54 protein-coding genes (1 of these 54 running past the window's edge) are annotated in these 56732 nt (G+C 59.4%); 24 read left to right on the top strand and 30 right to left on the bottom strand.

Going from position 1 to position 56732, the window contains the following annotated elements; translation table 11 throughout:
- Positions 1–272 carry the start of a Gfo/Idh/MocA family protein gene (locus ACILSL_RS04760; RefSeq protein ID WP_395730855.1) on the bottom strand. The gene continues 1180 nt to the left of window position 1, outside the view, so only the first 272 of its 1452 coding nucleotides appear in the window; it begins with the start codon at positions 270–272; its stop codon lies beyond the left edge, outside the window.
- Positions 273–343: 71 nt separating this feature from the next.
- On the opposite strand from ACILSL_RS04760, the gene ACILSL_RS04755 reads away from it, so the two are divergent.
- Positions 344–1294 carry a threonine dehydratase gene (locus tag ACILSL_RS04755; RefSeq protein ID WP_395730943.1) on the top strand — a complete coding sequence of 317 codons (951 nt, stop codon included), beginning with the start codon at positions 344–346 and terminating at the stop codon, positions 1292–1294.
- Here the strand turns inward: ACILSL_RS04755 and ACILSL_RS04750 are convergent.
- From ACILSL_RS04750 to ACILSL_RS04735, 4 genes are all read right to left on the bottom strand, one after another.
- On the bottom strand, positions 1291–3135 hold the full coding sequence (locus ACILSL_RS04750; RefSeq protein WP_395730854.1) for a CocE/NonD family hydrolase: 1845 nt from the start codon (positions 3133–3135) through the stop codon (positions 1291–1293). The two genes, ACILSL_RS04755 and ACILSL_RS04750, sit on opposite strands and share 4 nt — an antisense overlap.
- Positions 3136–3139: 4 nt before the next feature.
- A complete protein-coding gene (locus ACILSL_RS04745) occupies positions 3140–4099 on the bottom strand; it encodes a TlpA family protein disulfide reductase (protein WP_395730853.1) in 960 nt (319 codons plus the stop codon).
- A 175-nt stretch (positions 4100–4274) separates the two neighbouring features.
- Complete coding sequence (locus ACILSL_RS04740) at positions 4275–5222, bottom strand: TlpA family protein disulfide reductase (protein ID WP_395730852.1); 948 nt, start codon at positions 5220–5222, stop codon at positions 4275–4277.
- Between the two features lie 47 nt (positions 5223–5269).
- Complete coding sequence (locus ACILSL_RS04735) at positions 5270–6724, bottom strand: DUF1501 domain-containing protein (RefSeq protein WP_395730851.1); 1455 nt, start codon at positions 6722–6724, stop codon at positions 5270–5272.
- A gap of 195 nt (positions 6725–6919) precedes the next feature.
- On the opposite strand from ACILSL_RS04735, the gene ACILSL_RS04730 reads away from it, so the two are divergent.
- The 4 genes from ACILSL_RS04730 to ACILSL_RS04715 are packed head-to-tail and all read left to right on the top strand — an operon-like array spanning position 6920 to position 10089.
- Positions 6920–7609 (top strand): hypothetical protein, encoded by a 690-nt coding sequence (locus ACILSL_RS04730; RefSeq protein WP_395730850.1) that lies wholly within the window; start codon positions 6920–6922, stop codon positions 7607–7609.
- The gene (locus ACILSL_RS04725) at positions 7606–8634 is read left to right on the top strand and encodes an alginate O-acetyltransferase AlgX-related protein (protein ID WP_395730849.1); all 1029 of its coding nucleotides are present in this window, start codon (positions 7606–7608) and stop codon (positions 8632–8634) included. The genes ACILSL_RS04730 and ACILSL_RS04725 overlap by 4 nt, the downstream gene beginning before the upstream one ends.
- Positions 8635–8647: 13 nt before the next feature.
- Complete coding sequence (locus tag ACILSL_RS04720; RefSeq protein WP_395730848.1) at positions 8648–9058, top strand: MauE/DoxX family redox-associated membrane protein; 411 nt, start codon at positions 8648–8650, stop codon at positions 9056–9058.
- A complete protein-coding gene (locus ACILSL_RS04715) occupies positions 9055–10089 on the top strand; it encodes a threonine aldolase family protein (protein WP_395730847.1) in 1035 nt (344 codons plus the stop codon). The genes ACILSL_RS04720 and ACILSL_RS04715 overlap by 4 nt, the downstream gene beginning before the upstream one ends.
- 6 nt (positions 10090–10095) lie before the next feature.
- On the opposite strand, the gene ACILSL_RS04710 is transcribed toward ACILSL_RS04715, so the two are convergent.
- From ACILSL_RS04710 to ACILSL_RS04675, 8 genes are all read right to left on the bottom strand, one after another.
- The gene (locus ACILSL_RS04710; protein WP_395730846.1) at positions 10096–11493 is read right to left on the bottom strand and encodes a hemolysin family protein; all 1398 of its coding nucleotides are present in this window, start codon (positions 11491–11493) and stop codon (positions 10096–10098) included.
- 20 nt (positions 11494–11513) lie between these two features.
- Positions 11514–11765 (bottom strand): zinc ribbon domain-containing protein, encoded by a 252-nt coding sequence (locus ACILSL_RS04705; protein ID WP_300932566.1) that lies wholly within the window; start codon positions 11763–11765, stop codon positions 11514–11516.
- A gap of 67 nt (positions 11766–11832) precedes the next feature.
- Complete coding sequence (rpsN, locus tag ACILSL_RS04700; RefSeq protein ID WP_395730845.1) at positions 11833–12102, bottom strand: 30S ribosomal protein S14; 270 nt, start codon at positions 12100–12102, stop codon at positions 11833–11835.
- A 196-nt stretch (positions 12103–12298) separates the two neighbouring features.
- Positions 12299–13081 (bottom strand): thiazole synthase, encoded by a 783-nt coding sequence (locus ACILSL_RS04695; RefSeq protein WP_395730844.1) that lies wholly within the window; start codon positions 13079–13081, stop codon positions 12299–12301.
- Positions 13082–13084: 3 nt separating this feature from the next.
- Entirely contained in the window at positions 13085–13402 is a 318-nt protein-coding gene (locus ACILSL_RS04690) for a hypothetical protein (RefSeq protein WP_395730843.1), read from the bottom strand.
- Complete coding sequence (locus tag ACILSL_RS04685) at positions 13399–13647, bottom strand: hypothetical protein (RefSeq protein WP_395730842.1); 249 nt, start codon at positions 13645–13647, stop codon at positions 13399–13401. The genes ACILSL_RS04690 and ACILSL_RS04685 overlap by 4 nt, the downstream gene beginning before the upstream one ends.
- A 30-nt stretch (positions 13648–13677) precedes the next feature.
- Entirely contained in the window at positions 13678–14535 is an 858-nt protein-coding gene (locus tag ACILSL_RS04680) for a chlorite dismutase family protein (protein WP_395730841.1), read from the bottom strand.
- A gap of 98 nt (positions 14536–14633) precedes the next feature.
- Positions 14634–15101 (bottom strand): hypothetical protein, encoded by a 468-nt coding sequence (locus ACILSL_RS04675; protein ID WP_395730840.1) that lies wholly within the window; start codon positions 15099–15101, stop codon positions 14634–14636.
- A gap of 50 nt (positions 15102–15151) precedes the next feature.
- Between ACILSL_RS04675 and ACILSL_RS04670 the strand changes: the two genes are divergently transcribed.
- The 6 genes from ACILSL_RS04670 to ACILSL_RS04645 all read left to right on the top strand — a co-directional run bounded on the left by ACILSL_RS04670 (position 15152) and on the right by ACILSL_RS04645 (position 25953).
- Positions 15152–16633: a PQQ-binding-like beta-propeller repeat protein gene (locus ACILSL_RS04670; protein ID WP_395730839.1), complete on the top strand. Its 1482-nt coding sequence runs from the start codon at positions 15152–15154 to the stop codon at positions 16631–16633.
- 493 nt (positions 16634–17126) lie between these two features.
- Complete coding sequence (locus ACILSL_RS04665) at positions 17127–18200, top strand: efflux RND transporter periplasmic adaptor subunit (protein WP_395730838.1); 1074 nt, start codon at positions 17127–17129, stop codon at positions 18198–18200.
- Between the two features lie 114 nt (positions 18201–18314).
- Entirely contained in the window at positions 18315–21452 is a 3138-nt protein-coding gene (locus tag ACILSL_RS04660) for an efflux RND transporter permease subunit (RefSeq protein ID WP_395730837.1), read from the top strand.
- Positions 21445–22863, top strand: coding sequence for an efflux transporter outer membrane subunit (locus tag ACILSL_RS04655; protein WP_395730836.1), 1419 nt, complete (start codon positions 21445–21447; stop codon positions 22861–22863). Before ACILSL_RS04660 ends, ACILSL_RS04655 begins: the two co-directional genes overlap by 8 nt.
- Positions 22864–22932: 69 nt before the next feature.
- On the top strand, positions 22933–23574 hold the full coding sequence (locus ACILSL_RS04650; RefSeq protein WP_395730835.1) for a tol-pal system YbgF family protein: 642 nt from the start codon (positions 22933–22935) through the stop codon (positions 23572–23574).
- Between the two features lie 30 nt (positions 23575–23604).
- A complete protein-coding gene (locus ACILSL_RS04645) occupies positions 23605–25953 on the top strand; it encodes a ComEC/Rec2 family competence protein (RefSeq protein WP_395730834.1) in 2349 nt (782 codons plus the stop codon).
- A gap of 22 nt (positions 25954–25975) precedes the next feature.
- Here the strand turns inward: ACILSL_RS04645 and ACILSL_RS04640 are convergent, their stop codons facing one another.
- Positions 25976–27184 carry a S1C family serine protease gene (locus tag ACILSL_RS04640; protein WP_395730833.1) on the bottom strand — a complete coding sequence of 403 codons (1209 nt, stop codon included), beginning with the start codon at positions 27182–27184 and terminating at the stop codon, positions 25976–25978.
- Between the two features lie 336 nt (positions 27185–27520).
- Between ACILSL_RS04640 and ispG the strand changes: the two genes are divergently transcribed.
- Positions 27521–29302: a (E)-4-hydroxy-3-methylbut-2-enyl-diphosphate synthase gene (gene ispG / locus ACILSL_RS04635; protein WP_395730832.1), complete on the top strand. Its 1782-nt coding sequence runs from the start codon at positions 27521–27523 to the stop codon at positions 29300–29302.
- On the opposite strand, the gene ACILSL_RS04630 is transcribed toward ispG, so the two are convergent.
- Together ACILSL_RS04630 and ACILSL_RS04625 are read right to left on the bottom strand one after the other, a co-directional pair.
- Complete coding sequence (locus tag ACILSL_RS04630) at positions 29256–29801, bottom strand: NUDIX domain-containing protein (protein ID WP_395730831.1); 546 nt, start codon at positions 29799–29801, stop codon at positions 29256–29258. The two genes, ispG and ACILSL_RS04630, sit on opposite strands and share 47 nt — an antisense overlap.
- Positions 29794–30078 carry a hypothetical protein gene (locus tag ACILSL_RS04625; protein WP_395730830.1) on the bottom strand — a complete coding sequence of 95 codons (285 nt, stop codon included), beginning with the start codon at positions 30076–30078 and terminating at the stop codon, positions 29794–29796. The genes ACILSL_RS04630 and ACILSL_RS04625 overlap by 8 nt, the downstream gene beginning before the upstream one ends.
- Positions 30079–30192: 114 nt before the next feature.
- Between ACILSL_RS04625 and ACILSL_RS04620 the strand changes: the two genes are divergently transcribed.
- A complete protein-coding gene (locus ACILSL_RS04620; RefSeq protein ID WP_395730829.1) occupies positions 30193–31062 on the top strand; it encodes an FHA domain-containing protein in 870 nt (289 codons plus the stop codon).
- A gap of 18 nt (positions 31063–31080) precedes the next feature.
- Here ACILSL_RS04620 and ACILSL_RS04615 read toward each other — a convergent pair whose 3' ends face one another.
- From ACILSL_RS04615 to ACILSL_RS04595, 5 genes are read right to left on the bottom strand one after another with little or no spacing between them, the layout of a single operon-like run.
- Positions 31081–32361, bottom strand: coding sequence for an MFS transporter (locus ACILSL_RS04615; RefSeq protein ID WP_395730828.1), 1281 nt, complete (start codon positions 32359–32361; stop codon positions 31081–31083).
- A 45-nt stretch (positions 32362–32406) separates the two neighbouring features.
- Positions 32407–32952 (bottom strand): hypothetical protein, encoded by a 546-nt coding sequence (locus ACILSL_RS04610; protein ID WP_395730827.1) that lies wholly within the window; start codon positions 32950–32952, stop codon positions 32407–32409.
- A 3-nt stretch (positions 32953–32955) separates the two neighbouring features.
- Entirely contained in the window at positions 32956–33384 is a 429-nt protein-coding gene (locus ACILSL_RS04605) for an ExbD/TolR family protein (RefSeq protein WP_395730826.1), read from the bottom strand.
- 7 nt (positions 33385–33391) lie between these two features.
- Positions 33392–34033, bottom strand: a complete 642-nt coding sequence (locus ACILSL_RS04600; protein ID WP_395730825.1) for a MotA/TolQ/ExbB proton channel family protein — start codon at positions 34031–34033, stop codon at positions 33392–33394.
- A gap of 34 nt (positions 34034–34067) precedes the next feature.
- A complete protein-coding gene (locus tag ACILSL_RS04595; RefSeq protein WP_395730824.1) occupies positions 34068–34901 on the bottom strand; it encodes a TonB family protein in 834 nt (277 codons plus the stop codon).
- Positions 34902–35044: 143 nt separating this feature from the next.
- On the opposite strand from ACILSL_RS04595, the gene ACILSL_RS04590 reads away from it, so the two are divergent.
- The 5 genes from ACILSL_RS04590 (at position 35045) to ACILSL_RS04570 (ending at position 42828) form a co-directional block, all read left to right on the top strand.
- Positions 35045–36142: a tetratricopeptide repeat protein gene (locus ACILSL_RS04590; protein ID WP_395730823.1), complete on the top strand. Its 1098-nt coding sequence runs from the start codon at positions 35045–35047 to the stop codon at positions 36140–36142.
- Between the two features lie 291 nt (positions 36143–36433).
- Positions 36434–38698, top strand: coding sequence for a TonB-dependent receptor (locus tag ACILSL_RS04585; protein ID WP_395730822.1), 2265 nt, complete (start codon positions 36434–36436; stop codon positions 38696–38698).
- A gap of 20 nt (positions 38699–38718) precedes the next feature.
- A complete protein-coding gene (locus tag ACILSL_RS04580) occupies positions 38719–39411 on the top strand; it encodes a Fe2+-dependent dioxygenase (RefSeq protein ID WP_395730821.1) in 693 nt (230 codons plus the stop codon).
- A 2-nt stretch (positions 39412–39413) separates the two neighbouring features.
- Complete coding sequence (locus tag ACILSL_RS04575; protein WP_395730820.1) at positions 39414–40556, top strand: PepSY-associated TM helix domain-containing protein; 1143 nt, start codon at positions 39414–39416, stop codon at positions 40554–40556.
- Between the two features lie 154 nt (positions 40557–40710).
- Positions 40711–42828, top strand: coding sequence for a TonB-dependent receptor family protein (locus ACILSL_RS04570; RefSeq protein WP_395730819.1), 2118 nt, complete (start codon positions 40711–40713; stop codon positions 42826–42828).
- A gap of 101 nt (positions 42829–42929) precedes the next feature.
- Here the strand turns inward: ACILSL_RS04570 and ACILSL_RS04565 are convergent, their stop codons facing one another.
- Complete coding sequence (locus ACILSL_RS04565; protein ID WP_395730818.1) at positions 42930–44408, bottom strand: sialate O-acetylesterase; 1479 nt, start codon at positions 44406–44408, stop codon at positions 42930–42932.
- Between the two features lie 57 nt (positions 44409–44465).
- Here ACILSL_RS04565 and ACILSL_RS04560 point away from each other — a divergent pair, with 57 nt between their 5' ends.
- Entirely contained in the window at positions 44466–44738 is a 273-nt protein-coding gene (locus ACILSL_RS04560) for a hypothetical protein (RefSeq protein ID WP_395730817.1), read from the top strand.
- Positions 44735–45133 (top strand): hypothetical protein, encoded by a 399-nt coding sequence (locus tag ACILSL_RS04555; RefSeq protein WP_395730816.1) that lies wholly within the window; start codon positions 44735–44737, stop codon positions 45131–45133. Before ACILSL_RS04560 ends, ACILSL_RS04555 begins: the two co-directional genes overlap by 4 nt.
- On the opposite strand, the gene ACILSL_RS04550 is transcribed toward ACILSL_RS04555, so the two are convergent.
- Entirely contained in the window at positions 45134–46027 is an 894-nt protein-coding gene (locus ACILSL_RS04550) for a polysaccharide pyruvyl transferase family protein (protein ID WP_395730815.1), read from the bottom strand. It lies immediately after the preceding gene.
- Positions 46028–46169: 142 nt separating this feature from the next.
- Here ACILSL_RS04550 and ACILSL_RS04545 point away from each other — a divergent pair, with 142 nt between their 5' ends.
- Together ACILSL_RS04545 and ACILSL_RS04540 are read left to right on the top strand one after the other, a co-directional pair.
- Positions 46170–46688: a hypothetical protein gene (locus ACILSL_RS04545; RefSeq protein WP_395730814.1), complete on the top strand. Its 519-nt coding sequence runs from the start codon at positions 46170–46172 to the stop codon at positions 46686–46688.
- A 42-nt stretch (positions 46689–46730) separates the two neighbouring features.
- Entirely contained in the window at positions 46731–47093 is a 363-nt protein-coding gene (locus ACILSL_RS04540) for an ArsR/SmtB family transcription factor (RefSeq protein ID WP_395730813.1), read from the top strand.
- Between the two features lie 30 nt (positions 47094–47123).
- Here the strand turns inward: ACILSL_RS04540 and ACILSL_RS04535 are convergent, their stop codons facing one another.
- From ACILSL_RS04535 to rseP, 4 genes are all read right to left on the bottom strand, one after another.
- Positions 47124–48242, bottom strand: coding sequence for a glycosyltransferase family 4 protein (locus tag ACILSL_RS04535; protein WP_395730812.1), 1119 nt, complete (start codon positions 48240–48242; stop codon positions 47124–47126).
- Positions 48243–48591: 349 nt separating this feature from the next.
- Positions 48592–50193 carry a serine/threonine-protein kinase gene (locus tag ACILSL_RS04530; RefSeq protein ID WP_395730811.1) on the bottom strand — a complete coding sequence of 534 codons (1602 nt, stop codon included), beginning with the start codon at positions 50191–50193 and terminating at the stop codon, positions 48592–48594.
- A 76-nt stretch (positions 50194–50269) separates the two neighbouring features.
- A complete protein-coding gene (locus tag ACILSL_RS04525) occupies positions 50270–51439 on the bottom strand; it encodes a glycosyltransferase family 4 protein (RefSeq protein WP_395730810.1) in 1170 nt (389 codons plus the stop codon).
- A gap of 12 nt (positions 51440–51451) precedes the next feature.
- Entirely contained in the window at positions 51452–52966 is a 1515-nt protein-coding gene (gene rseP / locus ACILSL_RS04520) for an RIP metalloprotease RseP (RefSeq protein ID WP_395730809.1), read from the bottom strand.
- Positions 52967–53144: 178 nt separating this feature from the next.
- On the opposite strand from rseP, the gene ACILSL_RS04515 reads away from it, so the two are divergent.
- Both ACILSL_RS04515 and ACILSL_RS04510 read left to right on the top strand, forming a co-directional pair.
- Positions 53145–53918, top strand: coding sequence for a DUF3313 family protein (locus tag ACILSL_RS04515; protein WP_395730808.1), 774 nt, complete (start codon positions 53145–53147; stop codon positions 53916–53918).
- Between the two features lie 142 nt (positions 53919–54060).
- A complete protein-coding gene (locus ACILSL_RS04510; protein WP_395730807.1) occupies positions 54061–54522 on the top strand; it encodes a hypothetical protein in 462 nt (153 codons plus the stop codon).
- 52 nt (positions 54523–54574) lie between these two features.
- Here the strand turns inward: ACILSL_RS04510 and ACILSL_RS04505 are convergent, their stop codons facing one another.
- The 3 genes from ACILSL_RS04505 to ACILSL_RS04495 all read right to left on the bottom strand — a co-directional run bounded on the left by ACILSL_RS04505 (position 54575) and on the right by ACILSL_RS04495 (position 56648).
- A complete protein-coding gene (locus tag ACILSL_RS04505; RefSeq protein ID WP_395730806.1) occupies positions 54575–55036 on the bottom strand; it encodes a RidA family protein in 462 nt (153 codons plus the stop codon).
- A 23-nt stretch (positions 55037–55059) separates the two neighbouring features.
- A complete protein-coding gene (pgsA, locus tag ACILSL_RS04500; RefSeq protein WP_395730805.1) occupies positions 55060–55659 on the bottom strand; it encodes a CDP-diacylglycerol--glycerol-3-phosphate 3-phosphatidyltransferase in 600 nt (199 codons plus the stop codon).
- Positions 55660–55787: 128 nt separating this feature from the next.
- Positions 55788–56648 carry an alpha/beta hydrolase gene (locus ACILSL_RS04495; protein ID WP_395730804.1) on the bottom strand — a complete coding sequence of 287 codons (861 nt, stop codon included), beginning with the start codon at positions 56646–56648 and terminating at the stop codon, positions 55788–55790.
- Between the last annotated feature and the right edge of the window lie 84 nt (positions 56649–56732).

Here is a 56732-nt window from a genome sequence, read left to right as displayed (position 1 = left end):
TCACGGTAGGTCTTGACGGTGATGTTCTGCTTGGCGAGTTCGGCCACCTTCTTGTCCACGACGGCGGAATCGACATCGCACAGCGCCACCAAGCGAACGCCGGGAACTTTGAGCAGTTCCTTGATATGGCCGCCGCCTCGACCGCGAAAGCCGATCACAGCGACGCGCACATCACCGCTCGCCCCCAGCGGCGCCGCCCAGGCAGGCATGGAAAGGGCTCCGGCGAAGGAGGTCTGAAGGAAACGACGACGGGAAGTGGTGGGCGTGTTCATGATGCCGCACATAACGTCGGCTGCGGGCTTGCCTTTTCGGAGTTCATGCCTAGCCATGAAACATGGAGCCACTGCCGACCCTCAGCGAGATCGAAGCCGCCAAGGCGCTCATTCGTCCGCACATCCACGAAACACCGGCCTACCGCTGGCCACTGCTGGAGGCGGGCCAAAACTGCGATCTGTGGTTGAAGCATGAAAACCACACGCCGGTCGGAGCCTTTAAGATTCGCGGGGGCCTCGTGTACATGGACGAGCTGAAACGCCTGCAGCCCGAGGTGAGCGGTGTCATCGCGGCCACGACGGGCAACCACGGGCAGTCCATCGCCTTTGCCGCGAAGCTCAATGGCCTGCGGGCCGTGATCGTGGTGCCGCATGGCAACAACCCGGAAAAGAATGCTGCCATGCGCTCTCTGGGAGCGGAGCTGGTGGAGCATGGCCGTGAGTTTCAGGAAGCGCTGGAATACTCCCGTGAACTGGCCGCAAAAGAAGGCCTGCATGCCGTGCCTTCATTCCACCCTTGGCTGGTACGCGGAGTGGCCACGTACGGGCTGGAACTGTTTCGTGCGGTGAGTGATCTGGATGTGGTGTTTGTCCCCATCGGTCTGGGTTCCGGCTTCTGCGGCGTGACTGCGGCGCGGGAAGCCCTGGGATTGAAGACGAAGATCATCGGTGTGGTGTCCGAGCATGCGCCGGCTTATGCGCTGTCGTTTCAGCAGCGGCAGTTTGTTGAACAAACGAGCAGCACACGCGTCGCGGAAGGCGTGGCCTGCAAGACCCCGAACCGGGATGCGCTGGAGCATGTGCTGCACCATGCGCATGACATCGTGACGGTGAATGACGACGAAGCCATCGCCGCGATGCGCGAAATCATCCAGACCACCCACAACATCGCCGAAGGCGCGGGTTCGCTCGCCTACGCGGCGCTGAAAAAGCAGCAGGCAGCATGGCAGGGCAAGCGCGTGGCCTGCGTGCTTACGGGTGGGAATGCGAGCATGAGCATCCTGCGCGAGGCTCTGCTCTAGCGCCGAGGCACCAGCGGCAGCACAATATGCGACGGATGTTCGCGATCGTAATAGACCGTGTTCGTGGCGGTCACCGTGCGGCGGTGCTGCTGGAGCGGCTCGCCGGTGTTGGGGTTCACGTCAAAGCGCGGGAAGTTGCTGCTGCTGATGTCCACACGGATGCGGTGGCCCTTTTTGAAGACGTTGCTCGTGGGGTAAAGTTTGATCGTGAAGGGATAAACCTTGCCGGGCTGCATGAGCTTTTCCTCCTGCAACGAATCGCGGAAGCGGGCGCGCACGATACCTTCGGCAAGATTGAGGTCAAAGCCATGCGGCCAGTCGGCACTGGAGGGGTACACGTCGATGAGCTTGGCGGTGAAGTCGGTGTCCAATGCGTCTGATGAAGCCCAGAGCTTCACTTCGATCTCCCCGGTGATTTCGGTGTCTTCTGCCAGAGGTGCAGTTTGGAATACCAATACATCACTGCGGGCAGACAACGGAATGGGCTTGGTCCAGTTCCAGAATTTGTCGCTGCCCCGCTGATCCCAGGCGCCCTGCTGCATGATGCCGTCTCCGGAGGAAATATTGCCACCGAGCGTAGGCACCGGGTTCCTGGGGTCAAAGGCGTAGGTCACGGATGCTCGCTCATCCTTGGGCTTGGCATCACTCAGCAGGCCTTCGGCATGCAGATAGAAGGGTGTGGATTTCATTCGCGCCAGCGGCCATTCGTTTTCATCACGCCATTGTCCGCCATGATTGAGCAGCCCGTCCTTGGTCTTGCGGCCATCTCCGGTGCCCATGACGAAGATGCGAACTTTTTTGGCAAAGGGCGCAGCCTTGCCGACGCTGTTGTCGATGCCCTTCATCCAGTGATCAAACCACTCCTTGCGCCAGACAAGCTGGTCCGCAATGGCCGCTTCAGTGCCGAACTCCACCTGCCCATGCGCAGACTTGTTCTGCGCGCCATGAATCCACGGTCCCATGATGAGATAGACGTCGCTTTTCAGCGTCTTCGAGAGCGCCTGAAAATTCGCCGAGGTATTGCCCGCCCATGAGTCATACCAGCCGCCGACGAGATAGACTGGCATGTCCTTGTAGCGTGCGGGATCGGCCAGAATGTTGTTCTGCGCCCAGAAGCCATCATCCTTGCCGTGGCGCATGGCCTGGATGAGCCAGTCCTCGTATTCAGGGGCGAGCTTGAGCGGCGTGGAACCGGGGCGCAGCGGCAGCAGCGGGAGATAGTCCCAGCGATGATCCGCCATCTCTTTGAGTTCGACCTGCGTGCCAGGATCGAGCGCTGCATTGCTGCCCTTGCCGGCATTGAGCATGATCCAGTTCCAGAAGCGCATCTCAAACGCGCCCGCATTGCGCATGCTCTGTCGTCCCATGTTGGACACGGCATCCACCGGGATGACGGTGGTGAGCTGCGGCACTTTTTCCAAAGCCATCGCGTGCTGTGTGCCCCCCACATACGAGGTGCCCACCATGCCGATCTTGCCGTTTGCCCACGGCTGGGCGGCGATCCATGCGGCACAATCAGCGCCGTCCACACCATCATCAGTCATCCAATGCCAGACTCCCTCGCTGGCGTAGCGCCCGCGCGTGTCCTGCGCCACGAATGCATAACCGTGCGCCGCAAAGTACTCGCCGAAACTTTTCGCGCCGTCCTTGTTGTAAGGCAGGCGCGTGAGAATGACGGGCAGCCTGTCGGTGCTGCCTGCTGGCAGATAAATGTCCGTGGCGAGTTTCACACCATCGCGCATCGCCACCATGACGTTCTTTTCGACTTTAACACCCGCTTCCTGGGCATGCAGGAACGTAGCGGCCAGAAGTACCGCCGTGATGGCTGCGCGATGGATCATGGTCTTACTCCGCGAGAAGTTTGGTCACCATTTCTTCCAGCCCACCACGCGCATTGGTGCTCACCACCATGCCCTTCTTGTTGAGCAGCCACATGGCGGGAATGGAGTTGATGCCGTATTTGGAAGAGATCTCATTCTGCCAGCCTTTGCCGTCAAAGTACTGCGGCCATTCCATGCCTTTTGCCTTCACGAAGCCTTCGAGTTCGGCCTTGTCGGAGTCGAGCGAGATGCCCACAATTTCAAAGCCCTTCGAGTGCAGTTCCTTGTAGGCCTTGAGCACGTTCGGCAGTTCGGCCACGCAGGGCCCGCACCATGTGGCCCAGAAGTCGACCAGCACGACCTTGCCCTGAAGTTTCGACACATCCACTTCGCGGCCGTCCACGGCGGTGAATTTCAATTCAAGCGGCTTGGTCTTCAGGTCGGCGGCGGCCTTGATGCTCTTGATCCTGCCCTCCACCAGCTTGTTCATTTTTTCGTCAGGATAATCCTTCAGATGCTTCTCCGCTTTCGCCAGCCATGCATCAGCGCCCCCTTCGGAGCTTTCGGCGGCGTCGACTGCCTCCATGATGCTCATCAAGCTAGCCTGCGATTTGGTTGCAGGTTTGGCGTCTGCGGCTTTGAGAATGTCTTCAAGGCCAACGGCTTTCTTTTCTGGAGCCGGCACTCCTGCGATTTCACGCGCACGTCCGACCATCATCTCAAACAAGGCGGCATCCCAGCGGGAGGGGTTTTCAGGCGCAGCCTTCATGGCCGCCGCATAAGCAGAATCAAACTCTGTCAGTCCCTTTTTCAGCAGCGCGATCGCTTCATCCCGCGATTGCGGTTTGTCCTTCGGATTTTTGATGCTTTCGACAACGTCGTCCACCTTTTGCCATTCAGCATCGCCAGTGGCAGCATGCAGGAATGAAGATACGGCCAGGAACAAAGTCGTGGCCCCGATGCAGAGTAGGCGGTGCGCGTTCATAAGTCAGATTAAACGTGAGACCGCCGCCCCACCAATCTTTTCACGTGAAGATTTCCAACTTCCGCAAGCATCGTCATCATGGCGCTTTTCTCCACCTGAACAGCAGCCTCCCGGGAATGCAGTCAGAAGGCGGCAAGTCAAACAACACCGGTGGGGCCGGAATAAGCTCATGAGCTTATTCCGCAAGCAGCTTGGTGACCTTCTCTTTGATGTCCTCAAAAGCATTCATGCTCACGACCACGCCCTTCTTGTTCAGCAGCCACATGGTGGGAATGGATTCGAGTTTGTATTTGAGGAAGAGCACGTTCTCCGGGCCCTTGCCATCGAAGTACTGCGGCCATTCCATGCCCTTGTCTTTCACGAAGGCTTCCAGCTCGGCTTTGTCGGCATCGAGTGAAACGCCGATGACCTCGAAGCCCTTCGCATGCAGCTCCTTGTAGGTCTGCTGAACGGTCGGCAGTTCTTCGACACAGGGGCCGCACCAGGTGGCCCAGAAGTCGATGAGGACGACTTTGCCCTGCAGTTTGCTCACATCCACCTCACGACCATCAAGAGCGGTGAATTTCAGATCGAGTGGTTTGGTCCGGAGATTTATTTCGAAAATTCTGTCCTCCACCATTTTGTTCAGCTTTTCGGCGGGGAAATCTTTCAGATGCTTCTCAGCCTGGGCGATCCATGCCGCAGCGTCGCCGCCCGGGGCAAATGCCGCGTCAGAAGCCACCATGACAAGGGTCAGACTGGCCTGCGATTTTGTCTCGGGCTTGGCGTCCTCGGCTTTGAGGATGTCAGCGAGGGCGATGGGGGGCTGTTCAGGGCCAGGAACATTCGCCATCTCGCGCACGCGTCCGAGCATGGAGTCAAAAAGCGCGACATCCCAGCGGGTTGGATTGGCAGGCGCTGTCTTCATGGCGGCCTCGTAGTTCGCATCAAACTCTTTGAGGCTCTTCTTCAGCATCACCATCGCTTCATCGTCTGACTGCGGTTTCGTCTTCGGATTTTTGATGCCTTCAATGACGTCGGTGACTTTTTTCCATGCGTCATCTCCGTCAGCAGCACGAAGAAACGAGGAGGCAGTCAGGACGAGAGTCGTGACTCCGATGCAGAAAAAGCGATGGGCGTTCATGGAGGAGGGGACAGCCTAAACGGATGAAAACCGCGCCACCAATCTTTTTAAGCGAAGATTTCCGTCACCGCTTTTCCCTTCCCGTCTTCCGTCACGTAGAAGGGCCGGCCTTCGATCTCAAACTCCGTCTTCGGGCTGATGCCCATGGCCGTCATGATCGTGGCATGCAGGTCCATGACACTCACTGGATTTTTGGTGGCGATGAGCGGGCGTTCATCGGCGGTTTCGCCATACAGGTGGCCTTTCTTCACACCACCGCCAAACATCACCACGCTGGTGCCGCCGGTGAAATGGCGGTGCAGGCCATAGTGCTTCATCTCACTGAGCGTGTCGACTTTGAAGGTCGTCTGGTCATTGGCGGTGGAGCCGGGTTTGCCTTCCATGAGCGCATCCCGGCTGAACTCGCTGGCGATGACGATGAGCGTGCGATCCAACAGCCCCTTGGCCTCCAGGTCACGCACAAGCTGTGAAATCGGCAGATCAATCTCCTTGTGCATCGCATCCACGGTGGTGTGGCCGTCCTTGTGGGTGTCCCACTGGAAAAAAGGCACGTACTCGGTGGTCACCTCGACGAATCGGGTGCCCGCCTCCACCAAGCGTCGCGCCAGCAGGCATCCCCTGCCAAAGCGGCCTGTGTCATACTTCGCGTAGCTCTCCTTCGGCTCCAGCGTGATGTCGAAGGCCTCGCGCTCCTTGGCGCTGAGCAAACGATACGCATTGTCCATGCTGCGCAGCATGGACTCCTGCTGGTAGTCGCTCATGAACTCACGCTGCGGACTTTGATCCACCAGCTTGCGGAAGAGGCGGTCACGATTGGCAAAGCGGTTCGCATCCATGCCCTTCGGCGGCTTCACGGACTGCGCGGCCTCCTCAGGAAACGGCAAATTCATGGGCCCAAACTCGCTGCCAAAAAATCCGGCCGTGGTGAAGGCCTTCAGCTCTTCGCTTTCGCCCACGCCTTCGAGCCGCTGGCCGATGTTAATGAATGCAGGCATCACGGCATTGCGCGGGCCGAGCACTTTCGCCATCCATGAGCCAATGTGCGGGCAGGCCACCGTCTGCGGCGGCACATAGCCGGTGTGCCAGTGATACTGGTGCCGCGAGTGCAAAATGCTGCCGAGGTCCGGCTGCACGGCGCTGCGGATCAGCGTGGCACGGTCCATCACCTGCGCGATGTTTTCCAGGCCCTGGCAGATCTTGATGCCATCCACGCTGGTGTTGATCGCAGGAAAAGTGCTCAGCATCCGCTTCACCTCCAGCCCCTTTTCAAACGGCAGGTAGCCCTTCGGGTCAAAGGTGTCCGGTGCCGCCATCCCGCCGGCCATCCAGAGCAGGATGCAGGCATCCGCCTTCGCGGGCGGGTGCGTCACTTTATCTCCCGTTTTTGCCCAGATCGCGCGCGGCTCGCCCGTCATCCAGGCGGCAGTGCCTGCAGCCGCGAGTTTCTTCAGGAAATCGCGGCGGACGATGGGCTCGGGGAGGGTGGGATCAATGTCGTGCATGACAGTATTAGAACGCTGCGAATATCACTCCCCTGACGCATTTTCTTCTCCACCACCCCTCTGGGTGGTGCGCAGGAAAATCGCATTAAAGTGGCTCTTGGCAGCCGCAAACGAAGCCGCCGCATGCAAACTGTCATCATTGCCCCAAGATTCCATGATTGACGGGCGTCTAGCCATCGCCAACTCCATACACCTGTGCTGATCAGTCTCCATCATCTGCTGTTTGTGCTGCTGCCCGCCGCTTTGGCGGCACGCCTTTACGTCAAACCACGACCGGCCACGACCGACGTGGCGAACGGCATCACGCGCTTCTGCCTCGGAATTGGAAAGTGGGTGCTGCTGGTCGATCCGCTGTGGCATCTCGCGACGATCGTGTTCCGCGGCGGACCGGAAAGCCTGGGCACCAGTGTGGCTTGGATGGGATTTCTGGGGCTGCTGCTCAGCCTGCATTTTGCCTGCACTGCCGCCGGCGATGTGATCGCCGGGCTGGGCGGCATGTTTGGATTCAAGGTGGCTGAGCCGGTGCAGGAGGCGCTGACACTGCAGCGATTCACCCGGGGAAACTGGCTGCGGCTGATCGTGCTGCTGCTGGTCATCACCGTGATCGGAGCACTGGTGCAGACGGGGTCATTTGCCGACACCTGGCTGCATCTGAAGGCTTTAGCTGCACCTCCGACGAGGACGATCCCCACGCTGATTCAGCAGGCGCGGGTACGGACGGATTTCCACGTCCTCACGATTTTTGCAGGCCTGGTCTGTCTCATCGGCCTGCCGCATTCGCGCGATTTTCTGCGCGAGCCAGCTCCCTGGAAGGCGACGCTCTGCATTCTCATTTTCACCTTTGCCGTGGCGATGCTTTGGACGCATGCCGCCCCCATGTCATGAAACCGACGCTTCCCCGAATCGACCCAGCGAAGCGGACCGTGGTGCCGCCCGAGCCGGAACTGAGCCTCAAGGCGGCGCGGAACGTCATCCGCGTGTTTGCCCTGCTGCTGGCCGTGCCGCTGCTGTTTGAAGCAGCGTCGTGGTTCACGCCTTCCAAGACCAATCTGGCGGCGGCAGCGGTGCGCAGCGGTTTGCAATGGCTGCTGATGCATGGCCTGAATGAAGGCAACAAAAACGTCTATCTCGGGCGCGAAGGCTGGCTCTTTGACCAGCGTGAACTTGACCGTCTGGCACATGCCAGACGCCCTGCCAACGACGTGCAGCCCGGCCTGATCAAGCTGGCGGCACAACTGAAGCCTCAGGATACGACGCTGCTGGTGGTCACGATTCCAGACCGTGCCACAATGTACCCGGAACAAATCCGGCCCGGTCGTTATCTCGATGTCGTGCGTTTGAAAGGTGAGGCGGCCAGACTGGCTGAAGTGAAAGCGGCGGGCATCGATGTGCTGGACATGACCGAAGCCCTCTGGGAGTTCCGTGACAGACAGCCTGTCTTCTTTTCGCATGACAGCCACTGGACCCCGGAGGCCATGAAGGCTGTGGCCCTGGCGGTGTACAAGCATGTTTACGAAAAGCTGCCACGTCTTTGCAGCCCGGAGACTCCTGTCATCAATGCCAAAATTCTCGACCGCACCGACGCCGGTGATCTGGCTCGCAGGCTCGATCCGCTGAATACCGCCAGGCTGCTGGGGGAAGAAGAAGCGAACTTGGTTTCAATCCAAGGCATCCCGCCGAGCGAAAAATCACCCATCGTGCTGCACGGCGGTGAACTGATGCGCGTTTATGATGATGCGCATCTTAGCTTTGGCGGAGGCGGTCAGGCGCCGGATGCCGGTTTTGCCACTCAGCTTGCCACTTTGCTTGGCCGCCCCCTGGACGTCCGGGACATGCCCCGGCCCGGAGAGAGTTACGAAGACAAGAAGCTGGTCATCATTCTGTTGCCGATGGCGGAACTGGTGCCGTAAGTTAGGTGAACTCATGCCGCGACTCCTCCTTCACTTCTTTTTCGGCGGCGTCTTCGTGTACGCGGGGATCCTGAAGGTGGCGGATCCGATGTCATTCCTCGATGACATCCGCAGTTTCGATCTGCTGGGGGATCCCTGGGCCGCGTGGCTTGCCATGGGGCTGCCGTGGCTGGAAATCTTCGCAGGACTGGCGGTCATGAGCGGCCTGCTGCGTTCCGGCGGCCTGCTGATCTTGAATGGATCGCTGTTGATTTTTCTGGCCGCCATCAGCATCGCGTGGTGGCGTGGCATCGACATCCGCTGCGGCTGCTTCGGCCACGCAGACGCCACCTCCAATTACCGTGACCTCATCCTGCGTGATGTGCTGCTGCTGCTCGCAGGGATCGTTCTCGCATGGCACGGGAAGCCGAAAGCAAAAGCATGAGTGCTGAACTGAAATACCACTTCGCCTCGGACAATACGTCCGGCATTTGTCCGGAAGCCTGGCAGGGCCTGGAAGAGGCCAATGCAGGCTATCAACCCAGCTACGGGGCCGACTCGACCACCGCCGAAGCCTGTGAAATGTTCCGGCGCTTTTTCGAGACCGACTGCGATGTGTACTTTGTCTTCAATGGCACGGCGGCGAACTCGCTCTCGCTTGCCACGCTGTGCCAGAGCTACCACAGCATCATCACCGCACAGGAGGCTCACGTGGAGACGGACGAATGCGGTGCGCCGGAGTTTTTCAGCCATGGCTCCAAGATCCTGCTCGCCCGCAGCCCGCTTGGAAAGCTGGACCCCGCCGACGTTGTACGGCTGGCCACCAGCCGCAGCGATGTTCATTTCCCCAAACCACGCGCCCTGAGCATCAGCCAGAGCACGGAACTCGGCACCGTGTATCGCCCCGGCGAGGTCAAGGGCCTGGGCGCTGTCGCGAAACAGCATGGCCTGTCCATTCACATGGATGGCGCGCGGTTCTTCAATGCGCTGACCGGATTGAACTGCTCACCAGCAGACATCACCTGGCGCGCGGGTGTCGACGTCCTCTGCTGCGGCGGCACGAAGCTCGGCATGGCGGTGACGGAGGCCGTCGTGTTCTTCAACAAGGAGCTGTCCCGGGAGTTTGCGTACCGCTGCAAGCAGGCCGGGCAGCTGTGCTCCAAGATGCGTTTTATATCAGCCCAGTGGCTGCGCATTTTGAGTGATGAAACGTGGCGGAGGCATGCGCAAAACGGCAACACCCTGGCCCGACGCCTCTCGGATGCACTCGGCCATCTGCCGGGCGTGCAGATTCTCTACCCGGTGGATGCCAATGCCGTTTTTGCCAAACTGCCGGACCGGATGAAGGATGGCCTCAAAGAGCGTGGCTGGGTTTTCTACAGCTTCATCGGCGGCGGCTCACGCCTGATGTGCTCATGGCGCACCACGGAGGCGGATGTGGATGCCTTCGTCGCTGACGCGGCGGCTTTCGTGTGAGCCGGCTTACAAGCCTTCCGGCGCAGCATCTGCCGCCGCAGCCTCTTCCGCCACGGTGGAAAGGCGCTTGAAATGCAGCTGCAGAACACGCCTGAGGTCCGCCTTGGTGGTGGTCACCTCATACTCTTCGATGACCACTTTTTCGCCCACCTTGGGTAGATAACCGAGGAGATGGGTGACATAACCGCCAATGGTGGTGACTTCGTCGCTGTCGAGATCAATGCCCGTCTGGTCCGCCAGTTCGTAGAGGTTGTAGGTGCCTTCGACGGTGAACTCGTTGTCGTTGATGCGACGAAACTCGCTGACTTCATGGTCGAATTCGTCCTGGATGTCACCCACGATTTCCTCGAGCACGTTGTCCAGCGTCACAATGCCCACGGCTCCGCCGAATTCATCGACGGCGAGGGCCACGTGAACGTGCTTGTCGAGGAAGAAGCGCAGCAGCTTGTCGATGGGCATCATCTCCGGCACCATCTGCAGCTCGCGTTTGATCTTGCGCAGATCAGGCTGCGGTTTGCCGATGAGGCTGAGCAGATCCTTGATGTGAATGGTGCCGATGGCGTGGTCCAGATGCCCCTCCACAAGCGGATAGCGCGTGTGCTTGGAATCGATGGCGATCTTGAGATTCGCCTCAAAGGTTTCATCCGCATCGAGCGAGACCACCTGGTTGCGCGGCGTCATCACATCACGTACACAGCGGTCGTTGAGAGCGAGGGCGTTGAGAAGGATGTCCTTCTCGGTTTCGGTCACCTCCTTGGATTTCTGGCTTTCGGCCACAATGTGACGCAGCTCTTCTTCAGAGTGGGCGATCTCGTGCTCGGAAACGGCCGTGATGCCCAGGAAGCGGAGCACGAGGTTGGTGCTGGCGCTGAGAATCCAGATCGCCGGCTTCAGCACGATGTAAAACAGGTGCAGCGGACGCGCGATCAGCACCGCGGTTTGCATGGATTTGCGAATGGCGAGCACCTTGGGCGTCTGCTCTCCCAGGACGACGTGCAGGTAGGTAACGATGGCATAGGCGATGCCGATGGATGTCCAGCGGATGACGGTCTCGCTGACGATGCCGATTTTGAACAGCATCGGCTGGACCACGACAGCGACAAACGGCTCGCCGAAAATACCCAGGGCGATGCTCGTCAGCGTGATGCCCAGCTGCCCTGCGGAAAGGTAGGCGTCCAGGTTGCGCGTCACGGTCTGCGCAAATTTGGCTCCGCGCATGCCGTCTTCAATGGCGGCCGTGAGCTGGCTGTCCCTGACTTTCACGATGGCAAACTCAGCCGCCACAAAGAAGGCGTTGAGCAGGACGATGGCCAGCACAATGACAGCCTGCCAGAAGATTTCACCACCGGTGAAACTCCACTCGCGTACGAGTTCGGCAGAGGCATTGGCGAGCAAAGGAGTCATGAGGCGGCGCGATCAGGCGTTCACAGCTTCTCGTAATTTCCATCGCATCGTTTTTCGAGGATGGTGAAGCCGGCGGCCTTGGCGTCGGAAACGGAGAGGGGTTTGGTGATCTTCGGCGTGTTAAAACCGGAAATGAGTTTTTTGACCGGCTGCCTGCATAGAGGACATGCCTCAAGCGCGGGTCTGCTGAGCGGACGGCGCAGATCAAAGCCTCTGCGGCATGCAGGGCATCCCTTTTCAGGGTCATCAGCGATGTAGGAGTAGGTAGGCATCAGAAGAGTACGCGCCGCCTCTCCAAGCAGCCAGAGTCGGCCCCTGGCTGCTAGATGGGACGGATTTCTACCAGCTGGACTTCGTCACCCCGGGGATCATCCCTTGGGAGGCGAGTTCGCGGAAGGTCATACGGGACATCTGGAAGCGGCGAATGAACGCGCGACGACGGCCGGAAACGCGGCAGCGGTTGATGAGACGTGTCGGGCTTGCATCACGTGGAAGCATGGAGAGGCCGACGAAGTCGCCTTTCTCCTTGAGTTCTGCACGGAGTTTAGCGTACTTTTCGACGGTTTTACGTTTGCGCTTGTCGCGCTCGAGCCAGCATGTTTTTGCCATAGGGGCGCGGAGTCTGCCCCAAAGCGCTCCTTTCGCAAGAAAAAATTTCTGCTGGAAGATGGTCTGATTCGCGCTAAATGCCCAAACACTATGATCATCTTTTACGGAATGTGTCTCGCAGTCTCAATTCTTTTCTGCGGCGTCATCGCTTTCACCTACCTGGTGAAGGGCTGAAAACCAGCCCTTTTCAGGCTGCTCACTGGTAGAGGAAAGTCGTCAGCGGACTGGTGGCTGAGGCCTCTGCTGCGCCCTCGCTCAGGCCGATTTCATAGGCGCTGCGTCCGGCTTCCACAGCCATTTTGAACGCCTGCGCCATCCGCACGGGATCGGCAGCCACAGCGATGGCGGTGTTCACCAGAACGGCGTCCGCGCCCATCTCAAAGGCCTCGGCGGCGTGGCTGGGTGCCCCGATGCCAGCATCCACCACCACCGGCACCGTGGCCTGGGTGATGATGATTTCGATCTGTCTGCGCGTCGTGATACCCTGATGCGAGCCGATGGGCGACCCCAACGGCATGACCGTGGCCGTGCCCACATCCTGCAGACGGCGGGCCAAAACGGGGTCGGCATTGATGTAGGGAAGGACAATGAACCCCTCCTTCACGAGAATCTCCGCCGCCTTGAGCGTCTCAATCGGGTCGGGCAGCAGGTAGCGTGGGTCGGGATGGATTTCCAGCTTCACCCAGTTGGGCAGACCTGCCGCCACGGCCAGGCGGGCCAGGCGCACTGCCTCCTCCGCATTCATCGCCCCGCTGGTGTTCGGCAGCAGCAGGACGTTCTTCGGAATGAAATCGAGGATGTTCGCAAAGGGGTCGCCCTTGCCGGTCAAATCCGCCCGGCGCAGCGCCACGGTGACGATCTCCGTCTCCGAGGCCACGATGGCATCCCGCATCAGCTCCCCACTGGCGAATTTGCCCGTCCCCATCATGAGGCGGGAGTTGAACTGACGATTGGCGATGGTGAGGGGCAGATTTGGCATGCTTTAAGGAGTAAAACGATCGTCGATTTTTTCAGTGATGTCATGCGGATCACGGCGATGATCTTGCACTGCACGCACCAGCACCTCTGAACCCTTCAATATCTCATAGTAAACGACAAAGTACGGAAACCTTCCCCGTGAGATCATTTGGCGGTAAATGCCCCGGATATTGGGGGGTATGCCTGCCAGAGTTTCAAATCGTGCTAAACACTCAATAAGAAACGCTTCCACCTCAGCGCCAAGCCCCGCTTCCTGCTCATCGTAAAAATCAGCCGCCTCAGCAATATCCGCCTCAGCTGCGAGATCAACCGCGACTCTCATGGCCGGGCGGCTCTTCGGGCCTGGAGGCGGCTTGCGACTTCCTCCAAAGGTATGGCGCTGCTTTCACCTCGTTCCAGAGCAGCTTTGCGTTTTTCAAGCAACGCCCACGGCCATGGGATGGACTCCCATTGGCCGCTTTCGCCTTCCACACGAAGAACCTCGTCCAGCAGCAACCGATCCTCCCTGGAAAGCTCATCAATGCGGCCTTTGATCTCGGCGACCGGGGCTGGAAGCGTGGCTGTCATGCAGGGAGAATAGTTTCTGAATCGCTAAAATCAACTCAGCATCACCCGCTGCAGCAGCTCACCTGTCGGTGGCTGGATGCCGATATAAAAATCGCCAAAGTCGCCATACTGCGTGGTCACTTCATCAAAGCGCATCTCATAGACGATGCTTTTGATCTGGAACATGTCGTGCGCGAAGAGCGTCACGCCCCACTCGTGGCTGTCGAGGCCCGTGGAGCCGGAGATAAGCTGGCGCACCTTGCCGGCGTATTTGCGGCCCGTTTTGGCATGCCCGCCCATGAGTTCACGGCGCTTGGCGAAATCATTGGCATACCAGTTTGCGCCCACGCTGCGGCGCTTGCTCATCGGGTAGAAACAGAAAACCTGCCAGTCGGGCATGTTCGGGTAGAGGCGGTCGTTGAAATACTTCGTCATGTGGCCCTTCCATTCCGCCACACGTTTGTCGAAGGCCTCCGTGCCGGGCGTCAGGTTTTCCGCCTTCTCGATCTGCGCCTTGAACTCTTCTTCGCTCTGCGAGTACTCGGTCCACTCCGTCATGGAAAGATAACTGTAGGCAGGCGTCAGCACATCCGGGCCCAGCGCCAGGGTGATCTGCTTTTCAAAGCGCTGGGAGTCATGCAAATCCGGCGTGATCAACATGAAGCCCAGCTCCGATTTGGGCGAAACCATCGCAAACGCAAGCAACTGCGTGCCAGGGTGCTTGCGGATGGCCTCAATCGTGCGCGTGAAGTTCTCACGCCGCTCCTGGCGCTCCTCGGGGGTCAGAGCCGCCCAGTAACCGTGATCAATGGTGAAAAACAAATGCTGCACCACCCAGCCCTCCTCGGAAATCAGCGGTTTGGATTCAGCAGGGCCGTTGGACGTGGGGAAAGAGGTCGGAATGAGCATGGGGTTGGGTGGAGGTTACCAATCACATACGCCGGAATTCGAGCGGCTCAACGGACGATCATTGGCTTTTGCTGCGCTTTGTCTGGCCGCCCGCCGCCCTAGTCAGGATGGATTTCCATCCTTCGGAGCATGGCCGTGAATCGGAAACTTCGACGCAGGATGGACGTCAGTCCGGACAGCCAGAACGCCAGTCCAAGAATCCAAGGGAGGTCTGGATGATTGGAAGGCGGCGATGCGATTATGCGTTTGCCTTCCAGCCAATAAACAGGTGTCACGATGAGCTCACCAAGCCCTCTAAGCCCCTCCGAGAAGAGAAACCCAAAACCCATGCAAAATCCAACCGCATAAGTCAGTGCCAGAGGAATCCAGGCACGAGGTATGATCCAGGCAAGTATGACCGGAAACACAGAGCAGTAGCCTCCCCTCAGTAAAACCGTGCCTGGATCGAGCTCCCGGCCTCCGATCTCATTTCCCCAGAGTCCGAAGAAAAACCCAATGATGCAGGCTGGAAGACCTCCTATCACGAGCGCCACAAATTGGCGTTCATGCCAGGCAAGTTCACGCATGGGATTCATGAGAGTGGCGTTTCTCGAAGCTTTGGCTAGCTTGGCACGACATGAAAAATTCGTCGAGCCTGTTTCTGCTACTCTTCGCCCTGGACGTCTGCTCTGCGCAGGAGGCGTTTGACCGGCTGACCTTTCATGCGACGCCGAAGCCGCTGGCGGCAGAAGCGAAAACGAGCGACTGGCCCCGTGTCCTCGGCCCCACGAATGACGCCCACTCCCCTGAAACCCATCTGCTCAAGACCTGGGGCCAGGGCGAACCGAAAATGGTGTGGGAAGTCCACATGGGCGAGGCTTACAACTCCCCCGCCATCAGCGGCGACTTCTGCGTGATCTTCCATGCGCTCGAAGACAAGGAAACCATCGAATGCCTCCACCGCGAAACGGGAAAGCGTTTCTGGTCCCAGGATTACCCCATCTCTTATCAAGATCGCTACGGCTTCGGCAATGGCCCCCGCGGCAGTCCGGTGATCGCCGAGGGCATCGTCCTGACCTTTGGCGTGACCGCCGAGTTGCGCGCGTTCGATTTGAAAACCGGCAAGCCATTGTGGCAGCATGATCTGCGCAAAGAATTCAACGTGCCGCAGGATTTCTTCGGCGCGGGCGGCACGCCGTTGATTCTCGACGGGCGCGTGATCGTGAATGTCGGTGGCAAAAAAGCCCTGATCGAAGACAACGAAGGAATGCGCGACCGTAAAACGAAGCTTGCAGAGGCAGGCGTGAGCGTGGCGGCCTTCGATTTGCAGAGCGGCAAGGTCGTGTGGACCATCGAGGATGCCTGGGGCGCGAGCTATGCATCCCCCATTCCCGCCAAGCTGCATGGGCAGACAAAAGTGCTCATCTATGCCGGCGGCGAAAGCGACCCGGCCACGGGCGGCCTCATGTGCGTTGATCCCGCGAGTGGGAAGCTGCATTCGAAATTTCCGTGGCGCAGTGAAGACTACATCCAGGCCATTGGGACTTCACCTGTTGTCATTCCAGAAAAAAACCGCGCCTTCATCACCACCGCGTACCCGAAGGGCCGGCCGCTCGGCGGTGCGATGGTCGAGTATGACGCGGAGTTTCAGGCGAAGGAGGTCTGGCAGTCGAAAAAACTCGGCGTCCACTGGATGAACCCGGTGTATCACGACGGTCATCTATACGCCATCGACGGCGAGACAGAGCCCAAGTCACGCCTCGTCTGCGTGAACGCCGAGACCGGCGCAGAAGTGTGGGAGCAGCACATCGAATGGGAGGATGCCGAATTCAGCAAGCTGACCGGACGTGCCAATCCCACCCGCCTCAGCATCCTGCGCGCGAGCTTGCTGAAAGCCGACGGCGCCTTTCTCTGCCTCGGAGAAACGGGTTCGCTGCACTGGCTCGATCTGAGTCCCGCAGGAGCCAAAGTGCTGGCACAAACTCAGCTATTCTATGCTCTTAATACCTGGAGCATTCCGGCGCTGAGTGACGGGCTGCTCTATGTGCGTCAGCAATCCCAGGACCTGCTGCATAAGTCTGGACCGCGAGTCATCTGCCTGGATATTCGAGGAGACTAACTGCCGGGAGATAACTCAGCGCCATCGAACCTCGGTTTTCAGCCATGGCGATTTGTAACAAAATAGCGTGGCGTCCACCGCCATAACTATAAAGCTAACACTTAGAGCGCACATAGAAACAAAGAACCCAAGTATAAAATGAAGCATTGTTTCCACTGGTCACGCCCGGTTTCATGCGTCATCACCCACAGGTTCTGTCTCCCAGGTAAAGCGCGCAAACAGCAGACGATCTGACTTCGGCTGCCGCAGCCTGCCAATGCGTGGTTTGACATCCCAACTGTAAAATAGAATAGACCATGTTAAAGACCAAAACGTAACTCAACGCAGTGATTGTAAACCAACTGATACATACCCAACGATTCGATACTCGGACAGATCGTCGTGATAGATGGCACATCAAATGCTCCGTACTACTTTCATGATCGCATCCACACCTACAATCAAAAGATGGATCGGCTCGAAAACTTCTCTCTGCCTGTCGCTCCCATTCCTGATGTTGCTGGCTTCCTGCAATGAGGATAAATCCGCCGACAACGATGAAAAAAGCCAGTCCTTCCCGGTCACCTCTGGCATCGTGATGGATGTGCCGCATCGCCAGGAATATGTGGCCAGCATTCAGAACTCCAATTTCATTGAGCTACGGGCAAGGGTAAGCGGTTATCTGGAAAAAGTCTCCGTCGATGAAGGCCAGCGTGTCACTGAGGGGCAGGTGCTCTTCACCATCAGCAGCCAGGGCTTTCAGGAGGAATTGAAGCGGGCCAATGCCAGGCTCAAAAGCGCCAAGGCTGAAGCCAAAATGGCGGAAATTGACCTGAAAAACAATCAACTGCTGCTGGAAAAGAAGATCATCTCTAAATCCGAATGGGAGATGGCCCGTGCCAGACTGGACTCGGCCATGGCCAAAGTGGACGAGGCCGACACCGAGGTCACTGATGCCGAGCGCAAGCTCACCTATGCCGAGGTACGCGCGCCTTTTGATGGTATTATCAACCGCATCCGCAACAAAGCTGGCAGCTTGATTTCAGAGGACGATCTGCTGACCACGCTCTCCAATGATGGCGACGTGTACGCTTATTTCAACGTCTCGGAGCTCGAGTATCTGGATCTGGTCAAACGCAAGGATCTGGGTGAAAATGGCAGCGTCCTGCTGGAACTGGCCAACGGTGAAATCCATCATTACAAAGGCCGGATTCAGACTTGGGAAAGCGTCATCTCCAAAAGCACCGGCAACATCGCTTTCCGTGCCAGTTTCCCCAACCCTGAGCACATCCTCAAACAAGGCTCCAGCGGCAAGGTGATCATCCAGTCGCAATTGAAGGATGCACTGGTGATACCACAGAAATGCACCTTTGAAGTACAGCACAAAACCTGCGTCTTCACGCTTAACGCTGACAACAGCGTCCAGTTGCGCAGCATCGACACCAAGCTGCGGCTGTCAAACCACTATGTCATCGAATCCGGCCTCCTGCCGACGGATCGCATCATCTTTGAAGGCATTCAGGTGGTGAAAGAAGGCGACGTGATAGCGCCTGATTTCAAGCTCCAGAAGGAAGTTGCCCCCCTATGAGCGGGCAGCGGCTCTGACAGTTCACTCATGAACGAGCGGTCAGGATGGCGCAGCAATATTTTGCCGCACCTGATCACTATGCTCATGTCCAAATCCTACTAACCGAATGCTTCAATGATCCGTCAGTTCATCCACCGACCCGTGCTGTCGATGGTCATCTCCATCATCCTCACCTTCCTGGGGCTGCTGGCTTTGTACCAACTCCCCATCACCCAGTTTCCCAGCATCGCGCCGCCGGAGGTGAACGTGACCGTGGAGTACATCGGTGCCAATGCCGAGACTCTGACCAAGGCCGCCATCGTCCCCCTGGAGCGGTCGATCAACGGTGTGCCTGGCATGAAGTACATGTCCTCGCGGGCGGCCAATGACGGTGTCGGTGTCATTTCGATCGTCTTTGAAGCAGGCACCGACCCGGATGTGGCGGCGGTGAATGTGCAAAATCGCGTGAACAAAATGATGGGTGAGCTGCCCGAGGAAGTCATCAAGGCCGGGGTCCAGATCGCCAAGGAGGAGAAGGCCATGCTGATGTATCTCGACATCACCAGCACCAATCCTGAACTCGATGAAATGTTTTTGTACAATTTTGCCGACATCAACATTCTTACGGAACTAAAACGAATCGATGGGGTGGGTTTTGCGAAGATCATTGGTGTCCGGGAATACGCCATGCGCATCTGGCTCAAGCCGGACAAAATGCTGGCCTACAACGTCTCGACCGAGGACGTGCTGCAGGCCTTGAAAGAGCAGAACGTCGAGGCCGCGCCTGGGAAGGTGGGTGAAAGCTCGGACAAGACCGAGCCGCACCTGCAGTATGTGGTGCGCTATGCTGGCAAATATCGGAGCCAGGAAGACTATGAAAAAATCCCCATCCGCTCCACGGACGAGGGCCAGGTACTGCGCATCCGCGACATCGCCGAGGTTGAATTCAGCACCCTTTACTTCGACGCGGTGACGCGGTTCAACGGCAGGCCCACGGCGGCGCTGATGCTGAAGCAACTGCCAGGTTCCAATGCCAACGAGGTCATCGCCAGCATCAAGCAGCGCATGGCCGAGATCAAAGAGGCCACCTTTCTGCAGGGCATGGACTATGACATCAGCTATGATGTCTCGCGCTTTCTTGACGCCTCGCTGCATGAGGTGATGCGCACGCTCGCGGAGGCTTTCCTGCTCGTGTCGCTGGTCACGTTTATTTTCCTTCAGGACTGGCGCTCCACCCTGATCCCGGTGATTGCCGTGCCCGTCTCCTTGATTGGCACCTTTTTCTTCATGCAGTTGCTGGGCTTTTCGCTGAACCTGATCACGCTGCTGGCCCTGGTGCTGGCCATCGGCATCGTGGTGGACGGGGCCATCGTGGTCGTGGAGGCGGTGCATGCGAAGATGGAAAGCACGGGATTAGGGCCGCTCCAGGCCACCGAGGAGGCCATGAACGAGATCGGCGGAGCCATCATTGCCATCACGCTGGTGATGGCCGCCGTCTTTGTACCCGCCTCCTTCATGTCAGGCCCCTCGGGCATCTTCTACCAGCAGTTCTCCCTCACGATGGCGATTGCTATCGTGCTCTCCGGCGTGGTCGCGCTCACGCTCACACCTGCGCTTTGCGCCTTGATGTTGAAAAACATGCATCACACGCCCAAAAAGAAGAACCTTCTAAACAGCTTCTTCGGCCTCTTCAATCGCAGCTATAACCGGGTCTCCGGCGTGTACACCCGTTGGATCACTGCACTGGCTAGCAGGCGTCTCCTGAGCTGGGGTGTCCTCCTGGGCTTCTGCGCCGCCATGGTGCTGGTGGGTGGCAGACTGCCTTCCGGCTTCATTCCCAGTGAGGATCAGGGAGCGTTTTACGTGGGTGTCACCACCCCCGCTGGCTCGACGCTGGAACGCACCAAGGCCGTAGTGGATGAGATCCAGCTTTGCTGCAAAGAGATTCCCGCCATCGCCTCGGTCTCCACGCTCGCGGGCACCAACATCATCACCGACGCCAGCGGCGCAACGTATGGCGCCTGCCTGATCAACCTGACCCCATGGAATGAACGCACCGAATCTGTCAGCACAGTGATGGCTGAACTCCTCCGCAAAACCCGGCACATCAAAGACGCCGAGATCGAGCTGTTCTCCCCCCCCGCCGTCCCGGGCTACGGCAACGCGAGCGGATTCGAGCTGCGACTGCTGGACCGCACCGGGGCCGGCAATTTCAAAACCATGGAAAGCGTGACCGAAAAGTTCATCGCCGATCTGCAGGCACGGCCCGAGATCGCAAACGCCTTCACCAGTTTCGACGCCAGCTTCCCACAGTACCTGCTGCATGTGGACAGCGACATTGCCGCGCAAAAGGGCGTGACCACCCACAATGTGATGAGCACGCTGCAAACCCTGCTTGGCAGCAACTATGCGACCAATTTCATTCGCTTCGGGCAGTTGTACAAGGTCATCGTACAGGCGCTGCCGGAGTATCGCGCACGACCGGAGGACATCCTGAAACTCCATGTCCGAAACAAACTCGGGGAGATGGTGAAGCTCGATACATTTGTGAAGCTGGAAAAAGTCTATGGGGTGGACCAGGTCACACGCTATAACATGTTCAATTCGGCTGAGATCAATGGCGAACCCGCAGCCGGATTCAGCAGCGGCGCCGCCATCCAGGCCATCCAGGAAACGGCCAAGGAAAAGCTGCCACAAGGTTTTGGCATCGACTGGGCGGGCATCACCCGGGATCAGATTCAGGCGGGGAATCAGGCGGTGTTCATCTTCATGATCTGTCTGGCCTTTGTCTATCTGCTGCTCGCCGCCCAGTACGAAAGCTTTCTTCTCCCGTTGCCGGTCATTCTCTCACTGCCCACGGGACTGGTTGGCGCGTTTGCGCTGCTGCTGGCGATGGGTCTGGAAAACAACATCTATTCACAGGTGTCCATGATCATGCTGATCGGCCTTCTCGGGAAGAATGCGATCCTGGTCGTTGAGTTTGCCATCCAGCGGCAGCATGAAGGCCGCTCCCCATTGCGTGCGGCCGTAGAGAGCGCAACCTCCCGCCTGCGCCCGATCCTCATGACTTCGATCGCTTTTGTCGCCGGGCTCAGTCCGCTCATGCTGGCCTCTGGCGTCGGGGCCACCGGCAATCGCACCATCGGTGCCGCAGCGGTCGGCGGCATGATCTTCGGCACCGTGTTCGGCATGCTGATCATTCCTGGACTCTACGTCATTTTTGCCTCCCTCACACTGAAACCCAAATCACCCGAAGCACCGCAACATGCGTGAGACCCTGCACCTAAACTGGCCGTTCCTGAGCGCCTGCATTTCGTTCATGACGCTGACGTTCACCAGCTGCGAAGATCTGCGCCGCCATGGCAAAAAAGCGGAGCAGTCACCGGACAAAACCGCTTCATTCACCGGCGTCAGCCAGTGGCGGAAACACTTCACTGATCCCCGGTTGCAGGCCCTCACTGACAAGGCCCTGGACAACAACCGCGACCTCAAAATTGCGCTCCAGCGCATTGAGATGGCAAAGGCTCAAATCACCGCCGCTCGCAGTGTGCTGGCCCCCAGGGTCTCAGGCGTGGCTGGCGCTGGGGTTCAACGTTTTGGCCTCTACACCATGGACGGCGCCGGCAACAGCACCACACCCATCTATGACGGGCGCATCGTCCCGCGGGACATTCAGGACTACACCATCGGTTTGCAGACGAGCTGGGAAATAGATCTCTGGGGAAAACTGCGGAGCAAAAAAGCATCCGCCACCGCACGCCTGCTCGCCAGCGTGGAAGGCAGGAATCTGGTGCAGACACATCTGATCGCCGAACTGGCCACCGCCTACTACGAACTGCTGGCCCTGGATGCCGAGATCACCAACATCGATGAGACCATCAAAATCCAGCGTGATGCTCTGGAGACGGTGCAGACCCAAAAACAGGCAGGGTCCGCCAATGAACTGGCCGTTCAGCAGTTCGAGGCGCTCTTGTTCAACCTTCAGGGCATGCGGCTGGACACTCAGCAGCAGATCGTGGAGCAGGAAGGCATCATCTGCACCCTGCTGGGTGATCCGCAGCGGCCCATCGCACGCAACCGGTCGTCCCTGATGAACTCCAAACTGCCGCAGTTGTCCTCCAGTGTGCCGTCTGACATGCTCAAAAACCGGCCCGACATCCGCCGGGCGGAATTCGAACTCGTGGCTTCCAAAGCCGATGTGAAGGCGGCCAGGGCGGCCTTCCTGCCTTCGGTGTCCATCAATGGCGTGCTGGGTCTCCAGGCCTTCCAAAGCAATCTTTTGCTCAACGTCCATTCCGCCACCTACTCAGCACTGGGCGGACTGGTGGCCCCGTTGATCAATCGCAAGGCGATTCAAGCCGAGTTTGATCACGCCAATGCCGCCCAATTGGAAGCGCTCAACACCTATCAGCAGTCCATCGTGAACGGCTACGTGGAGGTGCACAACCAGCTGGCCTTCATCCGCATTTTAAAGGATCTCCAGGCGCTGAAGACCAAGGAGGTGCACCTCCTCATCGAATCTGTCGGCACGGCGTCCGACCTGTTCCGCACACGCCGGGCCACCTACATCGAGGTGCTCAATGCGCAGCAGAACGCCCTGAAGGCGCGGCTGCAGCTGATCGGTGTGACCAAGCGGCAGTTTCAGGTGCAGGCCAATCTGTATCGTGCCCTGGGAGGAGGCTGACGAGATGGCCGCCAATTTCGTGCTTGGCGGCAGACAGGCGTTTTGATAGCCTCGTCTCACATCCCGAATATGAACACTGCCATCGTCATCCGCATCTGTGTCATCACGCTCGTACTTTTGGTCATCGCTTTGATCTGGAGCTTCGTGAAGGATGCCGGGGACGGCATGAAGCTCGTGTTTGTGATTTTGCTGGGACTGTCAGGCGGGCTCCTGGCCGTGAAGTATTTCATCCCATGGCTTGGAGATCTGATGGGGGAGGCCGTCTTCTCGTCCGGCGAGAAGGTGGAGCAGGATCACATGACCAAAGCAGCAGCCCGCATCGCCCAGGGCGACTACCCCGGAGCAATCGAGCACTATGAAAAAATGCTCGAAGAAAAGCCTGACGACCCCTTCCCTGTCGCTGAAATCGCCAAGATCCATGCTGAGCGTCTGCATGATCCACAAACCGCATTGAAAGTGCTGGAAGAGCATCTGCAAAGCAAGGACTGGCCGGTCGATGATGCCGCCTTCATCATGTTTCGCATTGCCGACGTGCATCTGACTCACCGGCATGATTTTGAAGCAGCGCGCGACATGCTGGAACAGATCATCGGTAACTTCCCAAACACCCGTCACAGTGCCAATGCGCACCACCGCATGAGTGAACTCGAACAAATGCAGTACAAGCTGCTGATGGAGCAGCGCACCAAGTCGGTCGCCGCCGGCTCATAGAAGGCCTGATCGTTTCAATACCAGCAGCCGATGCTCGAGAAGCTCCAGCTTTGGACCCGGGTCAATCCGTTGCTGACGCTGGCGCTTGCGGCCTTAGGCGGCATCCTCGCCGCTGAGATGGGATGGCTGCCCGCGCATGGCGGGTGGCTCCTCACGGTCACAGCGGCGCTGCTTGGCGTGGCGCTCATCAACGGGCGTGCATGGCTGCTGCTCCCCGGCGCAGCGCTGGTCTTCGCGTTCATCCATGCCTCGCGCATGGACGAAACATTCCACCACCCGCTGCGCCTGGCCCTCCAGCAGCTGGACAAGCCGGTGCCAGCGACGATTCGCGGCAGCCTGCTGCCAGAATTCGACACCTCGCCGGACGAGCGCACCCATGCGCTCTGCACCACGCAGAAAATCGAGATTCCAGCAGCAGGGATCGTGATCGAACAAACCGCATCGTTGCTCGTGCGGCTGCCCAAAGGCGTGCGCTTTCCAGGCGCTGGGATGTTTGAACTCCGCGGCAGCATTTACCTGCCTCGCACCGCCTCCAATCCTGGCACCTTCGACGCACAGGAGTACTCCCTGCGCATGGGGCGCGTGGCCCGTTTTGACATCGACCACATGCAGCGCCTCAGCGGCAGTGGCGAGGCATGGTGGTGCGCCTTTTTGGAGCGTGCGGAAAATTGCAGGCGCTGGATCAGCACACAGCTCACCCAGGATCTCGAAGAAGACCCGCAAACCGTCGCCGTGCTCCGTGCCATGGCGCTGGGAGTCTCGGCCGAGGCGGATGATGAAATCGAAGATGCGTTTCGCAACAGCGGCACGCTGCATGTCTTTGCTGTCAGCGGCCTGCATGTGGGCCTCCTCGGCGTCATCGTGCTCATGCTGATGCGGCAGACCGGAACACCGCGCGGCATGTCGCTGTGGATTGTTATTTTCGTCGTGTTTGCCTATGCCTTTGTCACCGGCTGGCGCCCCTCGGCGGCACGCGCTGCGTTCATGGTGGCCATCTACATGAGCGCCACGTTGATGGACCGTGAATCGTCTCTGCAAAACAGCCTCGGCGCCGCTGCACTGCTGCTGCTGGCCACCGACTCGAATCAGCTTTTCATGCCGGGGTTTCAGCTCTCGTTCGGCGTCCTGTGGCTCAGCACCCTAGGCACCGCACCCTTGCTCAAAAGACTGCTGCCATTCACCCGGCTCGATCCCTTTTTGCCACCCCCGCTCGCCAGCTGGTCGCAGCGTTCCTGGAGCAAATGCAGACTGTGGCTCGCGACCACCTTGAGCGTGTCCTTTGCCGCATGGGTCGGCAGTCTGCCGTTCATCCTCGGTCATTTTCAATCAATCACCCCGGTGGCGGTGATCGCCAACTGCGTGCTCGTTCCGCTCTCGTCCCTGTGTCTGGGTGCCACCTGCCTGAGCCTGTGCGCAGCGGCCCTGCATTTGACGGGCGCCCAAATCATCTTCAACAACGTCAACTGGGCGCTGGCGAAGGCAATGATCGCCAGCGCCATGTGGTTCGCCGACCTGCCCGGTGCGAATTTTCATTTTCACCCCGGCACGTCCCTCACCCCAGCACCCGCCGCCTGGCACGTGCTGGAACTTCCGCACGGTGGCGCGTCGAATCATCTGCGCATCGGCACGAACCACTGGCTGTTTGACACGGGCAGTGAGGCCAGCTTCCGCCGCGTGCTGCGTCCGTATCTGCATTCCCACGGCGTGGATGCTCTCGCAGGCGTCTTCCTGAGTCATAACGACGCCGACCACATCGGCGCCATCGGCCAGGTCATCACAACGTTTGATGCGCCCACACTGTTTTGCAGCACCCAGGAGCCGGGGAGGCGTGACTCCACACGCTCCGCACTGCGACGCCTGCTCGATGAATCCCACCCGCCATCGTTGCGCAAACTGCACGTCGATGAACGAGTCACTCTCTCCGATGCCAAGGATTTCCAGATTGGAGCCATGGTGCTGTACCCGACGCAGCAGGTGCAAAACGACCGGGCAGATGATCGTGCGATGGTGCTGCGGGTCCAGCTCGGCCCCTGGCGCGTGCTATGGCTGAGCGATACCGGCTGGCGCGCTGAAAAAGCTCTCTGCTCCAGCTCCGAGGATTTGCACTGCGATGTGCTGATCCGCAGCCAGCATGAGGTGGATCTCTCCATGAGCGCGGAATTCCTGCTCAAGGCCCGACCACAGATCATTCTCAGCGGAAGTGATGCACGTGCAGTCGAAACAGCCCTGCCAGATTCACTGGTCCACCGGGCCAAAGCACAGAATATTCCGCTGCTCGACACCTGGAGCACTGGCAGCATCGACCTGCAGTTTCACCAAGACGAACTGCGCATCGTCACCAACCGCAGCAAACAGCGCTTCGTGCTGAAACAGCACTGAAGTGAAAGCACTTCTTCCAAGGCTACGGCTCCGCATCCGGCCTGGCCCCAAGCCGGGCAATGATGTCGCCCATCTTGTTGTTGCGGATGACTTCCAGCTTCACTTCACTGCCGGGTGGCTGGGTGCGGATGATCTGCAGCAAATCTGCCGGAGAGCGGAAGGCCATGCCCTGAAACTTCGTCACCACATCTCCCTGGCGCAGCCCTGCTTCAGCCGCTGGTGATTTGTCTCCGATGTCCGTCACCAGCGCACCACGCCGTGAGGTGCCCCACACAGGGTCGATCTCCACAGGTTCGCTGCTGACTTCGAGGCCAAGGTAGCCCTTTCCTGTTGAAGTGGTCACACCATTCGCCTGTTTCGCACTTTCCTTCAGCCTGGCCTGAATATCGTCCACCACCATTTTGGCTTCATTGGATGGAACGGCGAGTCCCACTCCCTGCCAGGCGCTCACCGTCGCGTCCCCCCGATAAATGGCGACGTTAATGCCGATGATCTCGCCGCGAATGTTCACCAGCGGTCCCCCGGAGTTGCCGGGATTGATCACGGTGTCCGTTTGCAGGTAGTCAAACTGGCTGTCGCTGAGATGGCGGTCGCGCGCACTGATAATGCCCTGCGTCACCGTGCCGCTGAGACCAAAGGGATTGCCCACCGCGAGCACGATCTGCCCCACGCGGGCATCATCTGAATTGGCAAAGCTCAACGCAGGAAAATCAAGACGCGGACTGTCAATTTTCAGCAGGGCGATGTCCCGCTCTTTGTTGACTCCAAGAATGAGCGTCAGATAGCTTTTATTGGCATTCGTGGTGATCTGGATGTCCGCCGCCTGCACGCCTTCGATGACATGGTAGTTAGTGACCACATGCCCCTCTTTGCTGATGATCACCCCGGACCCGAGGCTAGGCACGACCTGATCACGGGGGCCGACAAAGCCATAGTAGGAATGCCAGCTGCTCTTCCCCGGACGCACCGTCTTGGTGGTGACACTGACCACGGACGGCAGCACGGTGGCGGAAATCTTGGAAAACTCGTCATTCAGCCGGCTTAGCATGGGCACCTCTTCCAGCGCGAGTTTGGGCTTTTTCGGTGGCGTGAGTGCCGTGGGTCCCGGCTTTTCCCCCTTCAACAAATTGAGCACTCCATAGCCCTCCCTCCCGTGACGCCACCACGCAAACAGCAGCGCGGCCAGCACGAACACGGAAAGGGCAAAAAGCAGACGACGGAGGTTTTCCATGCGGCACCAATGCGCCAACGGCTGCGAACTTCAAAGTTCAATGTTAAGTGCCCCTTCCCGCCTAGCCCATCAGTCCATCGACGTCACCGAGCCTGCGATCCACCAGTGCCAGATCTGGAGCCATCTCACGGATCGCCTCCAACCCGGCAAAGGGTAAAAAGAAGCTTCAAAACAGGCCTGCGATCGTCGATAACAACAATATTTTCCATATTGGATCGGGTGGCAGCATTCTTCTTTTGATCAGCGAGGCCCATGTAAGAAACTTGCAATGCCTTGCCTCCCCCCGTGGCTTCCCGTTTGCGTCGCGGCGGCAATCCGGCATTCTAACTCCCCGCCATGTCCTCCCCCCTGCTCCGCTACTGTCCCGACCTCTACAATTACCAACGCCGCGAAACACGCCCTGTTTTGGTTGGAAACGTCCAGATCGGTGGCGGCGCGCCCGTGGTGGTTCAGAGCATGCTCACCAGTGATACACGCGACACCGAGGCCTGCGTCAAAGAAGCACTGGGCCTCGCCGAAGCCGGCTGCCAGATCGTCCGCGTCACCGCCCAGACCCGCGTCATCGCCGAAAACCTCCAGCACATCCGCGATGGCATCCGTGCCGCCGGCTGCGATGTCCCGCTGGTCGCCGACATCCACTTCAAGCCTGACGCCGCCATGGAAGCGGTGAAGTGGGTCGAAAAAGTCCGCGTGAACCCCGGCAACTATGCCGACAAAAAGAAATTCGCCGTCAAAGAATACACCGATGACGAGTACGCCGCTGAAGTGGCCTATATGGAAGAGCAGTTCGTGCCGCTGGTGAAGGACTGCCTTCGTCTGGGCCGCGCCATGCGCATCGGCACCAATCACGGATCTTTGAGCGACCGCATCATGAACCGCCATGGCGACACACCGCTCGGCATGGTCGAGAGCGCCCTCGAGTTCGCCCGCATCGCCCGTGCGCAGGGCTACCACAATTTCCTCTTCTCGATGAAGGCCAGCAATCCGAAGGTCATGATCGAGGCCTACCGCCTGCTCGTCGCGCATCTCAATCAGCTCGGCTCCGACTGGAACTATCCCATCCACCTCGGCGTCACCGAAGCGGGAGATGGCGAAGACGGCCGCATCAAGAGTGCCATCGGCATCGGCTCCCTGCTGGCAGACGGCATTGGAGACACCGTGCGCGTCTCCTTGACCGAAGACGCCATCTTCGAGATCCCCGTGGCTCAGCAGCTCGTGAAGCCCTACAACGAAGGCCTGCCCGCTCAGTTCGAGCACATTTCAAATGCACCGCAGGTGAGCTATGATCCCTTCGACTACGTGCGCCGCGAGACCGAAGTTCTCACGATCAACGGCGTCAAGGCTGGCGGTCATGAAACCGTGCCCGTCTTCACCACACGCACGAAATGGGACGCCGTCGCTCACAAGATCGACAAGTTGGGCGACTACAAGCCCGAGGTCGTCCTCGAAGACAGCGGCGTCATTGAGATCGACCCGCGTGACGATGCCGCCATCGCCAGCCTCTATGAGAGCGCCGAGGCAAAGCTCGTCACCGTCAAAGACGGCCTCAAGCTGCCCGTCATCGCCGCATACCGTCTGCTCGCCGCCAAGCTGCAGCCACGTCATTCAATCCTGCTCAAGGACACCCTGCAATCCACCGGCAGCGATGACTTCACCGAGAACCTCCTCACCGCCGCCACCAACATCGGCTCGCTCCTGTGCGATGGCATTGGCGATGCCGTGATCGTCAACGGCGAAGCCGCCCCCGGCCAGGCCCTGCGCATCAGCTACAACATCCTGCAGGCCGCCGGTGTCCGCATTTTCAAGACCGACTACGTCGCCTGCCCGAGCTGCGGCCGCACGCTCTTCAACCTGCAAACAACCACGCAGAAAATCCGCGCCGCCACCGGTCACCTCAAAGGCGTGCGCATCGCCGTCATGGGCTGCATCGTCAACGGCCCCGGAGAAATGGCCGACGCCGACTTCGGCTACGTCGGCGGCGCCCCCGAGAAGATCAATCTCTACGTCGGCAAGACCGCCGTGAAGTTCAACATCCCCGAAGGCGAAGCCGTCGAGCGCCTCATCGACCTCATCAAGGAACACGGCCGCTGGTTTGATGCACCGCCCGCCACCGCCTGACCGCCTCCGCATTTGACTCAAACGCGAACTCACCCAGCGGCACTTCATCCAGCGGGCAGGCCAGAAACTCCGACACCTCCGAGGCCTGCATCACCACGTTGCTGAAGTCCGGCACGCGAGCGATGTAGCAGAGATCCAGCGTGGGCCAGCTGTAGCCTTGAAACAGGTAGCGATTGTTGAGCGTGCAGAGGTAGGTGAAGGCGCTCGCCGGCAGTTCAATGCCCACCTCTTCATGCGTTTCTCTTGCGGCGGCCATCTCGCCGCTTTCTTCAGGCTCAATGACACCGCCCGGCAGGCCTAGCAGGCCGAAGCCAGGCTCATGCGCGCGACGAATGATGAGCACACGATCCTGCGCATCGAGAAGGAGAGCCACAGCGGCCGGGATCGGCGTGATGAAATGACGAAAGCCGCAGGCGACACAGACAAACTCGCGGTCACTCTTGGGTATCCAGTCGTCCTTGCCGCAGTCGCTGCAAAATTTGAAGGGGGATTCAGCCATGAGCCTTTCCCTGCCGCCGATGCGCATTCCATGCCAGCAGAAACACCAGCACACACGCGGCTTTCAGCACAAAAAGCCACCAAGGCTCCCACCACGCCCCCGTTTGCACCTCGATGAGATCTGAGACACCAAAGCACGCAAAGGCCACGGGCAGCAGCCAGCGCCAGGGCCGCTTCATCCTCAGCCGCAGGGCCAGAGCCAGCGCAATAATGAGCCACAGCCCGGCCTCGCCATAGTTAAACACGGCATGCAGTGACAGCGGGACCTCTTCGTTCATGCATAAACATTCCCCGCCAAACTCTCGCGGGCAAGGTCACGCCAGAATATAATTCTCGATAACGCTTCTTGGCTTGGTTGACATGATTTGTCAGAATTCACGTTAATTCTGAGCATGAGTACCAACCTCCTTCAGTCTTGGCTGCGCCTTCCCAACGGGGAGCGTCATGATCTGAACGGCACCTGCTCCATCGGCCGTGCGCCGGACAATTCCATCCCGTTGGCCGACAGCGAAGTCTCGCGCCGCCACGCAATCATCCAGGCGCAGGGAGAACGCGAATACTGGCTGGTCGATCTCGGCAGCGCAAACGGCACCTATGTCAACGGCCGCCGCATTTCACAGTCGGTGCGTCTGCACAACGGGGACATCATCCGCGTCGCCAGCAACGAACTGGAGTTTTCCTTCGAGATCCTCAGCGCCATGCATCCGGTGGGCCAGCAGGTCATGGACTCGACCATGATCCACATCCGCCAGGCGCAGTGCTGGCTCATGGTGGCGGACATCATCGGCTCCACCCAGCTCTCACAAACACTCCCCGGTGCGCAGTTCCCACGCATGACCGGCAGTTGGTTCAAGAACTGCCGACAAATCATCGACGAATGCGGTGGCCACATGTCCAAATATCTCGGCGACGGATTCTTCTGCTACTGGGACGATACCGAGGACAGCGCCATCCAGGTGCGCCAGGCCGTGTCCAGGTTGCATGAAGCCCAGCTCGCGGCCAATCCACCTTTCCGCTTCGTGCTGCATTTCGGCCCCGCCATGCTCGGCACCGTGCCGACCATGAATGAGCTCAACCTCCACGGCCCCGAGGTGAACTTCGTCTTCCGCGTCGAAAAAGTGGCTGCCACGCAAAAGCAAAAAGTCCTCTTCACCGAAGCCGCCGTCAAACGCATGGTGGCGGAGAAGGAAGTTCGGCTTGTGTGCGAATGCGCCGTGGAAGGCTTTTCGAAGACCTACCCCTTTTACACACTGGTCGCGTGAAGCGGCGAGCCCCCTTCATCAATCCACCGCACTCGCCGTGCCATCGGCCTGCTCCGGCTCAGACGGCAGCAGCATCGCCACAGCAGCGGAGGGAATGAACAGAAAACCGGCGTAAAGCAGCGCGGTGCGGAAGTCTCCGACCTTCACAAAGATGCCAAAAAACACCGTGCCACCTGCAGCGACGATTCGTCCGATGTTGTAGCAGAAGCCGGAGCCTGTCGTGCGCAGCAGCACGGGAAACAGCGGCGGCAGGCACATGGTGAAGAGGCCAAACACCCCCTGGCAGGCCCCAATGATGGCAAACTGCCATTTCGTGGCCTCCCAGCTCCAGACCTGGGAGAAGGAGAGATACATGATGGCAAAGTAGGCCAGCATCATGCCGACGATGGTGTTGCGATACCCAAAGATCTTCGCCAGACCGCCGTTGAGGAAGTTGCCGATCAGCGAGCCAAACATGATCCACATCAGCGCCGTGACGACAGCGGCATCCTTGCCAGATTTGTCCAGCGAAGCGACTTCAGCGAGGCTCAGCACATGCTTCTGCTGCCAGAAGAGGAAGGTCCAGTGCGCAGTCAATGACACGGCGCAGATGAGCATCACTCGCCACGTCACCCCGCGCACAGCAGGGCTGAAGAGATCGCCGATCTTGGGCACCGCCTGGCCCTCACGGGCCTGCGTCCACTCCTCAGTCTCCGGCACCGCTTTGCGAATCCACAGCGTGATCAATGCCGGCAGAATCCCGATGAGGAAAATGTAGCGCGGCTCCCGGCCCGCCAGCAGGTATCCGGCAAAGCACGCCAGCAGCACACCGCAGTTCACCGCACTTTGCAGCGTGGCGGCAATCCATGGGCGCCATTTCTTCGGCCACGTCTCCGAAAGCAACGAGGCGCCCACCGCCCACTCACCGCCGATGCCCAGCGCTGCAAGGAAGCGGAAGATCATGAGATGCCACCACGTCTGAGCAAAGAAGGACAGACCCGTGAAGCAGGCATAGGTCAAAATCGTGAGCGTCAGCGCCCGGCTGCGGCCCAGCACATCGCCAATGCGGCCAAAGAACGCGCCACCCACCGCCCAGCCGACCAGGAACGCGGCCTGAATGATGGAGCCATGCATGCCGACCGTGGGATTGTCCTCCGGCACCATCATCAGCTGCGCCACAAAGGCCGTCGCCACCAGCGTGTAGAGATGCATGTCGAGGCCGTCAAACATCCAGCCCAGCCATGCGGCGAGCCCGGAACGGCGTTGTTGCGGCGACAGGTCGCGCAGACGGGTGATGTCAGGAGTGGCTGGGTGGCTCATGCGGGCGCGAGTCTTTCGCAGCCGGGCCGGAATGGCAAGCACGGATCACCGGCTCTTCGCCAGCTTGTTGTACTTCTCCACCAGTTCGTTGAACTCCCTCGTACGGGCATTGAGCTTCGAGATCGCGTCATTGCGCTCCTCCACCAGCTGCTTGAGCAGCTCGTTCTGCTTCTCCATCGCGCTGTTCTGCGTGGTGACGACGCTGTTGTGGCTTTTGATTGCATCCGCGCCCTTGCCAAACGCGAGCTGCGTCGCCTCAAGGCCATGCTGAAGCTGCCGCAGCTCGCGCATGTAGATGGCGATGGTGATGCCGCGTGCCACGGAGTCGGCGGAAAGATCTTTGTATTCACGGGAGACCTCGACCAGCCGGGCCTCCACTTCAGCGCGCAGTTCCGTCAGACGGGCGATCTCCTTTTCATACTCCCGCACCTTGCGCTCCGCTTCGATGCGCAGGCTGTTTTCAGCTTCGAGACGTTTGACGAGATCCAGGATGTGACCGCGCAGACGGTCCTCGCGCTGCCATTGCACGATGCAAACGGCGCAGAGCCCCAGCGAGATGACAACCAGCAGCGTGGTGAGCAGGCGCTTCATGGGTCAGAGGGACGGCTTGGCCGCATTCGCAGGTTTGACGTTGAAGGCCACCTTGGTGAAGCCCACCCGCTTCGCGGCATCGAGCACTTTCACGAGATCGGCGTACCTCGTGTTTTGATCGGCGCTGATGTACACCGGCGTGGCTGGGTCCTTGCCGAAACGCTCGGCCAGTTTGCGATCCATTTCAGGCAGTGTGGTGGCGGTCTTGTCGAAAAACACATCCCCCGTGGCGTTCACCGCGAGGTTGATCATGTCCGGCTTGAAGTCGGACTGCGCAGAAGAGGCGACGGGCAGGTTGACCTTGATGGTCTGCTGCTTGCTCATGGTGAGGCTGACCATCATGAAGGAGGCCAGCAGGAAGAACATCACGTCAATGAGCGGGATGATTTCCAGCCGCGTCTTTCGTTCGGGCAATGGCGAATGTAGTTTCACGGTGGGATCAGGCCTTCGGAGTGGCTTTGTCAAATCCGTGCTGCACAGCAAGAATCAGCACGTTGTTGGCTGCGGCTTCGAGGTCAAACTTCAGAGCGGCAAGGCGTGCATGGAAGTAGTTCATCGGCACCAGCGTGCCGATAGCGATGCCGAGGCCGGCTGCCGTGGCGATGAGCGCCTCGCCAATGCCGCCCGTGACCTTTTCCACCGCGAGTTCGCTGCCACCGATGCTGGTGAAGCTGCCCATGATGCCGGTCACGGTCCCAAGCAGCCCAAGCAGCGGCGCGAGCGTGACGATCGTGTCCATCGCACTCAGGTAGCGGCCGGCGTCACGCAGTTCCTGCCCGGCAGCCACTTCCAGCGCACCCTGCATGCTGGTGTGGCGGTGATTGAGCCCGTGATGAATCATGCGCACCACAGGATCACCCGAGCTGGCGGAAATCGCGATGGCTTTCGTGAGGTCTCCCGCCTCCAGTTTTTCATAGACTTCATCCAGCTGCTTGGTGGAGCGCTTGGCGGTAAAGCGCAGCCACCAGAACACACGCTCCACAAAGATGCAGACAGCCACAACCGTGACCACTGCGATGGGATACATGATGGGTCCCCCTTTGTGAAAGAGATCGACGACAGCGTTGGCGAGTATGGGCATGATTAGAATCGGAGATGGCGGATGAGAAACTGTTTCAATTCAGACGGAAGGTGAGCGGCAGGGTGTAGCGGTGTGACGCGCCTGCAGGCCAGCGCCAGTTGCGGCGCACCCATGAGGCCGCATACTCGTCCAAGGAACTGAACCCGGTGCTGCCGATGACGCTGACGCCCTCGACCGATCCCGAAGGCCCCACGCTGATGCTCAGGCGCACGGTTCCCTGCATGCCGGAACTGCGTGCAAAATCCGGGTAGGAGGGCTGCGGAAATTTGCCTTTGCCGCCGCTGCCTGAGGTACCGCTGCCGCCGGCGGTGCCTGCCTGCGATGTGCCGGAGCGTGTGCCCCCGCTGCTGGCCACCGGAGCGCTGCTCGGGCGCGATGGAGACGTGGGCGTCTGCCGCTTCACGGGGTCGACGGGACGCAATGCATCCTCAATCTTCGGCGCGGTGGGGATGGCAAAAACGTCCTCCATTGTCATCGCCTCGGCGATCTCCGGCAGATCAAGCGTTTCCGGCGGTGTCTCAATGGCCTCAGGAATCTCCACCGGCAGCACGGGCTCGATTTCAGCGGATGGCTCTTCATTGGCCTCCATCGCCAGCAGCTCGGCCATGGAGGTTTCCACCATCGGCAGCTCAGTGGATTCATCGAGGTCTTCCAGCGTTTTCAGATGAATCGGCGGCAAATCGGCGGCGAACATGCCGATGACCCCCACCGTCAAAAAGCTCCCCGTGATGCCCACGAGCCATGAAAGCGTAATAATCACCCGTGCGAGGCTGCTGCCACGGCGCACCACCGACGCTGCTGAAACAACAGCAGCAGAGGATCTAGGCTTGGCGTGGTCGTAGCCCATGGCGGGCAGAGGATTTAGCATGGAGGAGGTCATTGCACAAGGCAGGGTAGAATTGGAGGATGAAACGTAAGATTGGCGTGTCAACTTGCAATTGCGACTCAGTCGCATCATTGTTCACATCTTGCTGTTAATAATGCCCCAATTGCTCACCAACCCCCTGCCGAATGCCGCCCAGCCCAGTCACCAACGAGGACTCCCCAGAAGACCGCAACGCAGTGGCCAAAGTCTGGATGAAGCGCGGTATCGCCCTGCTTTCCGCCAGCAATCCCTCTGCTCTGTCGGAAGCTCTCCACTGCTTTGAGCAGGCGCTGGAGATACGTCGCACGCTGCCGTTTGAGGAGAGTTCCTGGTTCCGCTGGCTGCTCACAGCCTGCTGGATGAACCGGGGGGATGTGCTCACGCGACTGGGAAGCCCGTCCGACCTGATCGCGGCGGTGCAGAGCTTCGACGAAGCCATCTTTCACCTGCAAAAGCTGCCGCAGGAAGAAGACTCCCAGTATCGCGGACGGCTGGCGCTGGCGTGGATGAACCGCTCACTGGCTCTGCGGGCGCAAGCCACGCCTGAAAGCGTGGCTGCCGCGCTTGTTTCTCTGGACCTCGCCAATGCAGTGATCGAACAAAGTGTGACGGCCCGACTCCCCGTCAACCCGGCGCTTCTGCCGGCTTTGCTGCTCAATCGCGCTGCATTGCTGCTCGAAGTTTCACCTCCCCGCCCCCTTGAGGTGCTTGAAGTCGCTCAAGCGGTGCTAGCCTTGTGCCACCCCACAGAGCACCAGGTCCTTCAAGCTGCCGAGACCGGATTGAAAGCACGTCATGCATTCTGCCACGCCGTGGCCATGCTTCTGGAAACTCCTCCGGTGGACACCCGCCGTGCGGATGACTGGATCATGCAGGCCACGGACAAGGTGGACGAAGCCCTGCACCTCACGGCCATATGGGAGGAACTCGGCATGCCTGCTCACTTCCGTGCCTTGCGGCACGAACTGTTCCGCTATGGCTGTTCTCTGCTCCTCGCTTACCAGCCCCATTTCATGGCGGAGTTTTTGCTCGATGTGCTCGATCCCGAACAAGGCTCTCCCATGCTGGCCAAAGCTGACGACCTGTATCAGGCTGGGCTTGAAGCCCTGGATCTGGCGGCTGCGGAAATGCGGCGGCGCGGCCCCTTGGATCTGGGATTAAAAAAAATGGACCGATTGATCGACGTGCTGGAATCTCTTAGCAAGGCTGCAGAGCGGATCAAAAAGCGTTCCACTCAAGTTTAAGCAGGTTGGTTTCTGTCCTGGCGCTGCTGGCGGCACTGGGAAGGAAAAAACCAACGTCACCACAAACACAGGCAGTCAGACGGTGGACGGCGAGGAAATGGGCCTCGGCGGCGCAGCACTGCCTCCCAAGGCCCATTTCCAGTCTCCGGGAGACCACAAAAGACCGCACGTTTTGAGCAAAAAGTTTCTAGTTTCCCTGTTTGACCGCATTTGAAACTGAGACTTAATCGCAATTACATAATGAAATCGAATCTCATTAGCATTAACTAGCCATCACTTCACCAGACATTTATGCCCCACGAACTCGCCTCCCGCTTCCACCGCGCTGCTCGCAAAACAAGCCCCAAGACTCTCTCGGTCACCTCACTTCTGTGTGCCGCTGGCAGCCTGAGCGCCCAAACCGCCGCCCCCGGCACGCTCAAACCCCAGCTCGAAGAAATTCCCACCGAGATGCCCGAAGTCCTTATCGAAGCGACTGGCTCGGTTTACAATCCCCAGCGCCTTCAGTCCCCCAAGTACACCGAGCCGCTGCGCGACATCCCGCAGACCATCACGGTCATTCCCAAGGCGGTCATCGAAGACCGGGGCGCTTTCAGCCTGCGCGATGTGCTGAAAAACACGCCCGGCATTTCCATGCAAGCAGGTGAAGGCGGTGCAGTCTCCGGAGACAACCTCTCCATCCGCGGCTTCAGCGCCCGCAGTGACATCTACCTCGACGGCGTGCGCGACTACGCCAACTACAACCGCGACCCCTTCAATACGGAGCAGGTCGAAATCACCAAAGGCCCCTCCTCCTCCACCGTCGGCCGTGGCTCCACCGGGGGCTCCATCAACACCGTCAGCAAGATGGCCAACCTGACGGACTCCGTTCTCACCACGGTCAGCGGCGGCACCAGCAGTCTCTACCGCGGCACGGTGGATGTGAACCAGAAGCTCTCTGAGCACACGGCTTTCCGCCTCAACACCATGTACCATAACGCCGACACACCCGGACGTGACAACGTCTCCTCAGAGCGCTACGGCATCGCCGCATCGCTGGGCACCGGCCTTGGCACCGACACACGCTTCATGCTCAATTACCAGCGGCTGGAGGAAAGCAACGTCCCCGACTACGGCCTGCCCTGGATCCCCAACAACGGCACCTTCAGCGGCTCAGGCGCCGCACTCGCCGGCTACCAGAACCAGCCACCGCCGGGCGTCAGCTTCAACACCTTCTACGGCATCCCCGGCGTGGACTATGAAAAGATCCAGACCGATCACTTCACGGCGATCCTCGAACACGATTTCTCCGACCACGCACGCGTGCGCAATATCACACGCTACTCGCGCAGCCACCGCGACTCCGTGAGTACAGCACCGCGTCTCCGCGACACCAGTGCGGCCGCTGGCAATCAGTACACCACCGTGCTGAACCGCCAGCTCCAGCGCCGTCAGCAGTTCACCGAGATGTTCGGCAACCAGACCAATTTCGTGGCCGACTTCTCCACCGGCCCGATCAAGCACGCACTGGTCACTGGCATGGAGTTTTATCTCGAACATCAGCAGAATGCCAACGCCGCCGGCGTCGCGACCCTCACCGATTTGTATGACCCCAGCGTCATGTATTCTCCAAGCTCCTTCCCCCCGGCTGGCGCGCAGGACTTCACCGGCTCCACCTATCCCGGGCTTCCGGCCCCCACCGAGGCGTATCTGTACACCTGCTCCGCCTATGTGTTCGACACCATGAAGCTCGGCAAACACTGGGAGTTCAGCGGCGGCCTCCGCTATGACCACATGTACGCCACCGTTAGCCTGCCCGGCAACGTGCCCGGCTACGCCAACGCTGACGACCTCTTCAGTTACAAGCTCGCGCTCATCTACAAGCCCGTGAAGCAGGGCAGCATCTACTTCGGCTACGGGACTTCCTTCAATCCCACCATCGACGGCGCTTCAGGCGCGGGGTTGGGCCTCACCGCCGCCACATCCACTTTGGACCCCGAACAAACCGCCACCTTCGAGCTCGGCACCAAATGGGATGTCCTCAAGGAACGCCTGTCGCTCACGGCCGCCCTCTTCCGCTCCGAGAAAACCAACGCCCGCACCACCGATGCCTCCGGCATCACCACTCTGGGCGGGGATCAGCTGGTCCAGGGCATCGAATTCAGCATGACCGGCAGCATCACCAAAAATTGGCAGGTCTTCGCAGGCTACGCCATCATGGAGAGCGAGACCAAAGCCTCCACCACCGCTGCTGCAGTCGGTCAGTCCTTGTCGAATGCACCACCCCAGACCTTCAACCTCTGGACCACCTACAGCCTCCTGGAAAAAGCGCAGGTCGGCTTCGGTGCCCAGTATATGGGCGAGCGCACGAGCAACGACTCTTCCGCAAGCGCCCGCACCGCTCCGGGCTACTGGACCATGGACGCCATGGTCAGCTACAAGTTCTCCGAGAAAATCAGCCTCCGCCTGAACATCTACAATCTCGCCAACGAACGCTACGTCGGCAGCGTCGGCGGCGGGCAGTTCGTCCCCGGTCCGGGACGCTCCGCAGCACTCACCGCCAGCATCAAGTTTTAACCCCTTCACTTCTTCTCATCATGCTTATCGCAATTCCCGATGTACTCACCCCTGAGCAGGTCGCTCATGCGCGCCAGCTCCTGGACTCCACCGAATGGGTGGATGGCAAAGGCACCGCTGGTTACCAATCTGCCAAGGCCAAGGACAACATGCAGCTTCCCGAAGACAGCCCCGCCGCGCGAGAGCTCGGGGAGATGATCCTCACCGCCCTGTCTAAAAATCCACTCTTTCACGCCGCCGCCCTGCCGCAGCGGATTTTCCCGCCGCTGTTCAATCGCTACACCGGAGGCCAGTCCTTCGGCACCCATGTGGACAATGCCATCCGCCAGCATCCCACCATGCCCGTCCGCATCCGCACAGATCTCAGCGCCACGCTGTTCTTCGCCGGTCCGGAGGAGTATGATGGCGGGGAGCTGTGCATCGAGGACACCTACGGCGTACAGCGTGTGAAGCTTCCCCCCGGCCACATGGTGCTCTATCCTTCGACCAGCCTGCACCACGTCACCCCGGTGACACGCGGGGCCCGCATCTGCTCCTTCTTCTGGCTGCAAAGCATGATCCGTGACAATGGTCAGCGGTCACTCCTGTTTGATCTCGATCTCGCCATCCAGCGCCTGGGCCGCGATCTCAAAAACAACTCCGTGGCCGAACAGACCGGCGTGCAGCTCACCGGCGTTTACCACAACCTGCTGCGCCAGTGGGCGGAAATGTAACCGTGAAGCCAACCTATCATCACCTCATTTTCTGGGGCCATCTTATCGCAGGCCTCATCGCCGGTGTGGTCATCCTCTCCATGGCCGTCACCGGCCTCATCATTTCCTATGAGGCCCAGCTCATCGACTGGGCCAATCGAGACCTGCGCGTCACCCCGCCTGTCGCAGGTGCCCCACATCTCGACATCGAAACACTGCTGGCCAAAGTTCACGAAACCAAGCCCGATTTGAATCCCAGCGGCATCACCTGGAAAGCAGACCCGGCCATGCCAGTCACACTTTCCGTCGGGAAAGAAGGCGTCTACTTCGCCAATCCCTACACCGGCGAGTTCCTTGGCGAGGGGCACCGCGCCTGGCGCGACTTCTTCCATGCCGTCACCGATTGGCACCGCTTCCTTACCGGCACCGGCCTGCCCAAAGAAACGGGCAAGGCCATCACCGGCGCCGGTTGTTTGATCTTCAGCCTGCTGCTGCTCTCCGGCATCTACCTCTGGTGGCCCCGCCACTGGCGCTGGTCCAGTGTCCGTGCGGTCATGCTTCTCAATCCTAAGCTCAGCGGCCGCGCTCGCCACTGGAACTGGCACAACGTCTTCGGCTTCTGGAGCGCTCTCCCGCTGCTCTGCATCATCCTCACCGGCCTCATCATATCCTATGGCTGGGCGAACAACCTGCTATTTACCCTCACCGGCAGTGAGCCACCCCCAGCACGCGAACGCCCCGCAGGCGCGCCTGGCGGCAAACGCGAAGGCAGCGGACCTGCCGCCCCGCAGCCTTCCCTCGTCGGACTTGGACCTTTCTTGGCTCAGGCCCGTCAGCAAATCCCAGACTGGACCAGCCTCAGCCTTCGCATGCCCCAAAAACCCGGCGCTCCTTTCCCTCTCATGGTGGACCGTGGCGGTCGCGGCCAGGTGCAGCTGCGCACCATGCTGAACCTCGACGTGGCCCAAGGCAAAGTGCTTCCCAGCCCGGACGATCTGCAGCAGCAAAACCTCGGTCGCCGCCTCCGCATGTACGCCCGCTTCCTCCATACCGGCGAGCTCTTCGGCCTCCTCGGCCAAACCGTTGCCGCTCTCTGCACGATCAGCACCATCCTCCTGGTTTGGACCGGTTTTGCTCAGGCTCGGCGGCGCTTCTTGAAGCCCTGACCTCCTGCACCGCAGCGTCATGACAGAGACTGGAGCACAAGAAAGTCTCATAAAAATGCAATTGAGACTCTATCGCATAAAGAACTTGAGCGTTAACAGATCCCGCTCAGTATCCCGCCCTCCTTTGCGACGGAATCTCAGTATCAACACTCCCATGCCATCGACTTTCGCTCCTCTCATCCGCCTTTCCTCCGGACCGATCATCGCCGCTTCCGCCATCCTGTTCCTTGCACTGGCGTCTCACAGCCGTTCCCAGATCGCCGAGCAGCTCCCTGAAATCACCATCACCGCAGATGCTGAGCCTGAGCCGCAGGTCATCATTCCATACCTTCCTCCCGTCGAGGGCACCAAGATCTACGCCGGCAAAAAGGCGAGCTCCTTGAATATCCAGGCGCTCCCACAGGTGCAGGCAAACAATTACAGCCAGGCCTTTGCCATGACGCCCGGCCTCATCACGGCCGAAGAAAGCAGCCCGCTGGTCAGCCTGGGCTATCGTGGGATCGGCTCTCCAGACCGCGCCCAGTATTTCATGATGCTGCAGGATGGCATCCCCATCGCCGCAGATCCTCAAGGCTACCCCGAGTCCTACTGGACCCCGCCGCTGGAGTCCACCCAGCGCATCGACTTCGTCCGTGGTGGTGCCTCACTGCTCTACGGCCCGCAGCCGGCCGGTGCCATGAACTACGTCTCCTCCATGCCGCGCACGGACCGCCTCTTTGGCATGCAGACCAAGCACATCTTTGGCAGCAATGACCTCTACTCCACCTTCACCTCCATCGATGGCAGCGCCGGCAAATGGAGCTGGTACGGCTGGTTCAACCACCGCTCCGGCACCGGTTTCCGCAGCGCAAACAGCGACTTCAATGTCGATGGCGGCCGCCTGAAGCTCATCTACCAGCAGGCCACCGACACCCGCTGGATTTTTTCCCTCGATGCTGGCTCTGACCGCCATGGTGACCCCGGCGGCCTGACCGCCACGGCCTACAACGCCGACCGCAATCAAACCGTACGCCTCACCGACCGCTTCCGCCTGAGCCGCGTCGTCGCCAGCGCAGAGCTCCAGCACAAATTTTCCAGCAAGACCGAACTCAGCGTGAAAACCTGGGCCGGGGCCTATGACCGCTGGAGCAACCGTCAGACGGGTGGTTTTGGCACCGTCACCGCCAATACCACGGCCATTCAGCAACAGAAGTTCTACAATTGGGGTATCGAGCCCCGCATCCGCCACGACTACGAGCTCTGGGGCGGCGAGCACTCCCTCGCCGCAGGCATGCAGTTCTACATGTGCCACTCCCCGCGCAAGGATGCCACCGGAGCCTACTTGACAGACGACATTGGCACCGTCAACACCCTCGCCTCCCGTGATGTGATCTACGGCTCCGTCTTCCTCGAAAACAAGTTCACCTTTGGCCGCCTCACCATCACGCCCGGCTTCCGCATGGAGATGGTCAATCAGGACATCACCGTCAGAAACATCGGTGTCACCACCACCCAGCGGGATGCCAGCAAGTTCGACAAGCAGCCGCTCTTCGGCCTCGGCCTCTCCTACGATCTCGGCAACCAGACCGCCGTCTATGCCAACATCTCTCAGAGCTACCGTGCCACCACCTTCGGCCAGTCGCTCATCCCCGCTGCGGGTGGTACGGCCAGCGATGTCGCCCCATCCCAGGGCTGGAGCTATGAACTCGGCCTCCGTGGCAATCCCAAGCCCTGGTTCACCTACGACACTTCCTTTTTCCTCGTGGATCTCGATGACAAGATCGGCACCGCCGGCGTGAACATCCAGAGCGTCGGTCGCAGCATCAACTACGGCTGGGAAGGCGCCGCTCAGTTTGATGTCATCGGCGGACTCGACGCCCTCAACGGCACTCATCGCGGCGATTACCTCGGTGCCCTCAATCTCTACGGCAACATCTCCGTGCTCGAAGCCCGTCTCTCCGGCGGCGTGAACAACGGCGGCACCCCGCAGTACGCACCTCCCTACATCATCCGCACCGGCGCCATCTACAAACGCAAAAGCGGCCTGAAGATCGCCTTCCTCGGCACCTTGATGGCCCGCCACAATGGCACCGACAATGCCGACGGCCGTTTCGACATTCCCGCCTACACCACCTGGGATCTCACCGCCGAAGTCCCCATCGGCAAAAACTTCTCCGTCATGGCCGGCCTCAACAACGTCTTCGACAAGCACTACTACTCCCTCGTCAACAGCAGCGGCATCATCCCCGCCTATGGCCGCAACTTCTACGTCGGCGGCAGCTTGAAATTTTGATCTGAATTAGGTTGGATCAAGTCCCTGCGGGGCGCGGACATGATGTTCCGCACTCGCAGGGATTTTTTTGCACTTCACTCATAGCGCACCCGCCACACCCATCACTTCCGGAACGGCGAAGCCGGAATGCCCGCACCATTGAAGAGCGAGGCCACAGGATTGTCCTTCCACGCATAACGCACCTGCTTCGGCTCAGCGACGGCTTTGCATGAGACGACCACCGTCTCGCCCTCGATCTTCGCATCGGCCGCCTGCCACTGCCCGTCCGCCCCGGCGATTTCAAACTCGGTGAGATCACCCTTCGCGTTCAGCCCCTTGACATGCGTAAAGGTCAGCACCAAGGCGCCGCCCTTCACCGTGGCTTTGTCAATCAGCGGCCCGGACGTGTCAGCAACGTCCTTGTGGTACACCGCCCCAAGCGCCCACTGCGCGAGGCGGCGGCCCACTTCCTGTTTGTTGGCAGGATGAATGTTTTTCGCCTCGCCAATGTCGAGCGTGATGGCCATGCCGCTGTTCGGAATCGTGCTCAGCGCGTTGAGCATCTGCTCGCGCACAATCGGCCAGCCTTCCCCCGGCTTGGTGAAATTGGGCAGCTGCACCCAGGCAAAAGGAAACTCATCGTTCCAGCGCGTGCGCCAGTCCTTGGCCAGCAGCGTGAGCTGGGCCTGATAAAACGGCGGCTTGGGGCCGTTGGTGTTCGCCTCGCCCTGATACCAGATGGCACCACGAATCGCATAGGGGATCAGCGGCGAAATCTTGCCGTTGAACAGGCCGCCCACATTCCCTTTGCGCTTGCGGGTTTCGATCGGATCACGCGGCTTGCGCGGCGCAGGTTTTCCCTCCGCCTTCGCCTGCTTCACCGCCTCGGCCCACTTGGCCACCTGGCGATCGTACACAGCCTTCACCTTGGCTTCATCAAATGCCGCATCCTCCTGCTTCAGCGCCTCAAAGAAGGGCTTCAGTTCCGCGCTCGCCTGCTGCGCCTCAGGGCTGATCCAGGACTCGATCGGCGTGCCACCCACGGAGGAATTGATGAGCCCGACCGGCTGCTTGATCACGTCATAGACGTTGCGGCCAAAGAAGTACGCCGTGGCGGAAAAACGCCCCACCGTCTCAGGAGAGCAAATCACCCAGCTGCCCTTCCCCTGTGACTCCGCCTTCGCCGCAGCCGCACTGCCTTCGGTAAACATGCGGATCAGCGGCACATTCGCCGCCGTCTGGCTGGCGGCATAGTCTTTCGCACTCTGCACGGTCATCGCCATGTTGGACTGGCCCGATCCCAGCCAGACTTCCCCGACCAGCACGTCATTGATCGTCTTGTCCCCAATCGTCAGCGTCTGCGGCTCAGCCGAGGCGATTAAGGCATCAAGCTTGAGCGACCACTGGCCGCTGGCATCCGCCTTGACCGTTTTTTTCTGACTGCCAATGACCACGGTGACTTCCGCATTCGCATCCGCAGTGCCCCAGACAGGCACCGGCTTGCCGCTTTGCAGCACCATGTGATCGGAGAAAACCGCAGGCAGCGTGATGGCGGCCTGGGCGGACAAGGAAAGAAGAAGGAAGGAGACGAGGAGCTTCATGGCAGTTGAGGTGAGAAGAGCCTTGTCAACGTCAGCACCCGCACCATTGCTTCACAAATGTCTGCCGCCCTTTTTGCCGCCGGTCTCGGCGATGTGATCCGCGTTTGTTATCTGAATGCCGGCTATCGTTTTCTCAGCGAGACCACGCGACCGGTTCCCGTGATCATGGCCTCTCATAATCCGTTTTCGATCGAGATCTTTCGCCATCATCGCAACGCGAAAAATTTCATCCTCTACGATCTCGCGCACAAATACGAGGAGTTCTTCAACGCCGGCTGTTTCAACCTTTCGCCGGCAATTCATCCTACCGCTCTCTGCCTCCGGAGTTGATTGAAAAGACGGTTCAGGTGCTGCGCCAGCTTCCCTGCAGGGTGTTTGTGGTCACCCGCAGCTATCTCAGGCCCGATGTGAAGGGAAAGGTCATCCATTCCGTGGAGGACGCTCGGTCTCTCGAAGGTGGCAACATCACGGTCCTCGACAGTCTCACAGTGCCTGCCACTCTCAATCTCATCAAAAGCAGCCGTGCCTACGTGGGCAGCTGGTCCAGCCTCCAGCAGGCGGCCTGGTTTGAGAACAAACCGGTGGTGGTGTTTTACCCTGAGAATCACCACGATGTGACTCAGCCCACCGACTACGCCTTTGGCATGGGCCGCGACAGCACCTTGGGGCGCGAATACTCAAAGGTGGATGCATCCGAGCTCGCGGAGTTTCTGCAACGCTGGTGATCAACGGGGCAGGTAACGACGCAGCACCTCGAAATGAGTCGCGGCGGCGCTGATGCCTTCCTCCAGGTTTTCCATGCGAATTTTATACGGCGCATCCACCGGCGTGATAAACGGCACTCGGCTCGTGCGCGCAAAGACCAGGCCGTGGTAGCGGCCAGTGATGACAAGCCGGGAACGTGCAATCATTTCAAACGCCACCTGCGGTCCGGGAGAGGCGATGATCCTCGCCTGAGGAAAACGCTCCGCCGCTTCGGCAAGTATTTCCTGGTTGTCCGATGGTGCCCCCATCCCCAGCCAGGTCACCGACAGGCCGCTGGCGGCGAACTGCCTCAGGTAGTGGTTGATCAGCACATTGCGCGCATTGACCAAGCCCGCAGGAATCAGAGTGATGGATCGCATGTCATCCGGTGAGCTTCCAGTTTCAGGCCGGTAGAGGTAGGCGGCATCCGGGGCAAACACCACATCCTCACGCCCGCTGATCTCCTGCGCGATGCGCACGCAGCGTGGTGAACGGAGAGTGACGAAATGCGCCTGACGCAGATAAGGAGCCCACGGTTGCAGCCTGGAGCCATCATCCTCCTCACCGTTGTACTGAAACTGAAAGCCGCAGGAGAGAAAACCCCACGGGATGCGACGCCGGATCGCCTCATCCATGTAGAATTTCATGCAGCGGAAATGAGGGGATTCCATGGCCGCACCACTTTCTTTCCCGTGGTTGTAAACAATTCCGCCGCCCCCCATGACCAGCATGTCCAGATCCTCCGGCAGAGACTTGGGAAGATCCGAATTGTAGATAACCAGCTCATGCTCTGGCAGCTGCTGCGCAAAGACCAGCGGATACGTATCATCACCGACATTTCCATAACCCGATGCTCCGACGAAGGCGATTTTCATGCTCCTCCATCCTACCACAGGCCCGGCCCGGCATGTCACTTCATTGTGGGACCTCCACCAAAAAAACCACAAGGCGCAGATGGCGCTCGACATATTTAACCGATTGGTTAATTATTAGCCCGGTTATCAACCACTCACACCTATGAAAACACATCTGCTTCTCATCACACTGTCGCTGCTCTCCTGCGCATTCTCCGCCTCCGCCGGTGAACCTTCCAAACCTTACACCGGCTCCGCGGAGTTCGAAAAATTGAAAACACTGGCTGGCGACTGGCAGGCCACGGCGGACATGGGCCAGGGCCCCATGAAGGTGACCACGCAGTACCGTGTCATCGCCGGCGGCAGCGCACTGGAGGAGCGCATGTTCGCCAACACCCCCAAGGAAATGGTCACCCTCTACCATGAGAAGGACGGCAAGCTGGTGCTGACGCATTACTGCACGCTGTGCAACCGCCCCAGCATGACACTCGTGAAGTCCGACGACAAATCCCTCACCTTCGACCTGGCCAAGGACAGCGAGATCAAAGTGGACACCGAGAAACACATGCACTCCGCCGTTATCACCTTCGTGGATGCCACTCATGTGACGCAAAACTGGACGCTGTTCGACCAGGGCAAGGCCCAGCAGGATCATCCATTCCAATTTGAGCGCGTGAAGTAAGCCCGCTTGCCAGCCCGGCACGCAGCATCCACTCGTTTCTCCATGAGACGCGCCCCCCAGCCTCTGCTCCTTGATCTAGTCTTTGCCGCACTCTCTGACGCCACCCGGCGCGGACTGCTGTCACGCTTGATCGAGGGCGAGGCCACAGTCGGGACTCTCGCGGAGCCCTTGCAGATGTCCCTCCCAGCCGTCTCCAAACATCTGCGCGTGCTGGAGGAGGCTGGGCTGCTCAAGCGCCGGATCGAAGGCCGCACCCACTACATCTCCGCCAATCCCAAACCCCTCCGCGAAGCGGTGAACTGGATCGAACGCCACCGCCAGATGTGGGAAGGCAGCTTCGACAGACTCGCCGCCCTCGTGGAGCAGCCCCCGCCAGAACCGCCCGCCAAACCTAAAAAGTCATGACCGTGCTCGCCAGCTCACCCGTACCGCCTTTCAAGCCCTGCGGCTGAGCTGACGGGACTGCGCTGTCTGTCGCCGCTTCGCCTCGCGCGGAGCGGCAGGCAGCAGCGCCTGAAACTGCCCTGCCACGGTTTCCCAGCGAAAGGCCTCACGGCGCACATACGCCAGTCCCTCTGCGGCCAGACGGTATCGTTCGGCCTTGCTTTGATGCAACGCCTGCAAGGCAGCCACGAACGGCGCTTCATCCACAAGGCTCCCTGTCGTGTTGATCTCGGGATGAAAGAGCGTGCGCGAACATGGAATTTGAACCGCAGGCGTCGCCCACTCACCCAGTGCTGAAGAATCGGGCACGATCTGCGGCACTCCGCAGGCCATGCCTTCCATCGTGGTAAGCCCCCAGCCTTCGCCAAGCGTCGTGGTCATCTGCACGTCAAGACTGCTGTATAGGTGCTTCAGTCGGTTCACCTCCTGCATATCCCGGATGTCGTCAGCTCCCGTGAGAATCAGTCGGTCGGCGATGCCATGGTAGCCGGCCACACGGCGAAGATCCCAGCCCGTGTCTTTTTGTGCGCAGTGCAGAAGCAGATACGCGTCGTCGATGTGGTGCTGCTTGATCCAGGCCGCGAAAATCTGAATCGTGAGATCGAGCCTCTTGCGCGGCTGGTTGCGGTTGACGTTGCCAACGATGAAAGCATCTGCCGGAACACTGAGCCCCATTTGCAGCCGTGCTTCACGCGGGTCTACAGGCTGAAACACTTCGGTGTCGATCCCATGCGGAATCACATGACGCCGCCCCGTAAAACCTCCCGCAACAGCCGCACGATGACCAAAGTCCGTGTACCAGACTGCCGCATGCAGCCGGTTCAGTTCATGCATCGCCGCAGGGTCGAGGTTGCCGCCATCCACCGGCATATAGCCGGTGATCCGGACCCCTTCGGGTGCGATTTTGGCAAATTCCGCCACGTTCCACCAGTCGTTGTTGATGATGACCGCGGCGGGATCAAACTCGGTGCACAGATGCTTGAAGCGGTTCATTCCCCACATGTCCCCCCCCTGCCACGCAGGCATGACGTCATAGGGCAGCTCATGGGGCGAACCATCGTAATTGACCCCTGACACAATGACCTCCCAGTCATGACGCAGATGATTCAAGACCGCATGAGTGACAGTGGCGAAGCCGGTGGGAACCAGAACATCACCGATCCATAACAAAAGCGGCTTGGATGATCGGGCCAGCCTCAACCTTCCCCCTGCTCGAACCACCACCCTCTTCATACCGGGCTGGGCTGCTTCAGCTGTCACGCCACTTGCCATCACGGCCATGCAGCCCGGCATCCCTGTGACTGCAGCAGGCTTCGACGTCCGTTTGGATTTTGCCTTTGCCTTGTCATCTCTCTGCACGGTCACTCGGGCGGCTCTGGCCTCCAGGCGGGCAGATTTTGCAGCGCCGGTTTCTTTGCGGATGTGGGAATGCTTGCTCATGTCAGTTTCAAGGAGGGGGTTAATCGTTGTTTATGATTTTGCACTGGGGCAGCATTAGGCCCAGTTTTTCCATCAGAGCGTCCGCTGCTGACATGCGATTTTTGCTGACCCGCAGGGCACGAAGAGATTTGCATGCCACCAAGTGTTCAATCGCGTCATCCGTGACCAGAGAGGTTGAGGATAAATCGAGGTTTTTGAGCTCCGGAAGCGACGCGAGATGTGCCAGCGCACCCACTGGCACTTCCATTCCGCGCAAGCACAGGTTGGACACCGTCCCTGCTTCATGAGCGAGCTGGGTCAGCTCCTTCAAATCCTCCTCCATTTTGAGAGGAACCGTGGTCAATGACACCCGCCAGATGGTGAACCGCCCCTGAGGCAGGTCGGCCATGTGCATGATGTCAAAACCTCCTCCCATCCGCTCTTCAGGGCTGACGACAGTTTTCACATTCAAAAAACCCTCACGTGCCAGCACCCATTCCGCCAGCTTCATCTGTGCGGGTACAGTCGGCGGAATGACAGCTTCGGCAGGCTCTGCGGCTTGGGTTGCGGATGCATGGCCGTTCTGCCCGGCGGTCTGCCAGCCACCATGCCACGCCACGCCAGCCATTCCGGCCAGCAGCACCATCACGCCGGCCATCCACACCCGCCTGCGGCTTGCCCCCACCTTGGGCTGCATCTGGATCGTGTCAGCACTGGTGGGGATTCTCACCGGCTCCCCCATGGTTTTCACCAGCTCGCTCCGGGATGGCCGCCGGAAGTTTTTCCAGTTGTCGCTGTTTTTAAAGAGTTTTTCCAGCACCTGCGTCATGTCGCGCACATGCTGGTAGCGTTTCTCAGGGTTGTTCTGCATCGCCTTGCTGACGACGGCATCAATGCCCTTGTCCGCTCCGGAGCGGATCGAGGGCGGCTCCCACACCCCCTTGGGCACATGCCCGGTGAAGAGTTCATAGATCATCACCCCCAGCGAATAAATATCCGCACGGTGGTCGATGCTCTTGCTCTGATCGAGCGCCTCAGGCGCGATGTAGTCGGGCGTGCCGATCGTCATGCCTGTGGCGGTATAATCCACCGCCTGCTGGCCCATCACCTTGGCCAGGCCAAAATCCGCGACCTTCACATTGCCACGCTCATCAACGAGAATGTTGGCCGGTTTGATGTCACGGTGCACAATGCCGTGTTCGTGGGCAAACTGCAGCGCCTCGCACACCTGCGTGATGATGGTGAGGATCTGCCTGGGCTCGGGTGGAGAACGCTTGAGCAGGTGCTGCAAATCCATGCCTGAAACGAACTCCATGACGTAGTACATCTGGCCGTCGGGTGTTTCGCCGAAGTCATGCACCCCGATGATGTGCGGATGATTCAGCTGCGCCAGCGCATGGGCCTCGCGTTTGAAGCGCTCGGCAAAGCTCTCCTTGTTCCGATGCACCTGCGGCAGCAGTTTTACCGCCACTGTGCGGTTGAGGCTCTTTTGCACCGCCTTGTAAACCGCGCCCATGCCGCCCCGCTCGATGAACTGGAGAAACTTGTAGCCCGGAATCAATGCATCCAGCTCCTCCGTCGATGGCGGAGTAAAGGGCTCGAAATGAACGGCATCCCCCCCATGTTCATTCACCTGGTGCATGCCGATGATTTAAGAACAAAGAGGCGTTTTAGCAAGACCCCAGACAGCGCAGGGCAAAATAATCACTAGAACCCCCTTACGCCGCCTGGTAGGCCGCCAACAACTGCACCACGCTACGCTCCCAGTTCAGCTCCTGCGACAGCCGTGCATGACCGGCCGCTCCAAGCGTTTGACGACGGGACTCGTCGTCTAGAAGCGCCAGGATGGCATCGCCCAGCTTTTCAGGGGAGTTTTCCATGACGTACACCGCGCTCTCCCCCGCTGAGAATCGGCCTTCCACGGTGCCAAACATCACCATCGGTTTGGCGAAGGCCATGTATTCCAGCACCTTGTTCATGGTGCAGTGGTCGTTGTAGGCATTGATCGGGTCGCAAGCGACGCCGAGGTCAATGGTTCGCAAAGCACGGCATAGGAACTCATCGCTGACACGTCCCGGCATGCTGAGGTATTCGCTCAGGCCAAGCTGGTCTCGCAATGCCACCAGATCCGCATGCTCCGCCCCGGAACCCATCAGCAGAAACTGCACATCGGTGCGCTGACGGGTTTTGACGACGTGATCCGCGGCGCGCACGAGGTAATCCACCCCGTCCGCATTGCCCATGACGCCTATGTATCCCACCAGGTGCCGCCTCCCGGCACGCAATGCTTCATCCGGCTGCGCAGCGGTGTGCATGCGGCTCGGTGCCGTGCGCACCACAAAGGCACGATCTTCACTCAGTTTCCCACGCTGTTTCACCGCGCTCAGCACGCTCTGATTCGTGGCGATCACCACATCCGCCAGAGCCAGCGTGCAACGCTCGGCAGCCCGCACCGCCCAATACATCAGCCCACGCTTTCCGAACTTCGCCTCAAACATCTCCGGCCACAGATCATGCACATCGAAGATGACTTTCACGCCACAAAACAGCTTGAACGGCAGCGCCACGAGAAACAGCAAATCGGGTGGATTGCAGAGGTGAATGACATCAAAACCACCGCGCCGCCAGGCTTTGAGCGCACAGGTCAGTTCACCCCAGAGGGCTGACGCATACTCAGCGATGAACCCACCCAGTGATCCCGCCTCGCCAGTGATCCAGTGGCGGTAGATTTGAATGCCTTCCAGAACTTCCGCCGGCTGCGTGTAGCCACGCATCTGCGGGCAGATGACCGTGACCTCGTGCCCCGCATCACGCAGGGCGCAGGCCTCCTGCCACACGCGCCTGTCGAAGGGAACGGGAAGGTTCTCAACGAGGATGAGGACGCGCATAAGCGGCGGAAATTACGCGCCTGCGGCGCCACGCTTCTCTTTGGAGAGCCACTCGATTTTCAAAACCTTGCCCTCTTTGGCTCCGCCGCCAAAGAAATCCCCAGTGTCCTTGAGGGTGACAAAAATGATGAATCCGAAGAGCATCAGCGCGCAGGCGGTTTGGACGTATTCAAGAATCCGGCCCTGCGGCGGCTTGCGGCGGATCGCCTCGGCAGCGGCCATGGTGATGTGTCCGCCATCCAGCACCGGGAAGGGCATCATGTTGAGGATCGCCAGATTGATGTTGAACACGACGCTGAACCAAAGAACCAGGCGCCAGCCATCAGGGTGCTGGAACAGCTTGTAATACAGACGGCCGACACCCACGGGACCGCTCATGTGCGCAGGGCTGAGATCAGACTTCGGTGAAACCAGCTTGGACACCAGGTTGCCCATGTGCCGCACGGCATCGCTGATCTGCTCCCACGGTGTGATGACGCTGGGCGTACGCTTGCCTTCCACATCCCAGGCCACGCCAATCATGGGGTATTCCTGATGATCATCCGTGACCTCCTTCAGATTGTTCTTGTCCGGGATCCGCGGCAGGATGGGGATTTGGATCACTTTGCCCGCACGTTCGATGTCCAGCATGATGGTCTTGCCCGCCGTGGCTTTGATGTAATCGCCCAGATCGCCCATGCTGCGGAGTTGTCTGCCATCCGCACGCAGCACCAGGTCATCTGCCTTGATGCCCGCTTCCGCCGCAGGACTGTTTTCAGCAACACTTCCAACCATGGGCGTCATCTGCCCCTCTAATCCGATGGAACGCAGTTCGGGGCGTTTGAAGATCGAGCGCCACATGGAAACTGGCTCCGCCTTTTTGTCGTTGTTGGGCCAGGCCTTGGGATCCACATTGAACTTCATCACTCCCTGACCAGGACGCTCCACCTCGAAGGCGATCGTGTCACCTTCGCTGGCCACCACGCCCCAGCGCACACTGTCCACCAGTCCTTCAAAGCGCTTCACGGGCTGACCATCCACCTGCAGGATCTTGTCCCCGGGAAGAATGCCCGCTTTTTGAGCCGGACTGTCTTTGGCCACGTAGCCCACAATGGAAGTGGTGTGGGATTCGCTCTCCGGCTTGCCCACCACCCAGACGGCCACGGCAAACAGACAGGCCAGCATGAAGCTGAAAAACGGCCCGGCAAACGCGACAATCGCTTTGTCCAGCGGTGTAATCGCCGGCAGCCCTTCCTGGTTCACCTCACCTTCGAGCCCCCCCATGGGGGCCATCTGCGGCAGCGCTACAAAACCGCCCGCAGGAATGCTGCCAAGGCCGTACTCCACTCCATTGATCGTCTTCTTCCACAATGGCTTGCCGAACCAGATGTAGAACTTTTCAACCTTCAGGCCACGCCAGCGTGCCGCCAGGAAATGGCCCCACTCGTGCACCACGATCATGAGATTGAATACAAGGATCACCTCCAAAATGAGAATGATGAATCGGAGAATTTCACCGAAGGAACCGAGAGAGGAAAGCCATGCCATAAATTTGGAAGGAAGAGGTCAGGCGGAGCGCGGCGGAATTGCCGGAGCACTGCATGACCAGATGGGAAAGCTAACACCCCCCCATGGTCGGTGCAAATGCTGCGGGGAAGTTTGTGTGAAGGCTAAAGCATGAAATATTTGCCATCCGCCTTTCTCAAACGTATCCCCATACAGTTCCATGATGCTGATCCGTTTCTCTCTATTCCTGCTCATCTCTTGCATGATGATCTCCTGCCGTACCGCCAAAAGCGTGGTGGCTGCCGTCAATGTCAAGCCCACTAAAATGCTCCCGCATGGAAGCGAGCTAAAGGAAAACCGTAAACGGTCGCCTTTCATCGGCAACTGGTGGACCACCGACAAGCGAGTTCTGGCTGCTGCTGAAAAGGTGAAGTCGATCTACATCGCCCCGGTGGTCTCCGATGAATTGCGGCCCATGCTGCAAAAGTTCACTCAGGTGGAGTTCAGCAAAAAACGGCGTGAAAAGAAAATGGAGGGCCTGCTCACCTACACTCACGATAAATTTGTCAGTGCTTTCAAGGCGAACAAAAAGTCTCGTTTCACCGTCGCGGATGCACCTTCCAAGGATGCCATGACCCTGAAGCTGTCCATCATCGAGTGGGAACCCAACACCTACTCAGGACTGCTGGTTCGGGAAGCCGTGGATCTGGTGACGTTGCCCATGGTCGGTGGCAGCTTGCTTGGAAAGCCTTCTCGCGGCACCATCGCCATTCAAGGCGTCCTGACCGAGCCCAAAACCGGCAAGTCCGTCTTCGAGTTTGCCGACAAAGAAGAGGCCAAAACCCTGTTCTTCTTCTTTCCCCAGGAGCTGTTCCCAACCGGTCAGGCCAAGTTCGCCATTCGGGAATGGGCCAAGCAGTTTGAAAAGCTCATGAGCTCCCCGCCCGACAAGCAGGTCAGAGACAGCGTGCCCTTCCAAATCATTGGCTTCTAAGATCACTGAAGTTTCCCGGGCGGCTCGCTCATAAAATTCAGAGCCACTCCATTTGAGCGGAATTATTCCTCTGCCGCTCGGTCGTTTACTCATTGCCAAGGGGGCGGAATAAGTGCGCTAATTCGGCGCACTTCCCTTCGCCATGAAAATTCGGTCCCTACAATCGCTCGCGGTTCTTCTCGTCGGTCTTTCATTGACCCTCACCGCCTGCCAGTATCCCTATGCCTACAATGGCCCGGGCCCCTATCGTGGCACCTTCACGCCCTGCCACACCACCGGCCGTGGCCCGCTGGGCGATCTCGCAGCCAGCACCCTGGGCTCCAATCGCGACCATTATTACTATGTGATCCGCGGCGCAAACGCCGGGACACGCTGCTACTCCGTCCGTCCCTATTACTCGGGCAGCTACAGCCGCCCCGCTGCGTACCCGGTCTCATACCAGCTGCACCCCTACTACTCGAACAGCATCTACAGCAGCCCGTATTACAATCGCAGCCCAGCATACGGCAGCAGCTACACCAACCGCCCATGGGGTGGCGGCTATGGCTTTGGCCAGCCGTTCAGCTGGGGCAGCGGCCTGGGCCTCGGCTCACGCTGGTTCTAAGCCCCGGTTCGGTTCGCTCTGAACAACCTGCGCTGTGGCCCAGCGCAGGTTTTTATTGCAGCTCAAAGATGCCTTCGATCTCGACGGCGATGTTCCCCGGCAGTGAGCCCATGCCCACAGCGCTGCGTGCGCCGATGCCGCATTCCTCACCCCAGATCTGCCCAAACAGTTCACTGCAACCGTTGATGACCTTCGGATGATCTCCGAAGTCGGACGTGCAGTTCACCATGCCAAGCAGCTTCACCACGCGCTTCACGCGGTCCAGGCTGCCCAGTTCGCTTTTCAGGGTGGCCAGCAAGGCGAGGCCGGTCTGCTTCGCCGCAGCCTTGCCCGCTTCAAGATCCAGATCCGCACCGACCCGGCCGGTGAGATACTTCCCATCGCCAAGATACGGCCCGTGACCGGAGACGTAGGCGATGTTTCCGACGATCACGACCGGTTTGTAAACACCCCCGCGAGGTGGTGCGGTAGGAAGTGTGAGACCGAGGGTGGAGAGTTGTTGTTCTGCGTTCATGGCGGTGAGTTCAAAAAGAAGCATCAAGCATCGTCAAACAGATGACGATTCTTCCAAAAGTAGCTGAAACCAGACACCAGCGTCAGCAGGCTCGTCAAAGAGATCAGGGCCAAAGCCACCATTCGCTCGATGTCCGGACTTGCCGTGAAAGCCGGGTGCGTGAAGCCAAAGATGGGCTCGAGCGATGCCTGGCGCATCATGAAATAAATCACCGTCAGGATCTGCCACAGCATCTTGTGCTTCCCCAGTTTTTCCGCAGACAGCACCGCTCCCTGCCCCGCCGCCACCAGCCGGATTCCGGTCACAAAAAACTCCCGCGCCAGGATCACAATCGTGATCCACGCCGGCATCCGCGTCGCTTCAGGAAAGTTCTGGTCCGAGCTCAGCAGGATAAAGGCTGCGGCGATGAGGATCTTGTCCGCCAGCGGGTCAAACAGCTTGCCAAAGTTGGTCACAATACCGCGCGCACGCGCGATCTTCCCGTCAAAGTAGTCAGTGGCAGAGGCAATCCCGAAAATGATCAGCGCCAGCGAAATGGTGTTCGCCCACGGGATGTAAAAGCACACCACAAACACGCCCGTCAAGATCAGGCGTGAGAGGGTGAGTTTGTTCGGCAGGTTCATGCGGAGGTTGGTCCTCTCTGTCTAGCGATGGAATCCCCCCGCTGTCAATGACGGTCCTGCAACGAAAGAACATTGAGCCATGTCACTCAAAGCCCTCCGGCACAAGACTTCTGCGGCAGCTTTCAAACTCACGGTTCCACTGGCTTTTGCAGCGTCGGCCCGCCTTTCAACCAGCCCAGCGCGGCAAGGAACTTGTCCGTGGCCAGCAGGGTCTCGTAGTAAAACTGCATCTTGCCACCCTTGCCGGGATTGAAGAAGCCGTGCCCCTGCCCCTCATAAAAGATTGCTTCACATCGCACCCCCGCTTTTTCCATGCTGGCCTTGAAGCGCTCCACGACAGCCACGGGGATCAGTTTGTCCTGCGTGCCGAGAAAGATGATCGCAGGCGGATCATCAGCGCTGATGTTGTGCGCCGGAGAAAACTCTTTGAAGCGTTCACCCACCCGCGCGTAACCCCAGCCCTGCTCCGGGCCGTTGTCGAAGACAGGATTGAACAACACGAGCGCATTCGCCCTCGGCGAGATCTTCACATCGTCCAGCGGATCATCCAGCCCCTCCACCATGCCCACAAACGCCGCCAGATGCCCGCCCGCGCTGCCACCTCCGGCCCCGATGCGGTTCGGATCAATCCCCAGCTCTCCCGCGTGGCTACGCACCCAGCGCATCGCTGACTTTGCATCCTGCACACAATCGATGGGCGGCCCCTTGTCTCCCTTGGCAATCAGCCGGTACTCCACCTGCACGCACACCATCCCCCGTGTCGCCAGATACTCGCTGTGCTGCGTGAACTGCGTCGGCCCGCCGCCCACCCAGCCACCACCATGAAAAAACACCATCGCCGACCGCTGATCCGAAGCCTTCCAATCCGGCGGATTCACAACAGTAAGCTTCAGCTCACGATTTCCCGCCTTCTTGTAGATCTGCGTGATCGGCTCAGCAGCAGCCAGAGTAGCGGCAAAACACAGGAAGCAGAGCAGGTGACAGGTCATAAGTGACATGAAAACGATCACCTTCAGGCATTTCAGGCAGGAAAGTGGCGCTCAAATGGCAAACTGCGCTGTCAAACCCGCTGC

Source organism: Prosthecobacter sp. (genome assembly GCF_044222345.1).
In the GTDB taxonomy this organism is placed as follows: Bacteria; Verrucomicrobiota; Verrucomicrobiia; order Verrucomicrobiales; family Verrucomicrobiaceae; genus Prosthecobacter.
Note: the sequence above shows the minus strand (reverse complement) of the source record. Positions and strands in the feature narration are given on the sequence as shown.

Excerpts from the sequence above, each read along its gene's own strand:
- ACILSL_RS04650 (WP_395730835.1), top strand. The coding sequence starts at position 22,933 with ATGAACACTGCCATCGTCATCCGCATCTGTGTCATCACGCTCGTACTT.
- ACILSL_RS04620 (WP_395730829.1), top strand. The coding sequence starts at position 30,193 with ATGAGTACCAACCTCCTTCAGTCTTGGCTGCGCCTTCCCAACGGGGAG.
- ACILSL_RS04495 (WP_395730804.1), bottom strand. The coding sequence starts at position 56,648 with ATGACCTGTCACCTGCTCTGCTTCCTGTGTTTTGCCGCTACTCTGGCT.
- rpsN (WP_395730845.1), bottom strand. The coding sequence starts at position 12,102 with ATGGCAAAAACATGCTGGCTCGAGCGCGACAAGCGCAAACGTAAAACC.
- ACILSL_RS04680 (WP_395730841.1), bottom strand. The coding sequence starts at position 14,535 with ATGCTCATTCCGACCTCTTTCCCCACGTCCAACGGCCCTGCTGAATCC.
- ACILSL_RS04505 (WP_395730806.1), bottom strand. The coding sequence starts at position 55,036 with ATGAACGCAGAACAACAACTCTCCACCCTCGGTCTCACACTTCCTACC.
- ACILSL_RS04640 (WP_395730833.1), bottom strand. The coding sequence starts at position 27,184 with ATGGAAAACCTCCGTCGTCTGCTTTTTGCCCTTTCCGTGTTCGTGCTG.
- ACILSL_RS04695 (WP_395730844.1), bottom strand. The coding sequence starts at position 13,081 with ATGCCAAATCTGCCCCTCACCATCGCCAATCGTCAGTTCAACTCCCGC.
- ACILSL_RS04615 (WP_395730828.1), bottom strand. The coding sequence starts at position 32,361 with ATGAGCCACCCAGCCACTCCTGACATCACCCGTCTGCGCGACCTGTCG.
- ACILSL_RS04590 (WP_395730823.1), top strand. The coding sequence starts at position 35,045 with ATGCCGCCCAGCCCAGTCACCAACGAGGACTCCCCAGAAGACCGCAAC.
- ACILSL_RS04670 (WP_395730839.1), top strand. The coding sequence starts at position 15,152 with ATGAAAAATTCGTCGAGCCTGTTTCTGCTACTCTTCGCCCTGGACGTC.
- ACILSL_RS04685 (WP_395730842.1), bottom strand. The coding sequence starts at position 13,647 with ATGACAGCCACGCTTCCAGCCCCGGTCGCCGAGATCAAAGGCCGCATT.
- ACILSL_RS04720 (WP_395730848.1), top strand. The coding sequence starts at position 8,648 with ATGCCGCGACTCCTCCTTCACTTCTTTTTCGGCGGCGTCTTCGTGTAC.
- ACILSL_RS04735 (WP_395730851.1), bottom strand. The coding sequence starts at position 6,724 with ATGCACGACATTGATCCCACCCTCCCCGAGCCCATCGTCCGCCGCGAT.
- ispG (WP_395730832.1), top strand. The coding sequence starts at position 27,521 with ATGTCCTCCCCCCTGCTCCGCTACTGTCCCGACCTCTACAATTACCAA.
- ACILSL_RS04595 (WP_395730824.1), bottom strand. The coding sequence starts at position 34,901 with ATGCTAAATCCTCTGCCCGCCATGGGCTACGACCACGCCAAGCCTAGA.
- ACILSL_RS04740 (WP_395730852.1), bottom strand. The coding sequence starts at position 5,222 with ATGAACGCCCATCGCTTTTTCTGCATCGGAGTCACGACTCTCGTCCTG.
- ACILSL_RS04545 (WP_395730814.1), top strand. The coding sequence starts at position 46,170 with ATGAAAACACATCTGCTTCTCATCACACTGTCGCTGCTCTCCTGCGCA.
- ACILSL_RS04665 (WP_395730838.1), top strand. The coding sequence starts at position 17,127 with ATGTTGCTGGCTTCCTGCAATGAGGATAAATCCGCCGACAACGATGAA.
- ACILSL_RS04745 (WP_395730853.1), bottom strand. The coding sequence starts at position 4,099 with ATGAACGCGCACCGCCTACTCTGCATCGGGGCCACGACTTTGTTCCTG.
- rseP (WP_395730809.1), bottom strand. The coding sequence starts at position 52,966 with ATGGCATGGCTTTCCTCTCTCGGTTCCTTCGGTGAAATTCTCCGATTC.
- ACILSL_RS04655 (WP_395730836.1), top strand. The coding sequence starts at position 21,445 with ATGCGTGAGACCCTGCACCTAAACTGGCCGTTCCTGAGCGCCTGCATT.
- ACILSL_RS04675 (WP_395730840.1), bottom strand. The coding sequence starts at position 15,101 with ATGCGTGAACTTGCCTGGCATGAACGCCAATTTGTGGCGCTCGTGATA.
- ACILSL_RS04645 (WP_395730834.1), top strand. The coding sequence starts at position 23,605 with ATGCTCGAGAAGCTCCAGCTTTGGACCCGGGTCAATCCGTTGCTGACG.
- ACILSL_RS04550 (WP_395730815.1), bottom strand. The coding sequence starts at position 46,027 with ATGAAAATCGCCTTCGTCGGAGCATCGGGTTATGGAAATGTCGGTGAT.
- ACILSL_RS04565 (WP_395730818.1), bottom strand. The coding sequence starts at position 44,408 with ATGAAGCTCCTCGTCTCCTTCCTTCTTCTTTCCTTGTCCGCCCAGGCC.
- ACILSL_RS04705 (WP_300932566.1), bottom strand. The coding sequence starts at position 11,765 with ATGCCTACCTACTCCTACATCGCTGATGACCCTGAAAAGGGATGCCCT.
- ACILSL_RS04660 (WP_395730837.1), top strand. The coding sequence starts at position 18,315 with ATGATCCGTCAGTTCATCCACCGACCCGTGCTGTCGATGGTCATCTCC.
- ACILSL_RS04560 (WP_395730817.1), top strand. The coding sequence starts at position 44,466 with ATGTCTGCCGCCCTTTTTGCCGCCGGTCTCGGCGATGTGATCCGCGTT.
- ACILSL_RS04625 (WP_395730830.1), bottom strand. The coding sequence starts at position 30,078 with ATGAACGAAGAGGTCCCGCTGTCACTGCATGCCGTGTTTAACTATGGC.
- ACILSL_RS04525 (WP_395730810.1), bottom strand. The coding sequence starts at position 51,439 with ATGCGCGTCCTCATCCTCGTTGAGAACCTTCCCGTTCCCTTCGACAGG.
- ACILSL_RS04580 (WP_395730821.1), top strand. The coding sequence starts at position 38,719 with ATGCTTATCGCAATTCCCGATGTACTCACCCCTGAGCAGGTCGCTCAT.
- ACILSL_RS04690 (WP_395730843.1), bottom strand. The coding sequence starts at position 13,402 with ATGAGAGTCGCGGTTGATCTCGCAGCTGAGGCGGATATTGCTGAGGCG.
- ACILSL_RS04515 (WP_395730808.1), top strand. The coding sequence starts at position 53,145 with ATGATGCTGATCCGTTTCTCTCTATTCCTGCTCATCTCTTGCATGATG.
- ACILSL_RS04585 (WP_395730822.1), top strand. The coding sequence starts at position 36,434 with ATGCCCCACGAACTCGCCTCCCGCTTCCACCGCGCTGCTCGCAAAACA.
- ACILSL_RS04570 (WP_395730819.1), top strand. The coding sequence starts at position 40,711 with ATGCCATCGACTTTCGCTCCTCTCATCCGCCTTTCCTCCGGACCGATC.
- ACILSL_RS04750 (WP_395730854.1), bottom strand. The coding sequence starts at position 3,135 with ATGATCCATCGCGCAGCCATCACGGCGGTACTTCTGGCCGCTACGTTC.
- pgsA (WP_395730805.1), bottom strand. The coding sequence starts at position 55,659 with ATGAACCTGCCGAACAAACTCACCCTCTCACGCCTGATCTTGACGGGC.
- ACILSL_RS04630 (WP_395730831.1), bottom strand. The coding sequence starts at position 29,801 with ATGGCTGAATCCCCCTTCAAATTTTGCAGCGACTGCGGCAAGGACGAC.
- ACILSL_RS04510 (WP_395730807.1), top strand. The coding sequence starts at position 54,061 with ATGAAAATTCGGTCCCTACAATCGCTCGCGGTTCTTCTCGTCGGTCTT.
- ACILSL_RS04715 (WP_395730847.1), top strand. The coding sequence starts at position 9,055 with ATGAGTGCTGAACTGAAATACCACTTCGCCTCGGACAATACGTCCGGC.
- ACILSL_RS04540 (WP_395730813.1), top strand. The coding sequence starts at position 46,731 with ATGAGACGCGCCCCCCAGCCTCTGCTCCTTGATCTAGTCTTTGCCGCA.
- ACILSL_RS04530 (WP_395730811.1), bottom strand. The coding sequence starts at position 50,193 with ATGCACCAGGTGAATGAACATGGGGGGGATGCCGTTCATTTCGAGCCC.
- ACILSL_RS04610 (WP_395730827.1), bottom strand. The coding sequence starts at position 32,952 with ATGAAGCGCCTGCTCACCACGCTGCTGGTTGTCATCTCGCTGGGGCTC.
- ACILSL_RS04600 (WP_395730825.1), bottom strand. The coding sequence starts at position 34,033 with ATGCCCATACTCGCCAACGCTGTCGTCGATCTCTTTCACAAAGGGGGA.
- ACILSL_RS04710 (WP_395730846.1), bottom strand. The coding sequence starts at position 11,493 with ATGACTCCTTTGCTCGCCAATGCCTCTGCCGAACTCGTACGCGAGTGG.
- ACILSL_RS04725 (WP_395730849.1), top strand. The coding sequence starts at position 7,606 with ATGAAACCGACGCTTCCCCGAATCGACCCAGCGAAGCGGACCGTGGTG.